General features: G+C 55.6%; 55 protein-coding genes and 2 pseudogenes (2 of these 57 running past the window's edge). 28 read left to right on the top strand and 29 right to left on the bottom strand.

The window, feature by feature from the left end; genetic code table 11:
- A protein-coding gene (locus ACM6IO_RS26990; RefSeq protein ID WP_008033013.1) for an ABC transporter substrate-binding protein crosses the window boundary here: on the top strand, positions 1-670 show its 3' portion. 344 nt of this gene lie to the left of the window's left edge; 670 of the gene's 1014 nt are visible here — the last part of the coding sequence; its start codon lies beyond the left edge, outside the window; its stop codon occupies positions 668-670.
- A 103-nt stretch (positions 671-773) separates the two neighbouring features.
- On the opposite strand, the gene gstA is transcribed toward ACM6IO_RS26990, so the two are convergent.
- Positions 774-1376, bottom strand: coding sequence for a glutathione transferase GstA (gene gstA, locus ACM6IO_RS26995; RefSeq protein ID WP_414912557.1), 603 nt, complete (start codon positions 1374-1376; stop codon positions 774-776).
- A gap of 99 nt (positions 1377-1475) precedes the next feature.
- Here gstA and ACM6IO_RS27000 point away from each other — a divergent pair, with 99 nt between their 5' ends.
- From ACM6IO_RS27000 to ACM6IO_RS27010, 3 genes and pseudogenes are all read left to right on the top strand, one after another.
- Positions 1476-2348 (top strand): LysR family transcriptional regulator, encoded by an 873-nt coding sequence (locus tag ACM6IO_RS27000; protein ID WP_192229130.1) that lies wholly within the window; start codon positions 1476-1478, stop codon positions 2346-2348.
- A gap of 518 nt (positions 2349-2866) precedes the next feature.
- Positions 2867-3538, top strand: a pseudogene (locus tag ACM6IO_RS27005) (PAS domain-containing protein); the annotation flags it as partial.
- 111 nt (positions 3539-3649) lie between these two features.
- A pseudogene (locus tag ACM6IO_RS27010) lies at positions 3650-4081 on the top strand (methyl-accepting chemotaxis protein); the annotation flags it as partial.
- 161 nt (positions 4082-4242) lie between these two features.
- On the opposite strand, the gene ACM6IO_RS27015 reads toward ACM6IO_RS27010, so the two are convergent.
- The 4 genes from ACM6IO_RS27015 to ACM6IO_RS27030 all read right to left on the bottom strand — a co-directional run bounded on the left by ACM6IO_RS27015 (position 4243) and on the right by ACM6IO_RS27030 (position 7420).
- Positions 4243-4806: a hypothetical protein gene (locus ACM6IO_RS27015; RefSeq protein ID WP_008038562.1), complete on the bottom strand. Its 564-nt coding sequence runs from the start codon at positions 4804-4806 to the stop codon at positions 4243-4245.
- Between the two features lie 158 nt (positions 4807-4964).
- Complete coding sequence (locus ACM6IO_RS27020; protein WP_414912558.1) at positions 4965-5597, bottom strand: glutathione S-transferase family protein; 633 nt, start codon at positions 5595-5597, stop codon at positions 4965-4967.
- Positions 5598-5777: 180 nt separating this feature from the next.
- Positions 5778-6266, bottom strand: a complete 489-nt coding sequence (locus ACM6IO_RS27025) for a hypothetical protein (RefSeq protein ID WP_414912559.1) — start codon at positions 6264-6266, stop codon at positions 5778-5780.
- A gap of 122 nt (positions 6267-6388) precedes the next feature.
- The gene (locus ACM6IO_RS27030) at positions 6389-7420 is read right to left on the bottom strand and encodes a LacI family DNA-binding transcriptional regulator (protein ID WP_192229134.1); all 1032 of its coding nucleotides are present in this window, start codon (positions 7418-7420) and stop codon (positions 6389-6391) included.
- A 215-nt stretch (positions 7421-7635) separates the two neighbouring features.
- Between ACM6IO_RS27030 and ACM6IO_RS27035 the strand changes: the two genes are divergently transcribed.
- The 3 genes from ACM6IO_RS27035 to ACM6IO_RS27045 all read left to right on the top strand — a co-directional run bounded on the left by ACM6IO_RS27035 (position 7636) and on the right by ACM6IO_RS27045 (position 10252).
- Positions 7636-8169, top strand: coding sequence for a gluconokinase (locus ACM6IO_RS27035; RefSeq protein WP_192229135.1), 534 nt, complete (start codon positions 7636-7638; stop codon positions 8167-8169).
- Between the two features lie 82 nt (positions 8170-8251).
- Positions 8252-9604, top strand: a complete 1353-nt coding sequence (locus ACM6IO_RS27040; protein ID WP_008038555.1) for a GntP family permease — start codon at positions 8252-8254, stop codon at positions 9602-9604.
- 360 nt (positions 9605-9964) lie between these two features.
- A complete protein-coding gene (locus ACM6IO_RS27045) occupies positions 9965-10252 on the top strand; it encodes an Ig-like domain-containing protein (protein ID WP_192229136.1) in 288 nt (95 codons plus the stop codon).
- A gap of 99 nt (positions 10253-10351) precedes the next feature.
- Here ACM6IO_RS27045 and alaC read toward each other — a convergent pair whose 3' ends face one another.
- On the bottom strand, positions 10352-11569 hold the full coding sequence (gene alaC / locus ACM6IO_RS27050) for an alanine transaminase (RefSeq protein WP_414912560.1): 1218 nt from the start codon (positions 11567-11569) through the stop codon (positions 10352-10354).
- A gap of 140 nt (positions 11570-11709) precedes the next feature.
- Between alaC and ACM6IO_RS27055 the strand changes: the two genes are divergently transcribed.
- From ACM6IO_RS27055 to ACM6IO_RS27065, 3 genes are all read left to right on the top strand, one after another.
- Entirely contained in the window at positions 11710-12372 is a 663-nt protein-coding gene (locus tag ACM6IO_RS27055) for a LysE family translocator (RefSeq protein WP_223481899.1), read from the top strand.
- A gap of 66 nt (positions 12373-12438) precedes the next feature.
- Positions 12439-12924 carry a GyrI-like domain-containing protein gene (locus ACM6IO_RS27060; RefSeq protein ID WP_008038547.1) on the top strand — a complete coding sequence of 162 codons (486 nt, stop codon included), beginning with the start codon at positions 12439-12441 and terminating at the stop codon, positions 12922-12924.
- Between the two features lie 96 nt (positions 12925-13020).
- The gene (locus ACM6IO_RS27065; RefSeq protein WP_414912561.1) at positions 13021-13509 is read left to right on the top strand and encodes a GNAT family N-acetyltransferase; all 489 of its coding nucleotides are present in this window, start codon (positions 13021-13023) and stop codon (positions 13507-13509) included.
- A 133-nt stretch (positions 13510-13642) separates the two neighbouring features.
- Here ACM6IO_RS27065 and ACM6IO_RS27070 read toward each other — a convergent pair whose 3' ends face one another.
- Both ACM6IO_RS27070 and ACM6IO_RS27075 read right to left on the bottom strand, forming a co-directional pair.
- Positions 13643-14248: a pyridoxamine 5'-phosphate oxidase family protein gene (locus ACM6IO_RS27070; protein WP_226300140.1), complete on the bottom strand. Its 606-nt coding sequence runs from the start codon at positions 14246-14248 to the stop codon at positions 13643-13645.
- 7 nt (positions 14249-14255) lie between these two features.
- Complete coding sequence (locus tag ACM6IO_RS27075) at positions 14256-14741, bottom strand: GNAT family N-acetyltransferase (RefSeq protein WP_008038541.1); 486 nt, start codon at positions 14739-14741, stop codon at positions 14256-14258.
- 141 nt (positions 14742-14882) lie between these two features.
- Here ACM6IO_RS27075 and ACM6IO_RS27080 point away from each other — a divergent pair, with 141 nt between their 5' ends.
- From ACM6IO_RS27080 to ACM6IO_RS27090, 3 genes are all read left to right on the top strand, one after another.
- Complete coding sequence (locus tag ACM6IO_RS27080; protein ID WP_414912562.1) at positions 14883-15308, top strand: YybH family protein; 426 nt, start codon at positions 14883-14885, stop codon at positions 15306-15308.
- A gap of 67 nt (positions 15309-15375) precedes the next feature.
- The gene (locus tag ACM6IO_RS27085; protein WP_008032567.1) at positions 15376-15720 is read left to right on the top strand and encodes a YciI family protein; all 345 of its coding nucleotides are present in this window, start codon (positions 15376-15378) and stop codon (positions 15718-15720) included.
- Positions 15721-15768: 48 nt separating this feature from the next.
- The gene (locus ACM6IO_RS27090) at positions 15769-17004 is read left to right on the top strand and encodes an RNA polymerase sigma factor (RefSeq protein WP_414912563.1); all 1236 of its coding nucleotides are present in this window, start codon (positions 15769-15771) and stop codon (positions 17002-17004) included.
- 118 nt (positions 17005-17122) lie between these two features.
- Here the strand turns inward: ACM6IO_RS27090 and ACM6IO_RS27095 are convergent, their stop codons facing one another.
- Positions 17123-17977 (bottom strand): LysR family transcriptional regulator, encoded by an 855-nt coding sequence (locus tag ACM6IO_RS27095; protein WP_414912564.1) that lies wholly within the window; start codon positions 17975-17977, stop codon positions 17123-17125.
- A 90-nt stretch (positions 17978-18067) separates the two neighbouring features.
- On the opposite strand from ACM6IO_RS27095, the gene ACM6IO_RS27100 reads away from it, so the two are divergent.
- Complete coding sequence (locus ACM6IO_RS27100; protein WP_414912565.1) at positions 18068-18505, top strand: multidrug/biocide efflux PACE transporter; 438 nt, start codon at positions 18068-18070, stop codon at positions 18503-18505.
- A 177-nt stretch (positions 18506-18682) separates the two neighbouring features.
- On the opposite strand, the gene ACM6IO_RS27105 is transcribed toward ACM6IO_RS27100, so the two are convergent.
- The 6 genes from ACM6IO_RS27105 to ACM6IO_RS27130 form a co-directional block, all read right to left on the bottom strand.
- Positions 18683-19405, bottom strand: a complete 723-nt coding sequence (locus tag ACM6IO_RS27105) for a TylF/MycF/NovP-related O-methyltransferase (protein ID WP_056725897.1) — start codon at positions 19403-19405, stop codon at positions 18683-18685.
- Positions 19402-20268, bottom strand: a complete 867-nt coding sequence (locus tag ACM6IO_RS27110; protein ID WP_008038531.1) for a hypothetical protein — start codon at positions 20266-20268, stop codon at positions 19402-19404. The genes ACM6IO_RS27105 and ACM6IO_RS27110 overlap by 4 nt, the downstream gene beginning before the upstream one ends.
- Before the next feature lie 252 nt (positions 20269-20520).
- Positions 20521-22134 (bottom strand): inorganic phosphate transporter, encoded by a 1614-nt coding sequence (locus ACM6IO_RS27115; protein ID WP_223415562.1) that lies wholly within the window; start codon positions 22132-22134, stop codon positions 20521-20523.
- 229 nt (positions 22135-22363) lie between these two features.
- Entirely contained in the window at positions 22364-23386 is a 1023-nt protein-coding gene (locus ACM6IO_RS27120) for a transporter (RefSeq protein ID WP_192229145.1), read from the bottom strand.
- Between the two features lie 185 nt (positions 23387-23571).
- Positions 23572-23877 carry a PepSY domain-containing protein gene (locus tag ACM6IO_RS27125; protein WP_046045471.1) on the bottom strand — a complete coding sequence of 102 codons (306 nt, stop codon included), beginning with the start codon at positions 23875-23877 and terminating at the stop codon, positions 23572-23574.
- 191 nt (positions 23878-24068) lie between these two features.
- Positions 24069-25196, bottom strand: a complete 1128-nt coding sequence (locus ACM6IO_RS27130) for a glycerophosphodiester phosphodiesterase (RefSeq protein ID WP_008038520.1) — start codon at positions 25194-25196, stop codon at positions 24069-24071.
- Between the two features lie 221 nt (positions 25197-25417).
- Here ACM6IO_RS27130 and ACM6IO_RS27135 point away from each other — a divergent pair, with 221 nt between their 5' ends.
- Positions 25418-25744 carry a DUF2025 family protein gene (locus tag ACM6IO_RS27135; RefSeq protein WP_414912566.1) on the top strand — a complete coding sequence of 109 codons (327 nt, stop codon included), beginning with the start codon at positions 25418-25420 and terminating at the stop codon, positions 25742-25744.
- 126 nt (positions 25745-25870) lie between these two features.
- Here the strand turns inward: ACM6IO_RS27135 and ACM6IO_RS27140 are convergent, their stop codons facing one another.
- Positions 25871-26194, bottom strand: coding sequence for an antibiotic biosynthesis monooxygenase family protein (locus tag ACM6IO_RS27140; RefSeq protein WP_414912567.1), 324 nt, complete (start codon positions 26192-26194; stop codon positions 25871-25873).
- On the bottom strand, positions 26191-26898 hold the full coding sequence (locus tag ACM6IO_RS27145) for a CTP synthase (RefSeq protein WP_414912568.1): 708 nt from the start codon (positions 26896-26898) through the stop codon (positions 26191-26193). Before ACM6IO_RS27145 ends, ACM6IO_RS27140 begins: the two co-directional genes overlap by 4 nt.
- Before the next feature lie 15 nt (positions 26899-26913).
- On the opposite strand from ACM6IO_RS27145, the gene ACM6IO_RS27150 reads away from it, so the two are divergent.
- Positions 26914-27855, top strand: coding sequence for a LysR family transcriptional regulator (locus ACM6IO_RS27150; protein ID WP_414912569.1), 942 nt, complete (start codon positions 26914-26916; stop codon positions 27853-27855).
- 18 nt (positions 27856-27873) lie between these two features.
- On the opposite strand, the gene ACM6IO_RS27155 is transcribed toward ACM6IO_RS27150, so the two are convergent.
- Complete coding sequence (locus tag ACM6IO_RS27155) at positions 27874-28482, bottom strand: TetR/AcrR family transcriptional regulator (protein WP_223434898.1); 609 nt, start codon at positions 28480-28482, stop codon at positions 27874-27876.
- A gap of 213 nt (positions 28483-28695) precedes the next feature.
- Between ACM6IO_RS27155 and ACM6IO_RS27160 the strand changes: the two genes are divergently transcribed.
- Entirely contained in the window at positions 28696-29742 is a 1047-nt protein-coding gene (locus ACM6IO_RS27160; RefSeq protein WP_192417039.1) for an MBL fold metallo-hydrolase, read from the top strand.
- Positions 29743-29790: 48 nt separating this feature from the next.
- Here the strand turns inward: ACM6IO_RS27160 and ACM6IO_RS27165 are convergent, their stop codons facing one another.
- Together ACM6IO_RS27165 and ACM6IO_RS27170 are read right to left on the bottom strand one after the other, a co-directional pair.
- Entirely contained in the window at positions 29791-30108 is a 318-nt protein-coding gene (locus ACM6IO_RS27165) for a hypothetical protein (RefSeq protein WP_008038506.1), read from the bottom strand.
- Positions 30109-30201: 93 nt separating this feature from the next.
- Positions 30202-30969 carry an AraC family transcriptional regulator gene (locus ACM6IO_RS27170; protein ID WP_414912570.1) on the bottom strand — a complete coding sequence of 256 codons (768 nt, stop codon included), beginning with the start codon at positions 30967-30969 and terminating at the stop codon, positions 30202-30204.
- Between the two features lie 112 nt (positions 30970-31081).
- Between ACM6IO_RS27170 and ACM6IO_RS27175 the strand changes: the two genes are divergently transcribed.
- Positions 31082-31897 carry a sulfite exporter TauE/SafE family protein gene (locus tag ACM6IO_RS27175; RefSeq protein ID WP_414912571.1) on the top strand — a complete coding sequence of 272 codons (816 nt, stop codon included), beginning with the start codon at positions 31082-31084 and terminating at the stop codon, positions 31895-31897.
- Between the two features lie 6 nt (positions 31898-31903).
- Here ACM6IO_RS27175 and ACM6IO_RS27180 read toward each other — a convergent pair whose 3' ends face one another.
- Complete coding sequence (locus ACM6IO_RS27180; protein WP_414912572.1) at positions 31904-32893, bottom strand: hypothetical protein; 990 nt, start codon at positions 32891-32893, stop codon at positions 31904-31906.
- Positions 32894-33178: 285 nt separating this feature from the next.
- Here ACM6IO_RS27180 and ACM6IO_RS27185 point away from each other — a divergent pair, with 285 nt between their 5' ends.
- Both ACM6IO_RS27185 and ACM6IO_RS27190 read left to right on the top strand, forming a co-directional pair.
- Positions 33179-33424 carry a type II toxin-antitoxin system Phd/YefM family antitoxin gene (locus tag ACM6IO_RS27185; RefSeq protein WP_414912573.1) on the top strand — a complete coding sequence of 82 codons (246 nt, stop codon included), beginning with the start codon at positions 33179-33181 and terminating at the stop codon, positions 33422-33424.
- Positions 33425-33435: 11 nt separating this feature from the next.
- Positions 33436-33807, top strand: coding sequence for a type II toxin-antitoxin system VapC family toxin (locus tag ACM6IO_RS27190; RefSeq protein WP_259331681.1), 372 nt, complete (start codon positions 33436-33438; stop codon positions 33805-33807).
- A gap of 151 nt (positions 33808-33958) precedes the next feature.
- Here the strand turns inward: ACM6IO_RS27190 and ACM6IO_RS27195 are convergent, their stop codons facing one another.
- The 4 genes from ACM6IO_RS27195 to ACM6IO_RS27210 all read right to left on the bottom strand — a co-directional run bounded on the left by ACM6IO_RS27195 (position 33959) and on the right by ACM6IO_RS27210 (position 38358).
- Positions 33959-34186: a hypothetical protein gene (locus ACM6IO_RS27195; protein ID WP_414912574.1), complete on the bottom strand. Its 228-nt coding sequence runs from the start codon at positions 34184-34186 to the stop codon at positions 33959-33961.
- Entirely contained in the window at positions 34183-35361 is a 1179-nt protein-coding gene (locus tag ACM6IO_RS27200) for a colicin E3/pyocin S6 family cytotoxin (RefSeq protein WP_414912575.1), read from the bottom strand. The genes ACM6IO_RS27195 and ACM6IO_RS27200 overlap by 4 nt, the downstream gene beginning before the upstream one ends.
- A 430-nt stretch (positions 35362-35791) precedes the next feature.
- On the bottom strand, positions 35792-36301 hold the full coding sequence (locus ACM6IO_RS27205) for a Bro-N domain-containing protein (protein WP_414912576.1): 510 nt from the start codon (positions 36299-36301) through the stop codon (positions 35792-35794).
- A 488-nt stretch (positions 36302-36789) separates the two neighbouring features.
- Positions 36790-38358 carry an HNH endonuclease family protein gene (locus tag ACM6IO_RS27210; RefSeq protein ID WP_414912577.1) on the bottom strand — a complete coding sequence of 523 codons (1569 nt, stop codon included), beginning with the start codon at positions 38356-38358 and terminating at the stop codon, positions 36790-36792.
- A 611-nt stretch (positions 38359-38969) separates the two neighbouring features.
- On the opposite strand from ACM6IO_RS27210, the gene ACM6IO_RS27215 reads away from it, so the two are divergent.
- From ACM6IO_RS27215 to ACM6IO_RS27230, 4 genes are read left to right on the top strand one after another with little or no spacing between them, the layout of a single operon-like run.
- Positions 38970-40454, top strand: a complete 1485-nt coding sequence (locus ACM6IO_RS27215; RefSeq protein WP_414912578.1) for an ATP-binding protein — start codon at positions 38970-38972, stop codon at positions 40452-40454.
- Entirely contained in the window at positions 40444-43200 is a 2757-nt protein-coding gene (locus ACM6IO_RS27220; protein ID WP_414912579.1) for a Z1 domain-containing protein, read from the top strand. Before ACM6IO_RS27215 ends, ACM6IO_RS27220 begins: the two co-directional genes overlap by 11 nt.
- Complete coding sequence (locus tag ACM6IO_RS27225; protein ID WP_414912580.1) at positions 43190-44158, top strand: PD-(D/E)XK motif protein; 969 nt, start codon at positions 43190-43192, stop codon at positions 44156-44158. The genes ACM6IO_RS27220 and ACM6IO_RS27225 overlap by 11 nt, the downstream gene beginning before the upstream one ends.
- Positions 44151-46214 carry an AIPR family protein gene (locus tag ACM6IO_RS27230; protein WP_414912581.1) on the top strand — a complete coding sequence of 688 codons (2064 nt, stop codon included), beginning with the start codon at positions 44151-44153 and terminating at the stop codon, positions 46212-46214. Before ACM6IO_RS27225 ends, ACM6IO_RS27230 begins: the two co-directional genes overlap by 8 nt.
- A 51-nt stretch (positions 46215-46265) precedes the next feature.
- On the opposite strand, the gene ACM6IO_RS27235 is transcribed toward ACM6IO_RS27230, so the two are convergent.
- Positions 46266-46721: a very short patch repair endonuclease gene (locus ACM6IO_RS27235; RefSeq protein WP_414912582.1), complete on the bottom strand. Its 456-nt coding sequence runs from the start codon at positions 46719-46721 to the stop codon at positions 46266-46268.
- Positions 46722-46734: 13 nt separating this feature from the next.
- On the opposite strand from ACM6IO_RS27235, the gene ACM6IO_RS27240 reads away from it, so the two are divergent.
- The gene (locus ACM6IO_RS27240; protein ID WP_414912583.1) at positions 46735-48378 is read left to right on the top strand and encodes a DNA cytosine methyltransferase; all 1644 of its coding nucleotides are present in this window, start codon (positions 46735-46737) and stop codon (positions 48376-48378) included.
- Between the two features lie 146 nt (positions 48379-48524).
- On the opposite strand, the gene ACM6IO_RS27245 is transcribed toward ACM6IO_RS27240, so the two are convergent.
- The 3 genes from ACM6IO_RS27245 to ACM6IO_RS27255 all read right to left on the bottom strand — a co-directional run bounded on the left by ACM6IO_RS27245 (position 48525) and on the right by ACM6IO_RS27255 (position 51121).
- Positions 48525-49775, bottom strand: coding sequence for a ribonucleotide-diphosphate reductase subunit beta (locus tag ACM6IO_RS27245; protein WP_008034875.1), 1251 nt, complete (start codon positions 49773-49775; stop codon positions 48525-48527).
- A 516-nt stretch (positions 49776-50291) separates the two neighbouring features.
- Entirely contained in the window at positions 50292-50606 is a 315-nt protein-coding gene (locus ACM6IO_RS27250; protein ID WP_414912584.1) for a hypothetical protein, read from the bottom strand.
- A gap of 251 nt (positions 50607-50857) precedes the next feature.
- Positions 50858-51121, bottom strand: a complete 264-nt coding sequence (locus tag ACM6IO_RS27255; RefSeq protein ID WP_008034878.1) for a DUF2790 domain-containing protein — start codon at positions 51119-51121, stop codon at positions 50858-50860.
- Positions 51122-51588: 467 nt separating this feature from the next.
- On the opposite strand from ACM6IO_RS27255, the gene acs reads away from it, so the two are divergent.
- The 3 genes from acs to ACM6IO_RS27270 form a co-directional block, all read left to right on the top strand.
- On the top strand, positions 51589-53544 hold the full coding sequence (gene acs / locus ACM6IO_RS27260; protein WP_008034880.1) for an acetate--CoA ligase: 1956 nt from the start codon (positions 51589-51591) through the stop codon (positions 53542-53544).
- A gap of 680 nt (positions 53545-54224) precedes the next feature.
- Positions 54225-54998, top strand: coding sequence for an ABC transporter substrate-binding protein (locus ACM6IO_RS27265; RefSeq protein WP_008034882.1), 774 nt, complete (start codon positions 54225-54227; stop codon positions 54996-54998).
- Positions 54999-55088: 90 nt separating this feature from the next.
- Positions 55089-55589: the 5' portion of an ABC transporter permease gene (locus ACM6IO_RS27270; protein ID WP_007951063.1), read on the top strand. 189 nt of this gene lie beyond the right edge of the window; the window shows 501 of its 690 coding nt (coding positions 1-501); it begins with the start codon at positions 55089-55091; the stop codon falls past the right edge of the window.

A 55589-nucleotide genomic window follows, 5' to 3' on the forward strand; every position in this document is an offset into this window, starting at 1 on the left:
CTGGTGGGTGCCGGAATACGTGATCAAGGGCGACCCGGAGCGCGGGATCAAACCGTTGGCGCCGGAGCTGAAATCCGTCGCCGATCTGGCGCGCTACAAAGACGTGTTCCGCGACCCCGAAGACCCGAGTCGCGGACGCTTCCTCAACAGCCCGACCGGCTGGACTTCGGAGATCGTCAACAGTCAGAAACTCAAGGCCTACGACCTGACCACCAGCTTCGTCAACTTCCGCACCGGCTCCGGCGCGGCGCTGGATGCCGAAGTGGCCTCGTCGATCCGTCGCGGCAAACCGGTGTTGTTCTACTACTGGTCGCCGACGCCGCTATTGGGTCGCTTCAAACTGGTGAAACTCGAAGAGCCGCCGTTCGACGCCGAAGCCTGGAAGACCCTGGCCGATGCCAACAACCCAAACCCCAAAGGCACGCGCTCGATGCCGGCGAGCCTGGCGATAGGCGTGTCTGCACCGTTCAAGACGCAGTATCCGGATCTGGTGTCGTTCTTCGAGAAAGTCGATTTCCCGATCGATCTGCTGAACCAGACGCTGGCGCAGATGAGCGAAAAACGCCAGCAACCGCGTCAGGTGGCGGAAGCGTTTTTGCGCGATCAGCCGCAGATCTGGAAGGGTTGGGTGCCGGGTGAGGTGGCGACCAAGGTGAGTGCAAGTTTGTAATTTTTCGGCGTCTGTTACATCGATTTCGCGGGCAAGCCTCGCTCCTACAAAGGTATCGTTAATACTGTAGGAGCGAGGCTTGCCCGCGAATCAATCTAAAACCTTACACCAACTCCACGGCCAACGCCGCTTTCACCACCGGGCGCAAATCAACCCGCGCCTGAAACCGTGCCAACACCGGCCACTGATCCAAATCTATCGCAAACAACGGCGCCCACCGCAACACCGTAAACAAGTAAGCATCCGCAACGCTGAACCCACCCGCCAGCAGATAATCCTGGCGCTCCAGCGTCTGACACAACACCGCAAAGCGCTTGAACAATTTCTCCTTGATCAGCGCTTTCACCTCCTCGGGGAACTGCGCGTTGAACAGCCAACCCAGCCCGCCATGAATCTCCGTCGAAACGAAATTCAGCCACTCCTGCAACCGCACTCGCTCGAACGTCCCGTTCACGGGCGCCAGGTTCGCCTCGGGTCGCAGGTCCGCCAGGTATTGCAGGATCGCCGGGCCTTCAGTCAGCACGTCACCGTTGTCGAGTTGCAGCGCCGCGACGTAACCCTTCGGGTTGATGGCGAGGAAATCGGCACCGTTCGCGGTCCGTTTGGTGCGGTTGTCGACGCGGATCAACTCGAACGGCAGGTCCAGTTCACGCAGCACAATGTGCGGTGCCAGCGAGCAGGCTTGGGGGGCGTAATACAACTTCATCGGCAGGGCTCTGGTTGAGGATTTGTGCCAGTGTCATAGTGCGCGGCGCCCTCGGTAAAATTAATCTTTCAGAAAACTGCCATAAGGAAAGCTACTGCCATGATGAATCTGATGCACTGGCGAATGGTGGTGGCAGTGGCTGATACGGGCAACATTACCCGCGCGGCCGAGCGGGTCGGCATGACCCAGTCAGGCGCGAGCCAGGCGTTGGCGCTGATCGAAGAAACCCTCGGCGTGCAGCTGTTCACTCGGGAGAATCGCCAAACGCTGCCGACCGCTATCGGCCTGCCGGTCATCGAGCAGGCCCGGACCATGCTCGGCGCCCTGGAAAACATCCGCAGCACCGTCGATGCCGCGAAAGACATCCAGCGCGGGACGATTCGCCTGGCGAGTTTTCCCATGGTGCTGGCAACCTTTCTGCCACCGCTGCTGCGCACATTCAGCCGGCTTTACCCCGGCATTCAGGTGGTCGCGCTGGAAGTCAGCGACGATGAAGTGGAAGCACTGCTCGGCGCCGGTCTGGTGGATGTGGGTGTGGTGCTGAACCCGGCGCCGGAGCGCAATGCCGGGCGTTTGGGGCGCGATGCCTGGGTCGCTGTGTTGCCCGGCGGCCATCCCTTGGCACGCCGCTCGATTGAACAAGGCGTCACCCTCGCGGAGTTGGCAGACCAGCCGTTTGTGCTGGCCACGGGCGGCTGTTCGACCAACGCCCGTAGCCTGGCCGCCGATGCCGGTCTGCAACTGCGTGACGTTCGGGTCGAAGTCCGCGAGTGGAGCAGTGCGTTCACGCTGGTGCGCGAAAACATCGGTATCACCCTGGTGCCGGAAATGACCTTGCCCAGCCATCTTCAGGGGCTGCGTGTGGTGCCGGTCAAACCGCGTATTGATCGTGAGTTTGCCTTGGTGGTCGCTGCAAACAAACAACCCTCTGCGGCGGTGCAGGCATTGTTGAGCATGCTCGCTGAACACTGAATCAAGCGTTTGCTGAACCGTTTTTGTCCCCAATACTGGCCGACTAGTGGCCTTGCAAGCCTATTGCGGCTGGCTATGCTCAGTCCTGACGAACCATGTCGGTCGCCATGTGAAGGCCGGCATGCACGCTTCAGAGTGCGCACCCCAAGGCACCGATGCGAGCGGCAAGGAGTTTTACGATAAAGGGAGTTACTTATGAAAACGTTAGGGCTGGCCCGGTCCCGGGCTATCAAGAGACGGATGTCTTGATAAGAGCGTTGCCACATGGACTCTCCGATTCAACATCATTGATCACCTGACAGTTCCTCCCGTGGAGGAATGCGTGTGCCTGTTCCATGGAACGTTGTGGTGGATACGTTGAAAGACCGAAGAACTTTCATCAATCAAACGACCGCGCTTAGGGTGATACGACCATGTTTAACCTACATCACAAGGCTGACCTGCAGGAAATCGAGCGCTACAGCTGTGCGCTGACCGAGGCCAACGCCAAGTTGGCGGCCGTCAGTCGTTCGATGGCGATGATTGAATTCACCCCTGACGGCATCGTGCTCGATGCCAACGACAACTTTTGCAAAGCCATGGGTTACAGCGCCGAAGAAGTGCGCGGCAAACATCACCGGATCTTTTGTGAGGAAACGTTTTATCGCAGCGAAGCCTACGCCAAATTGTGGCGTGACCTGGCCCGTGGCGAGTCGCTCAGCGGGACTTTCCTGCGCTTGAACAAGGGCGGCAAGGAGATCTGGCTCGAAGCCAGTTACATGCCGGTTATCGGTCCCGACCGGCAAGTCAGCAGTGTGATCAAAGTCGCCACCGACATTACGGACAGGGTGAACAAGGAACACGAAAACGAAAGCATGCTCGCGGCAATCGGTCGTTCGATGGCGGTGATCGAATTCACCCCCGCTGGCAATGTAATCACCGCCAATGAAAACTTCCTGAAGACCACGCATTACGCGCTCAACGAAATCGTCGGCCAGCATCACAGCCTGTTTTGCCACCGTGCCGAAGCCGAATCGCCGTCTTACAAAGGGTTTTGGGCTTCACTGAATCGCGGCGAATATCACTCGCACCGTTTCGAACGCAGAGACAAGCATGGTCATACGATTTTTCTCGAAGCGTCCTACAACCCGTTGTTCGACGCCAAGGGCCGTTTGTACAAAGTGGTGAAGTTCGCCAGCGATATCACGCAGCAAGTGACCACGCTGCAAACGGCTGCGGAGTCGGCCCACAGCACTTCGGTGCAGAACGACGCCTGCGCGCAGAAGGGATCTCAGGTGGTGCAGCAGACGGTGCAGATCATCCAGGACATTTCCAGGGACTTGAACGAAGCGGCGCTGAGTATCGATGCGGTGAGCAAACAGTCCGACATCATCGGCACCATCGTTCAGACCATTCGCGGCATTGCCGACCAGACCAACCTGCTGGCGCTCAACGCGGCCATCGAGGCGGCGCGGGCGGGGGAGCACGGCCGAGGGTTTGCCGTGGTGGCGGATGAGGTTCGCAGCCTCGCGGCACGCACGAGCCAGGCGACGCTGGAGATTGTCGACGTGGTGCGCAAAAACCACGATTTGTCGTTGAGCGCGGTGTCGAGCATGCAGTCGAGCTTGAGCCGCACCGGCCTTGGGGTGGAACTGGCGAACGAGGCGGGGGAGGTGATCCTGGAAATCCAGCAAGGCTCGCGGCACGTGGTGGACGCGATCAGCCAGTTCAATTCAACGCTGCAATTGAATTGAAACGCCCCTACAGGGAATCGTAACGGATTCTGGATTGTGGGTTCACCCATGAACTGTAGGAGCGAGGCTTGCCCGCGAAAGCGGTGCGTCAGTCGGCATTAATGTTGAATGTGACGGCCTCTTCGCGGGCAAGCCTCGCTCCTACAGAAGCATCCGCGTGGTCAGAGCGATGCGAGGAACTTGTCGACCACCTGGGCGCCGCTTTTTTCACTGCTGCTGCCGTTTTCTTTCTCGGCCTGAGCCAGTTTTATCTTGTCTTGCAGACGCTCGGCAATCTCTTTACCGACCGCCAGTTGTTTCTCCGGCGGCATGGCTTTCAGGTCTTCTTCGGTGATCCCCATCTCTTTCAGAATACTGTCGCGCAACCGCTGTTCCGGGGTTTTGCTCATGTAGTCCTTGAAGTCGGCCATGGCGGTGCTTTCACCGGCCTTTGGCACTGTCGAGGCATCGGTGGCTTGCAGTGCGACACGAGTCTTGGCGAACGCTTCATCGACGTTGTCGCTGATTTTATTGGCGGCGCTGACCTGTTCCGTGGCGAGCTTGGAGGCAGACGCCAGGACCTTCCCATCGTTCTTTACGTTTTGCAGCTGGATATTGTTTTGCACGCTCTGCATCAACACGGCTTGCAGGCCACCTTGAAGACCCGCGGCGGCGTCCGCAGTCGGTTCGTCGCCCGGCTTTTTGGGAAGCGGCGTCACTAGGTTTTGCTTTGCACTGACCAACATGATGAGTAGACCTTGTAGGTGTTTGCGGTGCAGCGACTTGAGCAATTAGCGTGCCCATGAAATAAAACCTATTATTTTCAATTGGTTATGTTTTTGCTTGAGCAGAAAACGAAAGCGTTGCGGTCAACCTTTGCCGCCCGACGGCAGAGGTCGACCGATCAAGGCAGGCCGTTGCAGCCGTGTTTGAGGAAACCGGGGCGTTGCGCCAGGCGTTGGAAATATTCGTCGATGGCCGGGAAGTCCGGTCGATCCATCGGCGTCATCAGCCAACGGTTGACTGACAGCCCGATGACGATATCGGCCAGTGTGAACCGTGGTCCGGCAACATAGGCTTTGGTGGTCGCGAGCTGATGCTCGAGGATACCCATCTTTTGATTCCAGCCGCGCAAGCCCGTGGCAATCCGGTGCGCGTCCTGGAACTCCGGGTCTTTGCGTACCAGTGCCGTGAACGCGTAGCTCCAGGACGAATTGAGATCGGTGGCTTGCCAATCCATCCACTGCTCCACCCGGGCGCGCGCCGCCGGTTCGTGCGGCAGCAATTCAGCGTGTGGGTGTTTGCCGGCCAGGTAACGGCAGATGGTATTGGACTCCCACAGCACGCCGGCCTCATCGATGATCACCGGCACCTGTGCGTTGGGGTTGAGCCGGACAAATTCGGGACTGTGGGTCGACGCATACCCGCTGCCCCAATCCTCGCGTTCGTAGGAAAGGCCCAGCTCGTCGCAGGTCCACAGGACTTTTCTGACGTTGATGGATGAGGCCTTACCCATAATCTTCAGTGCATGTTCCATTGAGCTACTCCGTTAGCGATTCGACGCTTCGGGACTCTAACAGTATACCGGCCCCGCCAGGCGCCAATCGGGATAGGGGCACGATCAAGATTAGTTGAAAACCTGCGGCATGGACGATGCGCCGCTTGACGGTGCGGGCCACACAACGTGGGAATGCTCGAACAAAGGAGGCGTCAGGACCTAATCGAGCGGTATCAGATCTGTCCAGATTGGAGTCGAGCAGGCACTGGGCGTGTGCTGATTGAGGATGGGTTGCCTGAGGATCCAGCCTTGAAGCTGTTGATCGATGAATACCGGGGTGGGCTCAATGCACTCGCCCTTGGGGGCGACCTTGACTTGATCCACTGATACAAACAGCGGACCTGGCAGGTCGAAAACGGTCTGGGATCGCACTTCCACGCCAGTATCCTTACTGGAAACACACGCATTTCTGCGCCCGCTGAGGTCGGTGGTCATGACGTAAGCCTCTTCAAGACTGGCATGCCCAACGCTCATTACGACGGCAGGCCCCTGACCTTTCGGGTGGGCGGCGAGACAGTTTTTGATCGCGGGCATGAAGCGAGGGTCGTTCAGGAAATGAGTCCAGTCGTCTGGCTCAGAGGCCTGCGCCTGAAGCGTCTGTCCAAGCGAGGCGGCTAGCAGGAGGGCCATGATGATTATCTTGCGCATGTACACGTCCGCTGGGAATGGAGAGGGCGGATTTTGCACTCTGCCCGCCTGGAGGCAGGGGTAAAAGGTGTAACTGATCGTTCCCGTTCAGCCCACAGAGCGTGGCAACGATCAGTCCTGGACTACGTACTCTCGCGTACCTTCAACTCAAACCCCATGTCCTGCACCGGTTTCGCCACGGTGTTGCCCGCCATCAACGTCAGCATCTGCTCTGCCGCGCGCCGGCCAATCGCTTCGCGCGGGGTGTTGATGCTGCTCAGGCGCGGGACCATGTGCGCCGAGGCCGGCAGGTCGTTGAAACCGAGGACCGCCACTTGTTCGGGGATTTTGATTCCGCAGCGCATCGCTTCCAGCAGCGCGCCCTGGGCCAGGTCGTCGTTGCCGAAGAAGATCGCATCGACGTCAGGATGACTGGCGATCAGTTGCAGGAACAGCTCGCCACCCAGGCCGACGGAGGAGGCGCGGGGCGTCAGCACTTCCAGGTCCGGGTCATAGCGACCTGCCTTTTGCAGGGCTTTGCGAAATCCTTCGCCACGCAGCAATGTGCGTTGATCCAGTTGCGCACCGATGTACGCCAGACGCTTGCGACCGCGGGACAGCAAATGCTCCGCCGCCGTTTCGCCGGCCGCCAGTTGCGAGAAACCCACGCAATTGAGGCCCGCAGCGCTGTCGAGTTCCATCATGTACACGCAGGGAATATTGCTCGCCTCGATCATCCGCCGCGAACTTTCGGTGCGATCAAACCCGGTCAGCAGCAAACCGCGCGGCTGATAGGCCATGTAATTGCGCAGCAGGTTTTCTTCTTCATCGCGCGAGTAATGGAAGTTGCCGATCAGCACTTCGAAGCCCTTCGGTCGCAAAACCTGATGAATGGCTTCCAGGGTGTCGATGAACAGCAAGTTGGACAGCGACGGCACCAAAACCACCACGGAATGGCTCTGGGCCGAGGCTAACGCTCGGGCGGCGGGGTTGACCACGTAGTTGAGTTCAAGCGCGGCTTTCTGGACTTTTTCCACCAGTTCGGTGGCCACCGTGCTCACGCCGCGCAAGGCGCGGGACGCGGTAATCGGGCTGACGCCGGCCAGTCGGGCTACTTCATTGAGGGTAGGACGGCCAGTGGTTCGCGTATTTTTATCGTTTTTAGAAGAGGTCATCGGGCGGCTTGCCAAACAAAATTCAAGGCACTAAGGTAGCGCTGTCCCGATGCAGCTGCAAATGCGTAAGCGAGTTTTGCCTGAACCTCGCTTTTCGGCGTCCGGAACGAACATGCTGCAACCCACAAAAATGACAAGAAGGCGTCGGCAACTTCTACTTTTCGTCTAGTGTCATAACTGGCAAAGGTAGCGCTGTCTGCGCGCTGAGGTGTTACATGAATCATCCCATCACCGCCCTGGTCATCATGGGCGTTGCCGGTTGCGGCAAGACCTGCGTCAGCGAAGCCTTGTGCCAGCTCAGCGGCGCGACTGCCATTGAAGGCGATACTTTTCACCCTGCCGCCAATATCGAAAAGATGAGCGCGGGTATCCCCCTGAACGACGACGACCGTGCCGGCTGGCTCGACAGCCTGTGCGATGAATTGCGCCGCGTCGACGCCACGGGCCAGCGCCCGGTGTTGACCTGCTCGGCCCTCAAACACAGTTACCGCGAAGTTTTGCGCAGCGCCTTGCCGGGCCTGGGCTTTGTGTTCCTTGAGCTCACGCCTGAAGTGGCGGCCGATCGTGTCTCCCATCGACCGGGCCATTTCATGCCGTCGACCCTGATCGACAGCCAGTTCGCCACCCTTGAATCCCCGGTTGGCGAGCCGCTGACCCTGGCCCTCGACGCCTCGAACCACAGCGTCGACCAATTGGCGAAGCAAGCCCACGCCTGGTGGCTGGAGCATGGCCTGAAACGCGCCGGTTAAATTTTGCTTGAAGAGATAGCGCTGTCCTTATGGCTTTCGAATTACCCGTTTTAATAACAACAACAACCAGGAGACACCCCTAATGTTTGGCATGTCCCACGAGACGTTCCTGCTGCTCGATGCAGTGGTCACGGTGATCGGGCTTATCGTCCTGATCACCAAGTTCAAATTTCACCCGTTCATTGCCCTGATCATTGCCGCAGCCTTTCTCGGGCTGACTTCCGGCATGCCGATCGGCACCATCATCAAGGCGTTCCAGGACGGCTTCGGTGGCGTGCTCGGTTTTGTCGGCATCATCCTCGCGCTGGGCACGATGCTCGGCAAAATGATGGCCGAGTCGGGCGGGGCGGATCAGATTGCCCAGACGCTGATTCGCGCGTTCGGCAAGGACAAAGTGCAGTGGGCAATGATGTTCGCCGCGTTCCTGGTCGGCATTCCGCTGTTCTTCGAAATCGGTTTTGTGCTGCTGATCCCGCTGGTGTTCATCGTCGCCCGGCGTACCGGCGTGTCGATCATCAAGATCGGTATCCCGCTGCTGGCCGGTCTGTCTGCCGTGCACGGGCTCGTTCCGCCGCACCCGGGTCCGTTGCTGGCCATCGGCGTGTTCGGTGCCGACATCGGCAAGACCATTCTTTACGGCCTGATCGTTGCGCTGCCGACGGCCATCATCGCCGGCCCGATCTACGGCACCTTCATCGCCAAATACATTCCCGGCCATCCCAACCAGGAGCTGGTGGATCAACTGGCGCGTGAGAACGATTCTGCCGATCTCCCGAGCTTCTCCATCACCTTGATCACCGTGCTGTCGCCGGTGTTCCTGATGCTGCTCAAGACCTTTGCCGACGTAGTGCTGCCGGACGGCAACTTCTTCCGCACCTTCATGGACCTGATCGGTCACCCGATCTCGGCCCTGCTGCTGGCGTTGCTGCTGTCGCTGTACACCTTCGGTTACAAGCAGGGCATTGGCTCCAACCAGATGCTCAAATGGCTGGATGCGAGCCTCGCGCCAACCGCCGCGATCATCCTGATCATCGGTGCCGGTGGTGGCTTCAAGCAGATGCTGGTGACCAGCGGCGTGGGTAATGTCATCGGCAACATGGCGGTGGCTGCGCAAATCTCGCCGATCCTGCTGGCGTGGCTGGTGGCGGCGGTGATCCGTATCGCGACCGGTTCGGCGACCGTGGCGACCATTACTGGCGCAGGCATCGTGGTGCCGGTGGTGGGGATGATTCCGGGTGTGAACCGTGAGCTGCTGGTGCTGGCGACCGGCGCCGGTTCGTTGATCCTGTCTCACGTCAACGACGCGGGTTTCTGGCTGGTGAAGCAGTACTTCAACATGACCGTAGCGGAAACCTTCAAGACCTGGACGGCGATGGAAACCATCCTGTCCGTGGTTGGCCTGGGCTTTATCCTGCTGCTGTCGTTGTTCGTCTAAGCAACACCGCAACGCTTGTGTAGGAGCCGGCTTGCTGGCGATAGCATCGACTCGGTCAAGAAGTTAAACCGAGTCGCCTGCTTCGCCAGCAAGCCGGCTCCTACATGGATTGTCGAACCTCCGTAGACGCTGGTTTCGATCATTACCGATAACAAAAAACCGCATTTATGCGGTTTTTTTATGGGCAGGAATCTGCGACAAGCCACATTTTTTGGGTACCGATGACGCAACCGCTTGTCGGAACTGTCATTTCTCACAGGTAGACGCCCCGCATAGACACGTCGAACATCCCTTCTTGAAAGGAGCGCCAGTCACGGGTTCCTGTTTGATCGTTGAATCATGGATGAGGAGCAGACTGCTATGAGCACGCCTATTTTTGAGAAACTCGAGATTATCCTTCCTGTTGAAGGTGCTGAGGAAAGTCTAAGACCAACGTTTATTGGGACGGCGACCGTCGGGGGGAAGGTAACTGTTGTGCTACATGACGGAAAGTTGCTGGGTACGGCTGTCGTGCTGTCTTCAGGTCAATGGCAAGTGACTTCACCTTCTCCGTGGGAAAAAGAGGAATACCAAGTCAAGGCTAGACAAAACGTGGAAGGCGTCGATTCGGAGTGGACAGAATTGCGGACCTTTACGGTTGTCGGCTAACCGTTTGCTTTCAGGGACAGGTTTTTTCCAGTAACGCCTGAAGACAATTGAATCAAATCGGGAGCGGACGCGGACGTGGCCGCTCCCGAGGTGGTTTCTCTAGCCGGTGGTTTTGCTGACCAAACCATCCGCCCTGAACATCCCGCGAATCCCGCGTACGGCCTGGCGAATCCGGTCCTGGTTTTCGATCAGCGCGAAGCGCACATGATCATCCCCATATTCCCCGAACCCGACACCCGGCGAGACGCAAACCTTGGCCTCGGCGAGCAGTTTCTTGGCGAACTCCAGCGAACCCAGGTGTGCATACGCCTCGGGGATTTTCGCCCAGACATACATCGACGCTTTCGGATTCTCGACCATCCAGCCCAGTTCATGCAGGCCTTTGACCAGCACGTTGCGCCGCTGCCGATACTGCTCGGCGATGTCTTTCACGCACTGCTGATCGCCTTCCAGCGCCGCAATCGCCGCGACTTGCAGCGGAGTGAAGGTGCCGTAGTCGTGGTAGCTCTTGATCCGCGCCAGGGCGTTGACCAGTTCCGGGTTGCCGACCATGAAGCCGATGCGCCAGCCCGCCATGTTGTAGCTCTTGGACAGGGTGAAAAACTCCACCGCGATGTCCTTGGCGCCGGGCACTTGCATGATCGATGGGGCTTTCCAGCCGTCGTAGATGATGTCGGCGTAGGCCAGGTCATGCACCACCAGCACGTCGTACTGCTTGGCGAGGGCGATGACGCGCTCGAAGAAATCCAGCTCAACGCACTGCGCGGTGGGGTTGGACGGGAAGCCGAGGATCATCATCTTCGGTTTCGGAATCGAGCCGCGAATCGCCCGTTCCAGTTCGGCGAAGAAGTCCACGCCCGGAATCAGCGGCACCGAACGCACCTGGGCGCCGGCAATCACGGCACCGTAGATGTGAATCGGGTAGCTCGGGTTCGGCACCAGCACGGTGTCGCCCTGGTCTAGGGTGGCGAGCATCAAGTGCGCCAGGCCTTCCTTGGAACCGATGGTCACGATGGCTTCGCTTTCCGGGTCGATGTCGACCTCGTAGCGTTCCTTGTACCAGTTGGAAATTGCCCGGCGCAGACGCGGAATGCCCTTGGACGTGGAATAACCGTGGGTGTCTTCGCGCTGGGCGACGGTGACGAGTTTTTCGACAATGTGCGGCGGCGTCGGGCCGTCGGGATTGCCCATGCTCAAGTCGATGATGTCTTCGCCACGACGACGGGCGGCCATCTTCAGCTCGGCGGTGATGTTGAATACGTAAGGGGGGAGTCGATCTATGCGCGCAAAGCGGCGCGGCGAACCTTGTTCGGCCATTGTTGCCTCGGATAACGTAAGCGCCCGGAACCGTCCGAGCGACGCTGGTCACTGCGGTGACCTGTGGCGGAATGTAAGGGCAGCTGTGGCAGACTGTCCAGCCTCCACGTAAATAATTTTTTTCCGAAGGAAATCGGTCGATGGAATTTAGCAGCGGCTTTCTGCTGAGCCTTTCTCTGTGCCTGGACATCGGCGTAGCCAACATCGCGATGATCACGCTGGCCATGCAGCGCGGCTATTTTCAAGGCTTTGCGCTGGGGTTGGGCACCTGTGTCGGCGACCTGATTTACGCCGTGCTGGCCTTGGCCGGCATGACCGTTTTGCTGCAATACGAAACCGTGCGCTGGGTGTTGTGGATTGGTGGTTCGGCGTTGCTGATCTATTTCGCAGCGAAGATGATCTATTCGGCGATCCACCATGAGGCGTTGCTGGCCGAGACCGCCGAAGTGGGCCACAACTCGCACCGCAAGGAGTTCTTTCGCGGAATCTTCCTGGCCATGTCGTCACCCAGCGCCATTCTCTGGTTCGCGGCGGTGGGCGGCACACTGATCGCGCGGTCTGGCGGTGGCGGGGCGCTCAGCTCGGCATTGTTCCTCGGCGGATTTCTCTGTGCCGGACTGTTGTGGTCGGCAGGCCTGTGCTTTGCCGCAAGCCATGGCGGCAAGTTGCTGGGCGACAAGCTGCTGCGTTATTCGTACATGGCATCGGCGGCGATCTTCTGCTATTTCGCGGTGTACGTGATCCTATCTGGGTACAACGAGTTTATTGGCGCTGGCGCGGTCGAGGCGTTGCATACGTTGTAATTGGGCGAATCGGGTTTGGCTTCTATACTCCTAGCCGAACCCACTTTTTGTACCAGGAGCCGAGTCATGGATGATAAGAAAAGCGTCGAAATACCGGAACCACGCTTCGAACATGGGCACTTCCTGCTCATTGCAGGGCTTGGTGGACGGTTTACTCAGCAAACCACCCAGGGCATTCCAGCGCTCTGGGAAAAATTCATTCCGCACATCGGAAACGTTCCGGGCCAGAAGGGCGAAGTGACCTACGGCGTGTGTTGCAATTTCGATGGCAAGGGCGGCTTCGACTACATCGCCGGCGTCGAGATCAGCAAGCTCGACGACTTGCCGGATCAGTACCGTTGGGTAGAGGTCCAGCCTCAGTATTACGCGGTGTTCGAGCATAAAGGGCCGCTGGATGCATTGCCGCAGCTGTTTCAGCACATCTTCGGCACCTGGCAACCGCAGTCCGGGCATGAAGTGTTGGATGCTCCGGAATATGAGCGCTACAGCGAAGACTTCAACCCGAAGCTCAACACCGGAAAACTGGAAATCTGGGTGCCGATCAAAGCGTGAAGTGTACGTCGGGAGGCGGATCAACGATGCGCCTCTCGATGTCATGCCCAGGCTGATTTATGATCCCCAGCCTTTCCCCGCTGATTCCGAGCCGCCATGAACACCGTCATCCGCCACGTCACCCCCGCTGACCTGGACCGCTGCTACGCCATCGAAACCGTTGCCTACGAAGGTGACGAAGCTGCCACCCGAGAAAAAATCGCCACGCGCATCGCCACCTGGCCTGAAGGTTTTATCGTCGCCGAAGTGGACGGCGTTGTAGCCGGTTTCATCAACTCCGGTGCTGCGTTTCAGGTGGAAATGTCGGACGAAGCGTTCAAGGAACTGATCGGCCACGACCCGGCCGGCCCGCACGTGGTGATCATGTCGGTGGTGGTGCATCCGGATTATCAGGGGCAGGGTTTGGCGAAACGTCTGATGGGCGAGTTTATCGAGCGCATGCGTGCGCTGGGCAAGGCCAGCATCAACCTGATGTGCAAGGAGCGGCACATTCCGCTGTACGCCGGGTTTGGATTTGCCTACGTCAAACCTTCCGCATCGGACCATGGCGGAATGGCGTGGCATGAGATGGTGTTGGTGCTCTGATTGATGCGGTGTGGTGTGAAATGCTTTCGCGGGCAAGCCTCGCTCCTACAGGTTTGGTGTGCTCCTGAATTCACCATGAACCTGTAGGAGCGAGGCTTGCCCGCGAAGGCAATCCAAAAGTCGCCACATCGATCTAATAAAGACTGTCCCGCACCCTCACCGGCGCCTCCCGGTCATACGTCTCTGCATCAAACTGCCCATCATTCAAACGCTTGTGAAACGCCCCCGCCGTCGGCAGCGCCGAGCGATCCAGGTGCTTCTGCGGGTTCCACAAATCCGAACGCACAATCGCTTTCGAGCAGTGAAAAAACGCCGCCTCCACCGTCACCAGCATCACCGTACGCGCCGATTTGCCGTTGACCGCGAAGCTTTCCAGCAAGGCCGGCTCATTGCTGATCTGCGCTGCGCCGTTGACCCGCAAGGTTTCGCCGATCCCCGGGATGATGAACAACAGCGACACCCGCGGATCGAACACCACATTGCGTAGCGTGTCGATGCGGTTGTTGCCCGGGCGATCCGGGATCGCCAGGGTGCGCTCATCGATGATTCGCACGAAACCCGGTGTGTCTCCGCGCGGCGAGCCGTCCAGGCCGTCGGGGCCGACCGAGCTGATGATCACCAGCGGCGAGGCGCGGACCATCGCTTGATAATCCTCGTTCAGAAAGGCGATTTGCTTGCGTACCGCGCGTTCGTGGGGTTGGCCGTAAATTGCTTCCAGTGCTTCGATGCTGTCGAGCATAACCACCTCAGAAAATCAGTCCCATCCGCCGTTCGTAACCGATCCGGCCCTTGTAGGCCTCGCCGCTGTCGACCCAGCCGAATTTTGCATACAGCGCGATGGCTGCTTCGTTGTCCGCATCCACCGACAACTCCAGCCCCCGTATTTCCGGAAACGCCTGACGCGCGACCTCCGGTAAGGCTTGCAGGCAGGCCTTGCCATAACCTTTGCCTTGATGACGCTGATCGACTTGCAACGCATGCAGGGTGGCGCTGTGTTCGTCGGCCCAGGCCGGCAGCACTGGCGGGCGTTTGAGCAGCAGGAAAGCTACCGGGACATCCTCGACCAGCAGGGCGAATCCTTTGACGCCGGGGCCAGGTTTGGACAGCAGGGTGTGCAACGCACCGTGGATGTCACCGGAGAACTTGATCTGTTCCTGGTGAACTTCGATGGCCTCCACCTCCTGGCGCTGCTTCGCGTTCAGGCTTTCGTAAGGCACGAGTCGGGTTGTCACTGGAGTGTCCTTTTTCCAACAGAAATGAGCCTCGGATTCTAGCGAGTTTGCGCCCATGGATTATTTTTAATTTGACTGTCGATTTGGCGTTTTGCCAGGCGACTAAGGGTGTCTTCACAACAAAAAACACGGAGAACCACCATGAACGCTACCCACGAAATCCAGACCCTGATCGACACCTATCGTCAGGCGGTCATCACCAAGGATCTCGAGAAAATCATGGCGTTGTATGCCGAGGACATCGTCTCCTACGACGCGGTCAAGGCCCTGCAGTTTCGCGGCAAGGCGGCCTACCGCGCGCATTGGCTGGAATGCATGGAAATGTGCCAGGGCCCGCACACCTTTGATTTTGACCAGATGAACATCGTGGCCGACGAGCACATCGCCTTCGCCCATTGGCTGGCCCATTGCGGCGGTACCAACGAGAAGGGCGAAACCCAGGCCTGCTGGATGCGCGTGACCGGCTGCTATCGGCGCGAGGCCGGGCAATGGCGCATCGTCCACGAACACTGGTCGGCGCCGTTCGACATGACGAGCGGCACCGCGCTGTTCGGTCTGCAGCCCTGATCGTCGGGAAGTGCCCCCCACGCGCCAAACTGCAGCCATAGTTGATCAGTTCGATCCGGAGAGCCCCATGAAGTATTTATGCCTGGTCTACAGCAACGAACAGGAGTTGCACTCGCTGCCCGAAAGTCCCAACGACGCCGAGTGCATGGCCTACGCCGAATCGATCCAGGGCAGCGGCCGCATGCTCGCCGCCGAAGCGCTGGAGTCGGTGCAGACCGCGACCACCGTGCGCATGCGCAACGGCAAAGTGTCGATCACCGACGGCCCGTTCGCCGAAACCAAGGAGCAGTTGGCCGGCTTCTACCTGATCGACGCCAAGGACCTCAATGAAGCTCTCCAGGTTGCCGGCAACATTCCGGCGGCCCGGGTCGGCTGTGTCGAGGTGCGACCGGTTCGTCAATTGAATCCCTGATAAGGAGGTTTGCGTGGTGATGTGGGTGATTGAAGGCCATCGGCACTGATGGCTGACGTGTCGGTCAAGGCTCGGGTCGAGCAGGTTTACCGCGAAGACTCGCGGCGAATCCTCGCGACCCTGATCCGTTTGCTCGGTGATTTCGATCTGGCCGAGGAGGCCCTGCACGAGGCTTTTTTCATCGCGGTCGAACGTTGGCAGCGTGACGGTGTGCCGGACAATCCGCGTGCCTGGCTGGTGTCCACCGGGCGCTTCAAGGCCATCGACGGCTTGCGTCGGCGCGCGCGGTTTGCCGCGTCCCGGCCGATGCTGATCGCGCAACTGGAAGCGCTGGAGCAGGCCGACTGGAGTGACGAAGACGTGGAAGACGATCGCCTGCGCCTGATCTTCACCTGCTGTCACCCGGCACTCGCGGCGGATGCTCAAGTGCCGCTGACGTTGCGCGAAGTCTGCGACCTGACTACCGAAGAAATCGCCCGGGCGTTTCTCTCGGCACCGGCCACCATTGCCCAGCGCATCGTGCGTGCCAAGGCGAAAATCCGCGACGCGAAAATCCCTTATCAGGTGCCGACCCTGGCGGAATTGCCCGAGCGTCTCGACAGCGTGCTGCGGGTGATTTACCTGGTGTTCAACGAAGGTTACTCGGCGTCCATCGGTGCTGAACTGACTCGCGAGGATCTGACCCGAGAGGCCATCCGGCTCGGTCGATTGGTCATGGAATTGCTGCCCGAACCCGAAGTCATGGGCCTGCTGGCGCTGATGCTGTTGCATGAGTCACGACGCCCGGCGCGAACGTCGGCGAGTGGCGAGCTGATTGTGCTGGATGAGCAGGACCGTACGCTGTGGGATGCCGGGTTGATTGCCGAAGGGTGCGCGCTGATTGCGCGGGCGTTGACCTCGCGGCGATTCGGGCCTTATTGCCTGCAAGCGGCGATTGCGGCGGTGCATGCCGAAGCGCCGACGGCGGGGGAGACGGACTGGGCGCAGATTGCGGGTTTGTATGATGTGCTGTTGGCGGCGGTGCCTTCACCGGTGATTGAGCTGAATCGGGCGGCGGCGATCTCCAAGCGCGATGGACCGTTGGCGGGGTTGACGTTGGTTGAAGGGATTCTGGCGCGGGGAGATTTGCTGGATTACCACCTGGCGCATTCGGCGCGGGCGGAGTTTTGTCGGCAGTTGGGCAGAGTGGACGAGGCGCGGGCGGCGTATGAGCGGGCGTTGGAATTGACGCAGCAGATGCCGGAGCGGCGGTTTATCGAGGCGCGGATCAAGGCGTTAAAGTGAGGTGAATTTGCCGGCCCCATCGCGAGCAGGCTCGCTCCCACAGGGATCGGTGGTGTCCACAAATTTGTGACCGGCGCGATCAACTGTGGGAGTGAGCCTGCTCGCGATGGCCGCACCGCTATTCCAGCATCTTGCCCAACAACCAGCTCCCCGCCGGTCCCGGCGGATGCAGCCGCGACCACAACGCATCGACGAACAGCGGCTTCGGCCACCCTCGCACGTTCAACTCCTGCAGCGTCCCGGCATCAAACCGCCCCACCAGCCATCGCGGCAACGGCGCCCAGCCGAATCCACCCTGAGCCATTTCCAGCAGCATCAAGTAACTCGGTGCCGACCACACGCGCCCCTTCGCCCGGCTTTCATACGGATTGACGATGGTCGCCAGACGCAGCTCCCGATGCTGCTGCAACAGCTCCTGATCGATTCCGGTCAGGGTCGCCAGCGGATGCTCATGGGACACGAACAAGGCGATTTCCGTGCGTTCCTGCACCGTCGAACTGACCAGGTCCGGCGGGTAACTGTCCTGTTGCTCGGCGAACGCCACGTGCGCCCGACCGCTTTGCACCAGCGCCACCAGGTCATCGCATTCGGCGATCAGGCATTCGAGTTCCAGGTCTGGGTAACGCTGCTCGAATGCACTGAGCGCCGCTTCGAAACGGTCGGACTGATAGGTGTCGGAAATCGCCACGGTCAGCTTCGGCTCGACACCCTGAGAGAGTTGGCTGGCGGTCATTTCCAGGCGGCTGGTGGCCGCGAGGATTTCCTCGGCCCGCTGCAACATCACGTGCCCGGCCGGCGTCAGCGTGGGCTTGCGGCTGCTGCGGTCGAACAACACCAGATTCAGATCGATCTCCAGGCTCGCCACCGCAGCACTGATGGTCGACTGACTGCGCCCCAGCTTGCGCGCCGCCGCGGAAAACGAGCCTTGGGTCGCCGCTTGCACAAACGCCTGCAACACTTCCTGAGAGGCCATGAACTATCGCCTTGATCGATGGTTATTGGTTATGAAGTATCGGTGCGAGGATGGATCATGGCAACCACAGTCACTCAGGGAGTTCTGCTCATGAACGCCAACAAATCCATCACTGAACGTATTTTCCAGGCCATCGGCTTTGAGCTGCTGGCCATCGTGATCTGCACCCCGTTGCTGGCGTGGATCATGGACAAGCCGATGCTCGACATGGGCGTCGTCACCGTTGTCATTGCGGCGCTGGCCCTGGCCTGGAACGTGATCTTCAACGGGATTTTTGACCGCGTGCTGACGCGATTCGAGATTGCGCACAACGCCTGGACGCGAGTCGTTCATGCGCTGCTGTTTGAAGGCGGGTTGGTGGCGGTCGGCGTGCCGCTGATTGCCTGGTGGCTCAACGTCAGCCTGTGGCAGGCGTTCTTGCTGGATATCGGGGTGCTGCTGTTTTTCCTGCCGTACACCTACGTTTACCACTGGGTGTATGACGTAGTGCGCGAGCGAATGGTGATGCGCACTTCCTGCGAAGGATGACCGATGAGCGCTGCTGGCAAACGTCATCCAGTCCACGACTTGAAGAAGCACGCAGTCAAATGTGGGAGCGGGCTTGCTCGCGAAGAGGCCGTCAAATTCAACATCACTGTTGACTGAACCACCGCTTTCGCGAGCAAGCCCGCTCCCACAGGTTTTGTGTCAGCTTCCAAGTTGAGTTTAAACGTGGAAGTAGCCTACGCAGCTGTCAAACGGCAGACGCTTGAGCTCGATCTTGTTCAGGTCGAGCACTTCACGCAGGGCTTTGGTTTCGCCCGGGAAGTTGCGGTAAGCGACTTCGTCCAGCACCACGATCGCGCCTTTTGGCATGTACGGCAGGAAGGTTTCCAGCGCGACTTTGGTCGATTCGTACAGGTCGGTGTCGAGGATCAGCATGGCCACGACCAGGTCCGGACGGGTCTTGACCCACTCCGGTACGGTCTTGACGATGTCGCCCTTGACCAGTTCGCAACGCGGGATGCGGTTGACCGGGCGCAGCAGGTCGTTGGCGTCGATCATGTCCTGGATCAGCGACTGGTCGGTGTCGGCGAACATGGTCTCGTTGACGTCGGCCGGGTCTTCTTTCTTGTCGATGCTCTGGAAGCCTTCGAAGGTGTCGAAGCCCACGATCGAACGGTTGATCGCGTACGGTTCCAGGATCATCGACAAGTGCATGTACAGCATCAGCGAGTTGCCCTTGTACACGCCGCACTCGATGATCGCGCCCGGTACTTCAGCGACTTTCTTGAACAGTTCCATACGCGACAGTGCAGCGGTCACGCCGATGCGGTTGGCGAAGACGAACGGTGCGTCGGCCACGTACTCGGCATCGACCCGTTTCAGAACGTTGGTACGGGTTTCGTTGTACTGGGCCTCGGCAGGCGTGATGCGACGCTTGGTCATGCTTCGATTCCTTGGAAATTAGAAAAGTCGTGGGCGTGGAAATAGTCTTTGAAACCTGCGCCGACGTCAGGGCAGGCGCTGTCGACGTTGATCGCGCCGCGCTTGTGCTTGAGGTCGTCGAGGTGCATCAGGCGGAAATCCACGCTGAAACGGGTTTGTTGCGTGTAGTTGGGCACCGTGCCGTGCAGGTGTGAGCCCGAGAAAACCAGCATCTCGGCGGTGTTGCCGGCGATGCGGATTTCGGACGCGGTGTTGATCGCTTCGGTGGGCACCGGGTGTTGGCGTGCCTCTTCCTTGACGTTGTCCTTGGCGCGTTGACGTTGTACGCCAATCCAGTCCGACAGGCTCCATTGTGCCGAGGTGTTTTTCACCGGGGCATCGAAGTAGGCCGGGTTGATCATCATGGTCTGGTCAGGCTGGATCGTGTAGACCGGCATCCAGGTATTGATCTGGCAGTCGACGCCGCCGTACCAGGTATCGCGATGCGGCTTGTAGGCATAGCTGACGCCCGCATGCAGGTAGTCGTAGTTGGGCACGACGCGGATACGCGGTACGTCGAAGATGAATTCTTCGGGGGCGGCACCGATCTCTTCGGTGAAGCTGCGAATCAGTTCTTTGGCACGCAGGCTGTTGGTGAACTGGCCCTTGAGGCGCGTCACCAGTACGACGAATTCTTCCACCGGCATCAGCGTGTGCAGCGCCTGGTGGTTGGTCTCGCCGTCGAAGGCAGCGGTGATGCTTTCCTGGGCGAACGCGCACAGCTCTTTGGCGGCGCGCAGTTGTGTGTTCAGGAAGATGTCGCCGCCATAGATGGCTTCTTTGAAGTCAGCTTTGTGTTGAAGCTGATTGATGTACAGATTCACGGTTCCTCTCCTGAATACATCGAGTCTCTTAAGAGTCGGCCACACGTTAGCAAACTGAAGTGCAATCCGGTGGGCGGAGGATCAATAAAAGCGCAATCCCCTGAATTTGCGACGAAAAGCATTCTCCAGACAAAAAAATCCCCTGTAGGAGCGAGGCTCGCCCGCGAAGGCGGTGTGTCATTCAACAAATGTTGTCGACTGACACACCGCCTTCGCGGGCAAGCCTCGCTCCTACAGAGGGGAGTGTTGAAACTAGAAGATTTGGGTGAACAACCAATACAAACTGCCCGACAGCACAATCGCCGCCGGCAAGGTCAACACCCACGCCATCAGCAGATTGCGGATGGTCTTCATCTGCAAGCCGCCGCCGTTGGCGACCATGGTCCCGGCCACCCCTGAAGACAACACGTGGGTGGTCGACACCGGCAATCCGAACATGTCCGCCGCGCCGATGGTCAGCATGGCCACGGTTTCCGCCGAGGCGCCTTGCGCGTAGGTCAGGTGGGACTTGCCGATCTTTTCACCGACCGTCACCACAATGCGTTTCCAGCCGACCATGGTGCCCAGGCCCAGGGCAATCGCCACCGCGATCTTTACCCACAACGGAATAAACCGCGTCGAATTGTCGATCTGCTGCTTGAACAGTTGCAGCTTGCCGCTGGTGTCGGCGTCGAAGTTGCCGACCTTGTTCTTGTCCATCAGGCGAATGGTTTCGCTGGCCAGGTACATGTCGTTACGCACGTTACCCACGGCTTCGGCGGGCACTTTGGACAGCGAGCCGTAACCCTTGACCTCGGCACCGATACGGCCGGTGAGCGCGGCGAGGGCCGGGATCAGTTGCGGCGCGGCCTCCTTGCTGCGCACGTAGTCGGACAACACCGCACGCGGGTCGGCCGGTGCCGGCAGCGGCGAATTTTTCACCAGCGCTTGCTGGGTGACTTCGGCGACGGCGGCGAACTGCAAGGCCTGATCGGCCGGCATGGTGCGGTTCAGCGCATAAGCCATGGGCAGCGTGCCGACCAGAATCAGCATGATCAGGCCCATGCCTTTCTGGCCATCGTTGGAACCGTGGGCAAACGACACACCGGTGCAGGTCACGATCAGCATGCCGCGAATCCACCACGGTGGCGGCGTGTTGCCTTTCGGCGCCTTGTACAACGCACGATTCTTGACGAAGGCGCGCAAGGCCAGCAGCAACAGCGCGGCAAAACCAAAGCCGACCAGCGGCGAGAGCAACAGCGCATAACCGATCTTGGTGGCCTGCGCCCAGTCCACGCCGCTGGTGCCATCGCGGCCATGCATCAGGGCATTGGCCACGCCGACACCAATGATCGAACCGATCAGCGTGTGCGACGACGACGCCGGCAAGCCCAGCCACCAGGTGCCGAGGTTCCACAGAATCGCGGCGATCAGCAGGGCGAAAATCATCGCGAACCCGGCGGACGAACCTACCTGCAGAATCAGCTCCACCGGCAGCAGGGCGATGATACCGAACGCCACCGCGCCGCTGGACAGCAACACCCCCAGGAAGTTGAAGAACCCGGACCAGGCCACCGCGAAATTCGGCGGCATCGAGTTGGTGTAAATCACCGTGGCCACCGCGTTGGCGGTGTCGTGGAAACCGTTGACGAACTCAAAGCCCAGCGCGATCAGCAGCGCCACGCCCAGCAACAGAAACGGCGTCCAGGTGGTGACCACCGTGCCGAGTTCGCTCATGTCGTGCATCAGGCTGTACGCGGTGAACAACAGTCCACTGGCCAGCACACCGAAGAAAATCACCAGGGTGAACAGGTTGGGTTTCTTGTCGAGCTGGGGTCTGGCGCTGCTGGCGGGCGCCTGGGCGGCGGTGTAGGAAGGAGTAGCCATGCCGGACAATCCTGAGGAGGGAAGTGTGTCGGTCATGATCGTTGCTAAATATTACAGGGAGGCTGCGTTGGGTCAGTGTTTGGGTTTTTTGCCGATACCACCGATCCGAACTTGACACCGTCCCTGTAGGAGCGAGGCTTGCCCGCGAAGAACGATAACGCGGTGTATCAGGCATACCGCGGCGCCTCATTCGCGGGCAAGCCTCGCTCCTACAGAGGAATGTGTTCGCTTAATAATCCTGGCGTTTGCGAAATGCCCAACGCCCTGCAATCACCGTAAACGTCGCGACCAAGGCCACCAGGATCCAGAACCCCTCCGGGTCCTGCGATAGCGGCACGCCCCCCACGTTCATGCCAAAAAAACCGGCAATGATGTTGATCGGCAACGCCAACACCGTGACCACGGTCAAGGTGAACAGCGTGCGGTTGCTTTGCTCGTTGAGGTTGGCGGCAATCTCTTCCTGCAACAGCTTGATCCGCTCACCCAGCGCCGTGAGGTCGTTGATGATCAGCGCAAACTCCTCGGTGGATTTGCGCAGCTCCTTCACGTCTTCCTTCTGCAACCATTGCGGCGGGCGATTGAGCAGGCGCAGCAACGAGCCCGGCTCCAGCGCCAGCAGCCGTTGCAAGCGCACCAGCACCCGGCGATTGGCGCCCAGCTCTGCGCGGTTGGTCGACAGCCGCGAGGACAGCAGTTCGTCTTCGATCTGATCGACACTGAGGCTGGTCTTGCGCACGATCTGCGTCAGCACTTCGCCCTGGTCGCGCAGCAAATGCACGAGCAATTCCAGCGGCGAGCGAAAGCGCTCACCGGCCTTCACCGAGGAACGCAACTTGTCCACCGAGTGCAGCGGTTGCAGGCGCGCGCTGATGATCAGCCGACTGCGCGCGCACACCCACAGCGTCGACACATCCGAGGAGACCATGCTGCTGAGGTTGAATACCACGTCGTTGACCACCGCCAGCAACGCCGAATCGACATGCTCGATGCGCGTCGAACGCGAGCCTTCATGCAAGGCTTCGAAAAACTCGTCGGGCAATTCCAGATGACTTTTCATCCAGCGCTCGCACGCGGCATGAGCGAGGTTCAGGTGCAGCCAGAGAAATTCGTCGCTGTCGTCCGGTTGTTGCAGGGACCGCAACGCCATGGCCGAATCGATTTCCCGACCGCGTTCGCCGGGACGAAAACTGAAACCGTACAGCAGACCGAACAGGTCCGGGTCGCGATGGCTTTGGTCGATGCTGTGGTTCATGAGGTCTCGCTGTGAGGAGGCGGCCTGTCGCGGGTTTCACAGGTTCACTTGAGCCGCATCATCGCAAGGCGTCTTGACAGTTTTGTGACGGTTTTTCGTGGCAAGAGAGCGCTTGTATCGGTTGGATACAGACGCAAAAAAGCCGCACGATCCGAAAATCGTGCGGCTTTCTTATGTGACATGAATCAGGTGTCTTGTTTGTTGCTCAGGACTTTACCGGTGGTGGCGTCGAAGTCCACGTCAAACTCCTTGCCATCAGCAGTGCGCAGTTCAACTTCGTACTCGTAGCCGTTGAAGTGGTTGTCCAAGTCGGTGTCGGTAATCGTCGCACCTGGATGCAGTTTCAGGGCAGCCTGGTTCATTTCTTCCAGCGGCTTGATCTTGCCGCTCTTGACCAGCTCAGGGATCTGGTCGACGCGAACATCAGCTTGTGCCAGGCCAGCGGTGAGGGTCAGGGCGGCAGCGGTGAACAGGGCAGTCAAAGTCTTCATGAGGTTCTTTCCTTGGTGAGCTGTTTAAGTGGCGCCAGATTAACCGGGGCAACTTAATTCACCCTTAATTCCCATAACGTGTCGTTTGTAAAAGCTTCGCGGGCAAGCCTCGCTCCTACAGGAGTCTGAGAAACCTGTAGGAGCGAGGCTTGCCCGCGAAGAATTCAACACGGTGCATTTGTTGCCGCGGATCAATACCCGTTGTTCTGCAACAACTGCGCAACCGTACCCGCCGCCGGACGTTTGTAGAACTTCAACAACTCGCTGGCGCGGTTGGTGAAGATGCCATCAACCCCGGCGTCCATGACCTTCTGGTAATCCACCGCATCATCGATGGTGTAGACGTGCACCAGCAAACCCTGATCGTGGGTGTACTGGTTCATCCATGGTTTTACCAGGTCCGAGTAGCTCTGATCGCCACCCTTGGTCAGTGCGGCAGAAGGGCCGGTGCCGATCGCGCCTTGAGCCTTGGCGTACTCGACCCATTGCTGGAATTCGGCTTTGTCCTTCGGTTCCTGTTTGGCGTAGTACGTGGCTTTGTCCTTGTCGCCGGACTCGGCGAACGTCACCTTGGACTTGGGCTCGATGCTGCCTTCGCCGACCCACAACAGCAGGATCTTCGGCACCTGCGGCATTTCCTTTTCCAGCAGTTCGAGGCTGCTCTTCTCGAAGGTTTGCAGCACCACCTTACCTTTGCCCTGGCCGACGGCGAGTTCGCTTTTCGCCAGTTTCGAACCCGCTGGGCTCAACCATCCGCGATCCTGCAATTTATCCTTGAGGTCACGCTCGAGGCCGGGGAATTGCTTCGGCTCCTTGGTTTCGATGTACAGGCCGGGCTTGTGCAGCGGATTGCCTTGGGCGATGTCGATGATTTCGTCGAGGGTCAGGATTTTCAGACCGGCAAAAGACGGGCGCGCACGATCCGGATAAGCCGTGTTGAACCAGCTGCCGGCGTCGAGGGTTTTCAGCTCGGCGATGGTGAACGCGTTGGCCGGGCTGTCCTTGCGCTCAGGGAATTTGCTGGCGACGTCGGTGGTGCGTTGCAGGTTGTTGTCGTGCAGGGCAAACAGCACGCCGTCCTTGCTGCGTTGCAGGTCGAGTTCGAGGTAATCGGCACCCAGGTCGCGCGCCAGTTTGTAGGCGGCGGCGGTGGATTCCGGTGCATCGAAGGACGCGCCACGGTGGGCAATCACCGCCGGGTGCGGAATGCCTGCATGGGTGGCCAGTGAAGTTGGGCTTGGCTCGCTGGCGGCCTGCGCCTGGCCGAGACCGAGCAGCATGCTCAGCAGCAGGGCGCTCTTGGTGAAAGTTACAGGCATGGTCGAGATCCTTTCGCAGAGTGTTTTCAAAGACGTCCCTTTTAACAACTGAGCGCCGCTTGCGCTATCGCGAGACCGACATAAACGTGTTTAAAGCGGATTTTTTCAGCGCATTTGTGCGGTTCTTTGCAGTACTCTTGGCCCCGGCAGCTTCCCCGGCAGAGGGAACGCCCTTTATCTTGCCCTGCGTGTAAACCATCGATCACTTGTGTGAGGTTTATATGCGCATCACTTCCGAACTCATCTGCCAGGCCGCCGACCAACTCAAAGGCTTCGTCGGTCTCAATCGCAAGACCGGCCAATACATCGTGCGTTTCAGCGAAGACTCCTTCGGCATGGACGTGGCGGATGACGGCATCATTCCTGTGAGTGAATTCGTCTGGGCGTCGGGACCGGAGCAGGTCCTGACGCTGAAGCGCGAGTTGATTCAGTTGTTGCTGGACCAGAACATCGATGACCGGATCAACATTACCGAGCCGTTGCGGGTGTACATGAATCGGCGGGAAGTGCCGGAGATTTCGGCGGTGCGGAGTTTGGTGCGGGGCTGAATTTTTGTGGTGTTTGTGATGGCCTCATCGCTGGCAGGCCAGCTCCCACAGTGGTTTTGCGTCGCACACAAAACCACTGTGGGAGCGGGCTTGCTCGCGAAGGCGGCTTAAAGGACGCCGCAACTGTTACTGCTTGAACTCATAGGCCCGCTCAACCCTGCACACCCGCGTACTGCACGCCGCATACCAGGTCGAGCGCCCACGCTCACGAATCGCGCTGTGCTCGGGATGATGTTTCCACGCCACAATCGCCGCCTCACTGGCCCAATAGGAAACCGTAATCCCGAGCCCATCCTCACCCCGCGCCGACTCCACACCGAGAAACCCCGGCTGCTCACGCGCCAGCTCAACCATGCGCTCGGCAGCCTCGGCGTACCCCTGATCGCCGTCTGTGCGCAACGAAGTAAAAATCACCGCGTAGTAGGGCGGTTCCGGTGTCCGGGCAATCATGATTTCTGCCTCACACACGCGTCGATCAATGCACTCACCAGCGGCGGCACAATTCCTTTGAGCGCGGCACGTTCAGGTTGAAACAGCGTGGCGACAAAAAACGGATGCCCGCGTAACTCCACCGCTCGCAAATCCCCCGTCGAATCGTGTCCCACGGCGGATAATTCCTGGCTTAGCAAATCCCGCTCAAACTGCGGATTCACACCATAACGGCAGCGATAGCCTTCACGAATCACCGTGTTTTCGTACGCCTTGGCGATCAACGAACCTTCAACCAGATGAATGCTGTCGATGGCTTCCACTAGCGAGCAAGTCAGCGGTGTGAGCAACGCTCGCGTGGCATCGGGTGATGTCTCGCCGTGCTCGGCATCTCCCCATCCCAGAACGTTGCGGGCGTATTCGAGTACCGCGTACTGAAAACCGCCACACGTCCCGAGGAAAGGTCGCTGTTGTTCGCGGGCAAAGCGAATCGCTCGCAGCGCACCGTCTTCATTGCGGTAAGGGCTGGCGGGCACGCACCAAAAGCCGTCGAAGTCTTGCAGCGACGAGTCGTCGTTGATGTCGTCGGTGGCCTGCCACTGGAATTTCACGTCCAGTCCGGCGTGTTCGGCAGCCATGCCGAGGGCGACGGGAATCGCCTGGTGGGCGGTGACTTGCGGGTCGTAATCGCCGATCAGGGCGATGTGGATGGCGCTGTTTTCCATGAGGGCTCTCGACGCTTGTTGATTCCTGGGGCTCACTATAGATTGGCGTTCACGCACTCAATATTGGCGTTATCCCAAGTGATCAATGCAGCAGCGCACTATCGACTGGACTACCCCGACCTGTCCCTGATCCTCGCCCTCGTGCGCGGCGGCTCGCTGGCCCGGGCCTCGGCGCTGTTGAAGGTCGACGTTTCGACCGTGTTCCGCGCCGTGCGCCGACTGGAAGCCGCGCTGGGCCAGCAACTGTTCGAAAAAAGCCGCGCCGGCTACTTGCCCACCAGTCTTGCGCAGACCTTGGCTGAACAGGCCGAGCGCGCCGAGCAAGCGCTGGAGGCGGCGCGCATCGGCGTGGAGCAGGGCGGTGAAGTCATCAGCGGCACCGTACGCCTGACCTGCACCGATTCGGTTTTACAAGGTTTGTTGCTGCCGGCGCTGGCGCAGTTCATGCCCGGCTATCCGGCGCTAACGATCGAGTTGAGCACGTCCAACGACTTCGCCAATCTCAGCCGGCGAGACGCGGACATCGCCTTGCGCCTGACCCGGAATCCGCCGGAACATTTGGTGGGCCGATGTCTGGCGCAGGTGTCGTATCGCGTCTGTGCGAGCCCGGCGTATCTGAAATCGGTCGATGCCGAAGACTTGGCCGCGCTGACATGGATCGCCCCGGACGACTTCCTTCCCGATCACCCCACCGTCGCGTGGCGTCGTCAGCAATTGCCCGGCGTCACACCGGGTTATCGTTGCAACAGCATGTTGTCGGTAACCGAACTGGTGAGGGCCGGGTTGGGTGTTGCGGCATTGCCGGACTTTCTGATCGATGACGGGCTGCAACCGTTGAGCGAACCGTTGCATGGTTACGACACCGCGCTGTGGTTGCTGACCCGCCCGGACTGTCGTGCGTTGCGCTCGGTGGTGACGTTGTTCGATGAATTGGGGCGGGCGTTGAAATTGCTGTAATGCTTGTAGGCGCTTGATTCAGAGCTGGTAGCAGGCGAGGAACATGTCCAGCGCAGAGTCCACGACGGTGGTCTGCATTTCAGGCGACAGGCCGGGTAGCCCCATGGAAATCTGCGGCCAGAATGCAAAGGATTTGAGCATTCCCTGAACCTGTTGAGCGGCAAACTCCGGGTCGACCGGCTTCAATCGCCCATCGGCCTGAGCGGCACGAATCCACACGGTCAGGCCTTCTTCGCGTTTGCCCATTCTCTCGACCATGTTCTGCGCGCGCTCGGGGGAGTGGATGGTGGCCGCGATGGCGACCCGCGCCAGGTCGAGAAAATTGTCATCGCCCAGCATCTGCAATTTTGCCATCAACATGCGGCGCATCTGCTCGCGCAGCGGCAAGTCAGGGCGGTAGGCTGTTTCCTGTTCCGCCGTCACCCGAGCCCATAATTGATTGAGAATTTCGGCGAACAACTCTTCCTTGCTGGGGAAGTGGTTGTACACCGTGCGCTTCGACACGCCAGCGGTGGCGGCGATCTTGTCCATGCTGGTGATGTCGAAACCGTTGGCCCGGAATTCGGCAATCGCCGCTTGAATGATCGCTTCGCGTTTTCGGTCGGTCAGGCGCTGTGGAGCTGTCATAAGTACGCTTCGGCAGAAGAAATTAAGAATTACACTTGGCAGTTTACTTGTGATCAGCTTTGATGCAACCTAGAAACTACACTGTGCAGTGTAATGTTTCGTTAATCCTGCGCAGCCAAAAATAGAGTGTTCGGCTGATGCGTGCGTGCCTTGGCCATTTATCGTCCCACCGTAGAAACTGCACATCGTGCGGTTTCCTGGAGTCATTCAGTCATGGCCAATTCCACTAACGTTTCTGCACCTGAAGCGTCCCGTCAGGCCGAAGGGCACTTCCGCAACCATGCGCCCGTGCAACGAGAAGGCTTGCGCAAAATGGTGCGCATCATGTGGAACATGATCTTCCACAAACCCCGTAACACCCGCCCGACGGCGGCCGTTCCGGTGCAGCGCCTGACCCACGACGCGTTGATCGCCGCGCCCAACCACAGCGTCTATCGCCTCGGTCATTCCACGGTATTGCTGAAACTGCGGGACAAATTCTGGATCACCGACCCGGTCTTCGCCGAACGCGCTTCACCGGTGCAATGGGCCGGCCCGAAACGCTTCCACCAGCCACCAATCAGCCTCGAAGAACTACCGCCGATTGAAGCGGTAATCCTGTCCCACGATCATTACGACCACCTCGACTATCAGGCCGTGCTCAAACTGGCGGACAAAACCAAATACTTCCTGACCCCGCTGGGCGTCGGCGACACCCTGATCAAGTGGGGCATCGACGCCAGCAAAGTGCGCCAGCTCGACTGGTGGCAAGGCACCGAAGTCGACGGCATCCAATTCGTCGCCACCCCGTCACAACACTTTTCCGGCCGAGGCCTGTTCGATGGCAACAGCACGCTGTGGGCCTCGTGGGTGATGATCGACGCCGACACACGAATCTTCTTCAGCGGCGACAGCGGCTACTTCGATGGCTTCAAACGCATCGGCGAACAGTACGGCCCGTTCGACCTGACATTGATGGAAACCGGCGCCTACAACGTCGAGTGGCCGCATGTGCACATGCAACCCGAGCAAACCCTGCAAGCGCACATCGACCTGAAAGGCCGCTGGTTACTGCCGATTCACAACGGCACCTTCGATCTGTCGATGCACGCCTGGTTTGAACCGTTTGACCGGATACTGGCATTGGCCTGGGAGCGCAGTGTTTCGATTACCACGCCGCAGATGGGGGAGGCGTTTAACGTGATGTATCCGCAGCGGGGGAGTGCTTGGTGGTTGGGGATGGAAAACGTCGGCGATCAGGTGGAAATCCAGAACGCATGACGTATTGAAGCCTGGCCGCTTGTGATGCAAGCGGCTCGTGCCGACACCTCACTCAACCATCGCAAAATCCGCTCGCCCCACCGAATTCGACTCAGTCCCTCTAACACTCATCCCCCGCCCCGGCGCAAACCCCGGGAAGAACACCAACCCCTGCGACTCAAACCGATACGCCAACGCCAGCCGATCAGCATCCGGCACCTCACGCTTGGCCTCAAATCGCTCAATCACATCAACCAAAACGCCAGACTCCCGAGACAGCTCATCAACGCTCCAACCCAACATCGCCCGGGCCTGGGCGCAATGGGCGGGGGTGAATTGGAAGAGGGCGATACGTTCCAGGGTGATTTTCATCGCATAAGAGGCCATGGTGTTCTCCGGGCTCGAGAGTGCTGATTCAAAATGTACTGTGTTTTTGTACAGTTGTTTTGCGCCCGGATCAAACTCATTTTTTGAATTCTGCTATTTCGCCCCTGCCAACCAGACGGACGGCGCCTGACCCAACACACGACGAAACATCGTCGAAAACGCCGCCGGGCTGTCATAACCGAAATCCAGCGCAATCCGCGTCACCGGCTCACCCACCGCCAATCGCGCCAACGCCAGCACCACGCAGGCGCGCTGGCGCCACTGGCTGAAACTCAGGTCGGTCTGCTGGCGGAACAGCCGATTGAACGTGCGCAGACTGATGTGCAACTGATCCGCCCATTGCTGCGGCGATTGATGAACATCGGGTCGCTGCAAGAAGCCCTGGCACAACCCAAGCAGCCGCGCATCCACCGGCAGCGGAATGTGCAACGGCAAGTGAGCACTGCGCGCCAGCTCATGCAGCAGCAACTCGATCAACGCGCCATCGCGCCCGGCCTCGTCGTACGCCAGCGGAACCTCCACCGCCTCCATCAGCAAATGCCGCATCAACGGCGAAACACTGATCACCTGACAACGCTCGCCCAAGTCCACAGCACCCGGCTCGATGTACAAGCTGCGAGTGCTCACCCCCAGCATCAACACCTCATGCGCCACCCCCGCCGGAATCCACACCGCCCGCTGCGGCGGCACCACCCAGTTGCCGTCATGCGTGCCGACCTGCATCACCCCGGTGGCGCCGTACAACAACTGCGCCCGTCTATGCGTATGACTAGGCAGCACATGCCCGTAGGAATAATCCGTACCGATCGCCACCACCGACCGTGGCGTGTCATCCAGCAAATTAATCGAAACATTGCGCATCAAGCGGCTTCCAGCAGTTGGCGTAAACACAAACATTATTGGCTGACTTGCTGAAGCAGGCCAAGCCACATCGCTCTATCGTCGACCGCTCTCAACCAACGGACGACGCGCAATGTTCTACCTCCTGCTGACACTCTTCGGCTGCATGACCGGCATCACCGCCGTGCTGTTCGGCTTCGGCGGCGGCTTCGTCGTCGTGCCATTGCTGTACCGCATGCTCATGGCCAGCCACGGTGCCGACGACCCCATCGGCCAATCGGCGATGCACATCGCCGTCGCCACCTCGACCTGCGTGATGATCGTCAACGCCTTGGTCGCCACCGGAAAACATCACCGCGCCGGTAATCTGATTCGCCATTACCTGTGGCCGTTGGGCGGGTTTATCGGGCTGGGCGCGGTGGTCGGTGCCGTGGCGGCGATGTGGGTGAGTGGTGAGGTGATTCGGTATGCGTTCATTGCTTACCTGGGCGTGACCATTGTGGATTGCCTGTTCAGACGCGGTTTTCTTACTCACGCAGGTAATGGAATCCCACGGCGATTGGGGAGGGTGGAAGTGTCTGGTGGCGGCGTAGGAATCGGCGGCATCGCCACGTTTCTCGGCGTAGGCGGCAGTGTCATGACCGTGCCGTTGTTGCGGCGATGCGGGTTGAGCATGTCGCAGGCAACATCCATGGCTAATCCACTAAGCCTGCCCGTGGCATTGGCCGGGACCGTGACTTACATGGCGATGGCGGGGTTTAGCGATTTTGATTTGGGGGCGTGGTTTGTCGGTTATGTAGATCTGCTGGCGTTTGCAGTTTTGACGATGGGATCGTTGGTGGGGATTCGATTGGCCACACCTTGGATTGGGCGAATTCCGGATCGGATACATGCGCGCGTGTACATCGGTTTGCTGGTCGTGATGATGCTCAGCATGTGCCTGAATTGAACACCGTCACTTCGCCTCCAACCCCGGCGCCTCACGAATAATGAAGTGATCCAGGTTCTCGATATTCGCGCTGAACACCCCGAACGTCTGCTCGGGGTTTTTCTTGCTAGGTACCTGCTTCAACTCCGGCGTCACGCCATAAAAGAAGCAATACAACTCCGCCTCACTGTCGATGGCGTGCTTGATCTCCTCCAGAAACGCTTTGCGCTTGCGGTAGTTCTCGATCAACTTCTTGCTCAGGTAAACGTTGACCGAATAAGGCTTCTTCTTCGCCTCATCCGCTTGCTTGAACCAGACCTTCTGCTCGAAATCGATCCGGAAACTCTGAGTGTAATCCTTGATTTCCTTGATCTTGCCCCAGTAAATCAGCCCCTTGTTGTCCGTCAGGTATTCGATCTTCTTGAAGAACGACCCATAAGGCGCCGTGTGCTCGCCAATCTTCAGCGGCACGCGCTTGAGCAGCTCCTTGTCCTCGAAGTTCGACACAAAACACTCCACCGGATGGGCGAAGACGCTGGTCTTGTCCGGCGTTGATTCGTGGCTTGGGTGCTCGGTATCGCTGGTCGGTGTAAGAGGTTTCGGATCGTCCCGCGTTACATCCGCCGCCACCGCCGGGTTCGACGACTTACGCACATATTGACGCCGAGTCAGCAACAACTCCGACGGAAAATGCTCCTCGCGACTGTCATCCGTTTCCGCACCGTCCGCGTCCACACCCGACGCCGGTGCCTTGAGACTGACATAAGGACAATCCGCCACATGCCGGGTGCTGGGCGTGTTTTTGAAGTGCGGGGTGCGGACGTAATTCACGTTTTTGGCGTTGAACGTCGTCAGTACGTTTGCCGCATCAAAGGCCGCCCTGCAGGCGTCATTGGGGCATTGGAAGTGTTCTTTCGCGGAATCGAACTCCATCGTCTCGTCGAAATTCAGATCGCGCACGTCATAGATCGACAACTTGTCGTCGAGGCTGAGGCAGTAGGCGAGGTCGAATTTCATGGCGGGCTCGGGTCCTTGAGTGGGGAGGGTATTAATAGCGGGAGGCGAGGCGGGTTGCACACACTCTTTTAAACACACCACAAAATCAACGGCAACCCACCGTCCCCTGTAGGAGCGAAGCTTGCTCGCGAAAAACCCAAAAACACCACTGGGCATCTGGTCGTACGCGTTGTCGGTCACGAACTTCACGGGCAAGCTCGCTTTTTGACAAACGGTCAGCTCGACACCTTGCTTATAGAAAATCCCCGGCTTAGTCTAGCTTAGCTAACTCTATGGAGGTGCCATATGAATGAATTGGTGCAAGTAAACATGCACGAAGCAAAATCCCAACTCTCCCAACTTGCTGAGCGTGTATGGCATGGCGACAAAGTGGTAATCGCCAAGGCTGGCAAGCCATATCTCGACCTGCTTCCTCATGTCGAGACGCCCCGCGCGCGCAAGCCTGGACGGTTGAAGGGGAAGATTCGGATGTCTGCGGATTTTGACAAAACGCCTGAAGACATCATTGATGGATTTGAGGGCAGCCTATGAGGCGCTTGCTGTTGGATACCCATGCGTTTCTGTGGTGGCTGTCCGATGATCCCTCACTGGGCGCAGATGCTCGACAGATGATTGGGGAGCCGCGTAATCAGGTCCTGGTGAGTGCCGCTTCGATCTGGGAGATATCGATCAAACAAGCCAAAGGAATGCTCGAGGCCCCAGAGGATCTTGAGGCGCTGGTTGAGGACGAGGGTTTCACCAAACTGCCGATTTCGCTGTTCCATGGACAGCAGGCGGGCAAGTTACCGGAGATTCATCGCGACCCGTTTGATCGGATGTTGATTGCACAGGCTCAGGCGGAAGGGCTGGAGTTGGTCACAGCGGACGGGATAATTCCCCAGTATGGTGTGCGGGTGGTTTCGGCACGGTTGTGAGGGGGAGGCAGAATACTGATGTTTTCAAACCCATCGCAGATCCCCCGTAAGAGCGAGCCTGAGTTTCATGACGGGTTCGGGCCCTTAGTGCGAGCAGAACGTGGGGCGAATTGCACTGCCTGTTTTCAAAACACCGTAAACCCATCACACGTCAATTTTGACTGGTGGTTAAAAAAAGAATGAGATCGGATGGAAACGAAACCGAACAGGCCTTTTCAATGGCTGTAATTTGATCCTTCGTCAATTGGTAGTCATACACGTAGTCCTCTTGATCCTTCCAGCCCATCAATACAGCGAGCTCCTCGCTTTTGATCGCAAGCACTTTCTCATAAGAAGCAAAGTCGTCTCCCTCATTGATACCCATCACCGTGTGTTTCATGGCTCTACCGTCCTCGTTGGGTCTGCAGGTTTTGTCTGATTGCCTGATGCGTGATCAAACTCGCCCAAGTGTTTTCCGCGTTTGTTGTATTTCTCCACTGCGCCGTGCTGGAAGTCCCATTCGTAAATCGTGCCTTTTTTATCCTTCCAACGAGGACGTAGGCCCCCGCCCTTCATGCGGGTTTTGCCTAGGGCCCATTTTGCATCCGGGAAGGCCGGCAAGGTATGTGGCTTCGGGTAGTAATGATGAGAAATACTGACAACGACATAGACCGGCCTTACCCCCGAATCAGCCGGGAACACCAGAATGAAATCCTTGTACTCCGGCGGATAAACCGGGTTCACGATGATGCTGTCAGCCGCTTTCGTTGGCGGGTAAACCCAGATATGCGGTGCTTGCGGGGCAGCTTCCAGCGCCGGAATGCCCAGGATGTCCGAACCATCCACGGCCGGTGTCCAGATCAGTTCAATGCCTTCACCCAGGTCAGCAACCTGCTGGCTGCCACGCAACGTGAACTGCACGACATCAACCATTTCCCAATCGCGATTTTTGCCGGTGTAGAAACCATATCCCTTGAGGCTGCCGTCAGTCTGTTGCTCGACCCGCAGGCGAACGCGAGTACGGGCCTGTTTGAGCGCACGGAGTTGGTCGTCGGTGTAAAGCGAGCTGTCGCCCAGACTTGAGGGTGTGAACAGCGCAACAAGGCCAACCAACGTTGCTGTTACGGCGCTCGCTGCGGCCACGGGAGCAGCGGCGAATGCCGAGCCGGCCAAGGTGAGGGAGCCCAGACCAGCGGGAATCGCAGTGCCACTGATCTTCTTCAGTGGCACTGCGCCTGATTCATCCGCTTCGCGAGCTCCCAGCAGAATCAGGTCACCGTAGTCTTTCAGGCTATCGGTCGGCACCATCCCTGAGGGATTTGAGTAATCAATGATGGCGTCCGGCAGCTTGCAGGACTTGGCGAAGACACATCCAGCTTGAGTGGGCCTATGCTTTTCCGCGATGATCTGACGGCTGCGTTCGAAGGCGTCTTGCCTGGCCAGCATGGCCTCATAGGCTTTTTGTCTGGCGTCCCGTTCGGCCAATTCGGTGGCAGTCATGTAGTGGTAGGTGACGTGATGCCCATCACCGGAGGGTGGATTCTTAACCCGCGGAATGTCCTTGTTGCCAGCCACTGATCATCCTTTCGTTCATCCATCGGCAGCCCCGGAAAAGGGGCTGCGCGACGTTAACGAACGTGGCTAATCGTGGCTGTAGGACGGATCCTGAATGACTCTAAGCATTTTCTCTTTTTATCGGGATTGCAGCGCAATCCTTAGGACTCGGCGCCTTCGTGCGCGTAGGTTTTCCTGGCCCAATTACTCAAACTTCAACTGCTCCACCTTCTTAAACAGTGACGCAGTGAACTCATCCCGATCACTTGAATGGTGACAACGTCGATGATAATTCGGACACAGCGCCACGGCATTGCTTGAATCGGGAGCAGACCCCGCAGCAAGTTCTCTTGTGGGAGCGAGCTTGCTCGCGAAGGCGTCATTAAATACACCACCCAAAAAATCCGCTGCCTGAAACTCAAGCAGCGGATTTTTATACGGCAATGAACAATCAGAACCCTCGCAGCACTCGTGACGCCTTACGCCACCACGATCCGCGCTGATTGAACGGATCATCTGCCAACACGCAAGGCATGTCCCGCAACCGAATCCACGGCTCATCCTGCCAGTGCAACATGCAGAGCGACATCTTAGGCCAGTCCAGAACACTCAACGTTGGCCGTTCAACTGAACGCGATGGACGCGCATCGCGTAACGCCGGAACAACTTGGTGAGTCAGCCATTCCCTCAGGAGCCGGTACTCCGGGCAATAGTGATAAACCAGCAACGCATAAACGCCGGACTCGCTGATCATCAGTCGTTCTTCGGCAATACCTTGAGCCTCCACGAGCATCATTCGCCGCTGATCTGCATCCAGCTTGCGTGACATGCGTTCGTCGAGATGTTTGCCCATCAATCGACCCAGGTCGTGAGCACAGAACCACGCCTGGTTCTCCACGAGTAGGGCACGAAGACAGGTGCCGTGACGAAGGAAGAGGGTTGAAACGAGCGGTTCAGGCATGGCGAACCTCCTGAAACGGAAGCGCGCGATTGGACATACGGATACGGCGAGTCACCTTCATCGTGAAGGTCGGAATGTCAGGCATTTCCTTTACCTCTGGCTGCTTTCTTAGGGCATTCGTTATGGGTGTCGGGAGCTAAGAAACCCACCAGAGACGGGCCGGACATATTCCCCTTTCGGGTCTTGTATTCGCCCACTCCCGACATAACGGGGATTTTTCGCAGACGTAGAGAAACCGCAGACGAAAAAAAGCCGCATGACTGTCGGGTGCGGAGGACCGCTCTGGTTGAGGCGTTTCTTAGGCGCCGAGTTAAAAGCCTAAGAGGAAATCACTATATGGTCAACTGATAAAAACCTTTTATTATTGGTCGTTATAATCGTATGCTTGTCAAGCATTTGCAGTGGCTTAGATGTTTGTTTTTTATTGATTTTTGTAAGGCGCAGGCTTGATGTGAATATTACTCATACCAATAATTATAATTTTATAATTAGCATTTTACTGATTGGTTGCAGTAAGGGTGAGTCAGTTGCACATTTGAAGATGATCCGGTTCCTCCCTCGCGGACGCGCAAGATATGATCATACGACATCGATTTTTCAGTATCCAAATATCCTTGGCAAATAGGGCATTTTATTGCTGTTGCTAAAGCTGTTTTAATGAAGGCTAAGCTTTTTACATCATCTGAAAAAGATCTGGTAGTTTCATTCGTAATTCCGACTAATATCTTTCCATCAAAATCGGCGAAACTAACTAGATCTTCATCCGTTACATTTTTTTGTGATGCTAATTGGTCTATAACTTTGCTTAATAGTTTGGTGTATCTTGATGTACGTCCATTGCTAGATGTGCGTTGTAGAATGGTCGCTATAAGGTCTTTTTGGGTTATAAGAATTGACTCTAATTGGCTTCGTATTTTTGTAAATTTTTTAAAAAAAGTTCTGTCGTTGTTAGCAATCTTCGCTGCTATTAAGGCAACCGTGCCCATGAAAAGTGATCCAGAGTGCCGACCTGTTGGGCCATAAAAATATACGGCAGGGTGGAGACCCAAGCTTCCATTTTCATTCCCAGTAATGCGTCTTACTAGGGAGAGTGTCATACTTAGGGTTTGTACTGTCATACTGCCGTCGTCATCATCCGCCATAGAAGAAATGTTCTTCGGATTACCATGCTGGTCCTTATTGGATATCAATATCAATTCAATTAAGGTCTCAAGCGCAGTCCTGATTCCAGTTGGTCCACCAAGTGGTAAATCTAAAGTTTTAATCGGGCGCTGAAACTCAGGGTCGAAGAGGATTGTATGCAAACTTTTTGCTTTGGCTTCGATCTCCTCAGCCACGCCGTCCTTGAAACGTGACCAGTATCGATGCCCTTTTCCTGATCGAATGATTGCCCGTGCTGCCATTGATATTGGCTTGTTTCGATTCCTAAGTAACAGTTCCTCGATGTCGTCCAGAGGTGTGCCTTTAGTGTTGATTTTAAAAAAGGAGCTTTCTGCTTTGTCGGCATCGCCTTTTACCCATTGAATAGGAAGTCCCCGCGACACTACCGCATTGAGGCGTCTGCGTTCAGATGTATCTAGCTTTTCATCGACAATTCGCATTTGGTAGTGATCCCAAGTACCGATCGTCTTCGCCACTAATGAGCGTGTCTGCTCCGCTGTTCGACGTTGTTCTTCGGATATTTGGTATCCGAAAAATGCTTGTGACGTTGCACCATCACCATAATCATTCTCAACCCAAGACCTCAAAACACTTAGCCGATGTCCTCCATCAATGACAAAAAGATATGTTGGAGATTGCCAAAGAATTACTGAAGGAATTAGATCCCCGTTTACAAAGCACTCCAATAAGGACACAACCTGCGTCGGTGACCAGTGATTCGTTTCACGTTGGAAGTCTGGTTTTCTTAGGCTAGGACCGATTAACCCGCCCAATGTGAAATCTCTGAGCGAGATGGTTGCTACATTCTCGTAGCTTGTGGATTCGATGTCTTGAGTTGCGAAATCTTCTCGTTTGATCATCGCGTCTAGATTGACGAGGTTGGAGCGAATTGCCAAGAGGACCTCCGGATTAACAATTTATGTAAATTCGAATATCTAACCTTGTACAGTTTTTTTTAGATTTATGCACGCTAGCCTGTAAGTCTCGTGTTGTCGAATCGTGAGACCTACGAGCTCCATTTTTAGCGCGGCCCATAATCACGTCTTCCTCATTTTTTTCGACGAATCGGCAAAGGGCTAGGAGTAGATTCTTTTTAAGAATGATTACTAATATGTTGAGGTTTAAGTCACGCGATCTATGCTTGTCGTAGGTATCCTAGCCAGTTACATCACTAGAGCGCACCGAAACGCAGCTCTGACTCTTACTAGGAGCTGAAAGCTCGGTTTTCATGATGACGCCACTGAAAGCTGAGCTGCTTGATTTGTTTTATTCTTAACTGCGATTAGAAAATCGCGAAAAAGGCTATCGCTCAGCTTGAACTGTAAAGGCATTGTGCCTTTATCTCTGCTCGGAGTGTTGCTAAGGTTATGGTTCTCGCTTGACCGCAGGATTAAACAATGTCTGTTAGACCCCGGTAGGGAATTCTGCTAAAGGTCGGTTGGAAAATGTTGGCTGGAGGGAGATTTCTCTCATTGGCTCAGCAAGGTATGGATTCCAGGAGCGTAGTGTGAGAGTACAAAATCCCCCCTTAGCTAGTGATCTGATGTCTACCGCAAGGAGCTTTGGAAATTATGACCTGGCCGCAGCCCTCGCCGATCTCATTGATAATAGTATCAAGGCAAAGTCGACTCGAATTGACATAAGCCTTTTTCCAGTGGCAGAAGATGTGACAGTCAGAATTCGAGACAACGGCACAGGCATGACCAAGGAGACTCTGATCGCTGCAATGCGTCCAGCCAGCGCAAATCCTCAAGACGTCCGAGAGCCTGATGATTTAGGAAGATTTGGCTGGGGATTGAAGTCTGCATCTTTTTCGCAAGCCCGGGTACTGACTGTTATTTCTTGGCAAGGAGAACTAATTAATGCCGCAAGATGGAATATAGATGATATTGACGATTGGGGCATGGACCTTCTAGAAGGAGCAGATGTTCTTGATTTACTTGATATTGATATTACAACACCATGCGGTACTGAGGTCGTTTGGACAAACTCTGATAGATTAATAGATCTTGGGGGCGGTTCTTCCATTGTCGATGCTTTAACTCATGTTATAGCCTATGCCAATAGACGGCTAAGTTTAGTGTTTCATCGATATTTGGCTGGCGAGGTGGGCACTCGTCTTGTTATTTCAATAAATGGGACCATATTGCAACCAATTGATCCATTTATGGTTTCACATAACGCAACACAAACACTAAATTCCGAAATAATTGATATGGCTAATGGTTCGAAAGTTAGTGTGCAACCTTATGTGCTTCCGCATTTTTCGAAGTTGTCAGTGGAGGAGCAAGACCGGCTAGGCGGTTCGGAGGGTATGGTTAGAAACCAAGGGTTTTATGTTTATCGAAATCGAAGACTTATCATTTCTGGTACATGGTTCCGTCTCGTTCCTCATGGCAAGCTTTCCCAGTTAACAAGGATCAGGGTTGATCTACCTAACACGGTTGATTCCGAATGGCGGATTACGGTAGATAAATCAGATGCGCAGCTACCTGTAGCGCTTAAGCGTAGGCTTCAAGAAATAGTAAAACGTTTCAATCACCGCTCAGTTGCGGTCCATCGCAAGAAAGGTGTGTCTCTCAATCAACCAAATGTTCAATCTGTCTGGCTGCGATATTCAAAGGACGGACAAATTTGCTACCGGGTAAATAGGGAGCATCCTTTGGTTGCGAGACTTTTGGAGCTTGACGAGCTTGCGGGTAATGCGGAATCTGTTTTACGACTCATGGAAGTGTATTTTCCAACCGATCGATTTCTCCATGATGCTGCCGGGGTAAGCATAAATCAATGCTCTACCACCGCAGAAGAGTATGAAGCGCTAATTGATCAGTGTTTGATTAATTATATGCAAGACTGCGAGGGGGATGCTGAAATTGATGGGTTTCTTGTCTTTTTGAGATCAATTGAACCATTCGCTAGTCAGTGGCCGTACGCCGAAAGTTACGTTCGCAACAATACTGTAAATAAGTGGGGTATGAAAAATGGATTTTGACGCTGCTTTGAGTTTTCTTCGTGTAGAGATCGATAAGAAGATACAAGGACATTTTCCGGTACCAAAGGGGTATTTGGATAGTCACGTAAAAGAAAGTTCGGCGATTTCTAAGATCCTTGATGATGACTTAGCAAACCGTCTTGTTAGACACTTGGAAACTATCTATGGAACTGAGCAGGGGACTGGCCATGCTTTGAAAACAGATTTCGATGAATGGTATCCCGACAGAATGGGTGAAACTAATTTTTATTTCTGGAGGAGGCTTCAAAAGTATTGGCTTGATCACTCAATTTTACCTGTTCAAGTTGTCGGTTCTGTGAACAAAGTAACTGATGAGATAATGGGGTACTTGGGGGATCCTCAAGATGATGCCTCTTGGAGAAGACGCGGATTAGTCATGGGACATGTGCAGTCGGGTAAGACGACTAATTACTCTGCATTAATTGCAAAGGCTGCTGATGCGGGGTATCGAATTATAATAGTACTTGCGGGGCTTACTAATTCACTTCGATATCAAACTCAAATCAGGCTAGATCAATCTTTCGTTGGGAAATCTTCCCTCGGGGACTCATTTGTCTCAGAAATTTATCCCGTTTCCCACGTGTTTAAAGGAGTTGAGGGAGAAACATCCGAGGTTCGGCATCCTTTTTGTGGAACTACTCAAGGTGCTGATTTCAGTGTGAAAATCGCACGAGGGGTAGGTGCAACAGAGGGGAATTTTGCAGATCCAATTCTCTTTGTTACAAAGAAAAATGAAAGTGTACTGGGTCGCCTCGCAGATTGGTTACGAGGATTGCGCCAAGAGGGGCAGCTAGAAGGTCCAATGCTGTTGATTGACGATGAAGCAGATAATGCTTCAATTAATACTGCAAAGGATCCCACCGCCACGACAAGGATCAATGCAAGAATACGAGAGCTGCTCTCATGTTCTAGACGTTATTCCTATGTCGGATATACCGCGACACCTTTCGCGAATATATTCATTGACCCTGATACGGTCGATGAGATGCAAAATAATGATTTGTTTCCGGAACATTTCATAAAGTCTCTCGAGCCTCCAGGAAATTACATTGGTGCTGAGAAATTATTTTCTGAGGGGGGGGAGTTTTCAAAAGTTTGCGTTCGCGAAATACCAAGCGACTACAATGATTTACTTCCAATATCGCATAAGCCAGGATTTAACTTAGAGAGACTGCCGGGAAGTTTGGAGGATGCTGTACTTGAATACGCCATATTTCGTGCCCTAAGGACACTGTCCGGAGAGGGGCATAAGCATTCGTCAATGTTAGTGAATGTAAGTAGATTCAACGCTATCCAGAGGCGCGTGCACGATGAAGTTTATCTCCTGCTTCAGGACTTAAAGGATTCAGTCGATGCATGGGCGACTACTGCTTCTTGGGATAAATCAAAGCTGTTAATAAGGGTACACGAGGTCTGGCAGAAAGAATATTCAGCGCACGGGGGCTTTCAATGGGATGACGTGCTAAGGGTACTAAAACGTGCGATCGCCCCGGTTGAAGTACGACTTGTCAATATGCGCGGTGGTGGATTGGATTACACCAAAGCACCTGAGACAGGAATGCATATAATTGCCGTGGGCGGTTTGGCTCTGGCTCGCGGGCTGACTTTAGAAGGGCTGGGTATTTCTTATGTTTTAAGAAATGTAGGTGCCGCCGATACCCTCCTCCAAATGGGTCGTTGGTTTGGTTATCGTCCAGGTTATGAGCATCTATGTAGAATTCACGCTACTTCTGCAATGTTAGGAGACTTTCGGGAGGTCAGTGAGGCAGTTGAAGAGCTGCGTGATGATTTGATTCGGATGGAGCGGATGGGCATCACACCTAATGCATTTGGTCTTAAGGTTCGCGAAAGTCGTACGGGTATAGCAATTACCGCTGCTAACAAAATGCGCGCAGCCAAGCCTCTTCTGATGGCCGTCGACTTATCTGCAAAACATTTGCAGGCATACGAAATTTTTAATGACGAATCAATTAATAACAAGAATTTTTCCGCAGTGAAATCAATAGTTGAATTGCTTGAGTCGAACGGAGCGGAGAAGAGGGTTAAAGACGAGAGTGCTTATGTTTGGAGTGGGGTTAGTGTATTGCTGGTTCAGGACTTACTTCGACAATTTGAACTCCCACAACTAGAGTTCGCGTTGGGCAGTATAGAGAGCAGCTTGGCTCTTGACTATATTGTGGATCGCGCAACTGGAGAACTCGCCTTTTGGGATATTGCAATTCCATTCAGACGGTTCGGTTCTAGTGAACAAAGTCTACAATTTCCGCTGGCTCTCGAAGAGTCCTCGACGCGATTTTGTCGACAACGTTACTCTGGGGCTTTAAAGTCTGAAGACGCAGATGTCGTCAAGATAACGGCTAAGAACGTCGTTGCTGATGCAGGTCCCAATGATCTCCAGTACGGTGAGCGAGAGGGGCTTAAGGAGCAAGCAGAAGCGTTATTAGAGCAGTTTCCTGACCTCAGTGCAGAAAAGCGTTATCTATTGTCTAGAGCCCGGCCGCTGCTTCTGATCCATGTTTTTGACTTTAATTTATCTGACAAAGCAGAAAGATCAAAGCTGAAGTTTGAAGGTGGAAAGCCAGTAGTTACTATCAGCTTGGCATTTCCTGACACCTCTGTCGTGCCCGTTCCCCGTGAATATGCCATATCAAAACGCTTGGCTGAAATTATACAAAAACAGTTAGATGAAACCCAAAGCGATGAGGAACTAACTGATGAAGAATGACTTCGCCAATAAGTGGGAAGAAATATCTGATATAGGTCACGGTGCTGGCCGGTTTCGAGTCTTTCCCGACCATCTACTCGACTTGTTTCTCGGCTTTTCTACAACTTGCGAGCGAGAATTTACCCTTGAATTTTCTGCTTTGAACATTTCAAAAATTGAAATGCCAGTATTTGAGAATATTCTGGTTTATCTAAAGTCAGAAGGCGACACTCACGGGCTTACATTAAGGCTTACCGATCATGCCTTGAAAGACTTGTTCTCTATAATGTGTACTGATCTCGCTGAATCATCATCTAGGGCCAAAAGCTCATTACTGGCAGTTGACGTGTTTATCGTGAGGCTCAGTCGGTGGGCGGAACTTTTACGCCGCCGTAAATCACATGGAATGTCATTCGAAGAGCGGTTAGGTTTGCTTGGTGAACTTTGCATGTTGACTTGGCTAATGGATCGCTCAGGAATAGATTTTTCGGTCATACTGAGTGGTTGGCGAGGTCCGGATGGAGATAGCAGCGATATAGGATTAAATGGTGTGCGAATCGAGGTCAAGGCACAACTCTCAACTCAAAGTGCCGCACTTAGAGTTTCATCTCTTAGTCAGTTGGATGGAGACGATGGTAATATTTTTGTCGCTCTACACCGGTTTTCTGTGGCGGAGGAAGGGTTAAGTCTGAAGTCCTTGATTGATAGGATAGATGCTAAGCTTGTTCGTCCGCATTCCGCGCTTTTGGACTTTCGCCGAAAGTTAATGTTTGTGGGGTATGATCATGACGCTACATATGTGGAAGAAAATTTTGTTTTAGATGAGTTAATGGTCTATCGCGTAGGAGAGACGTTTCCTCGTTTAACACCTAATAACGTTTCTGATGGGATTAGTTGCGTTAGTTATAAGATTGACTGTGGTGCTGTAAAGGATTTTAGGATCAGTCAGGAAGATTTGGAGGACCTTATTAATGATTGATCTTGACTCAGAATATTTGGAGTTGCGAGAAGAGATCCGGGTGGGCAGTCTAGTTGATCACGAACTGCAAGTAACTGAGTTTTTTAGAATTTATTCGTCTATTTCTGCTGAAAATGGCGACACTCCGGACATGGAGTATTGCCCAGTTCTCAAAGAGGGTTTGGGAGGTTATCGCGTAGACGGATATGCATTTGATCTACTTGGTGATGAGTATATTGAGGCAGGTGACTTATATCTTGCGGTTTGCGATTATCGGCAAGGGGCAGAACTGACGTCGGTAAATAGCAAGGATGTTGATCGAGCTGTTGAAGGTGTTGAACGTTTTTTTAACGCCGCGATGCACCAAAAGTTTTTAGAAAGCTTAGAGGAGACAAGTCCTGCCTACCAGTTGGCGATACTAATTCAACAATACAAAAGTCGAATAAGACGGCTGCGAGTGGTTTTGTTCACTAACGGTCACCTCCGTGTCAGAAAGAGCATTTTTGAATCAAAAAATATAGGCTTGGTTACTCTCCATACCAATGTTTTAGATCTTGAGCGCTATTCCAAAATATCCTCCACTGGAGGCGAGTCTGTTGAAATAGATTTTGATGAGGATTTTGATGGTGCTATTGAGTGTTTGTCAGCATCAATCGATAATGTTAGTTATCAAAGTTATCTTTTTGCTATTTCAGGAGCAGCTTTGGCTAAAGTTTTTGCCACGTTTGGAAATCGTCTGCTAGAGCAAAATGTTAGAACTTATCTTCAGGCTAAAACTGGCGTAAATCGAGGCATTTTGAGAACTATATCTGAAGAGCCTGGCATGTTTTTTGCCTATAATAATGGATTGACTGCTACTGCGTCGAGCGTACGGACAAGACGTTTGGAAGGAGGAGCTTTAGCTATTTCTCATGTTAAAGACTTTCAAATAGTAAACGGCGGGCAAACTACGGCTTCATTGCTGTATGCGAGAGACGGATTGGGTAGGAGTCTTGATCATGTGTATGTGCAAGTTAAACTATCCGTTGTTGATGAAGACAGACTTTCACAGGTAGTTCCTCGTATTTCCGAGTTCGCTAATACGCAGAACAAGGTTTCATTAGCCGACCTAGCGTCTAATAGCCCAGTACAAATTAAGATTGAGCGTTTCTCTAAAGAAGTGTCAGTTCCACAGCGCGCTGGTGAGCTCCACAGTAGTAAATGGTTTTATGAGCGAGCTAGGGGGCAATATAAAAATCTATTTTCTTACAGGAGTCAATCCGAGCGTCGTAAGTTGGAGGTGATGTATCCAAAAAGTCAACTTGTTACTAAAACTGATCTGGCGAAATATGAATTAACCTTCGATGGGCGGCCGCACTTCGTAAGTGAGGGCGCCCAGAAGTGTTTTAATAGATACACAACAATGGTGCTTGCTTCATTGGGAGATGGGTCAGCATTGACTGATACTTGGTTCCGTCGTGCTATGGCCAAGGCGTTTCTATTTATTCAGCTTGATAGCGAAGTGCAAAAATCTGAATGGTATAAGTCTGATCGAGGATACAAAGCACAAATTGTCACCTATACAATTGCGGCCTGCGCAGAAGGTTTTCGAGAGCAGGATCTCCAAATTGATCTTGACCGTATTTGGCGTGATCAAAGTGTATCAGAGCCACTTATGAGTTGGATGTTGGGCGAGGCTCGCCGAGTAGCCAAGATTCTTAAATCACCTCCTGAAAATGTAAGAAATATTTCGGAGTTCGCAAAAAAAGAATTCTGCTGGGTGCGATGTGTGAAAGGTTGTGTGGGGCAACCAGATGAAGTCATCACTCAGTATGGAATTTCGTTTCAAGACTACAAAAGTGAAGCCCGCGTTGGTGCTCGTGATTCTGTTCGTAATTCTGAGATCGATTTTGAAGTTGCAATTTTGGGGCTAGCGCCTCGGGTGAACGATATCATTCGTGAGGCAAAGCTCTGCGATGCGGCATCTCCCATGAGTATGAGTGCGTTGAGCAAGATTGCCGCTGGGCGATTGATGCTGTCAAAAGGTGAAAAAAATGCATTGAAACAGTTGCTGGAGCGCTTGGAGATTCATTATTGACACGAATCGAATTTTAGGTGGTATTTGGCGCACCAGTGATCGGAGGTCAGATCAAGCTGGTGGGTAAGGGAAGACGGGCCAGGAGACGTATTTTTGATTACAATCAACGATCGCCTCCAGCAACCAGTTCATTTTGGTTTCCGGACCGCGTATACCACATTCCCAAAGCTCGAAAACCCGCCAACCTTGTTTGAGTAACTCATCCCTATTTTTTAGGTCGCGCTGTACATTTTTGTCGAATTTTGTCCTCCAAAAATCCTCGTGTGTCTTTGGATCGGTGGTAAATCTACAGCCAGGATGCCTGTGCCAAAAGCAGCCTTGTACCAAAATGCAAACTCGATATCGAGGTAGCACGATATCGGGTTTTCCTGGGAGGTTCCGTAGGTGCAGGCGATATCTGAAACCATGCCGATGCAGCAGCTTCCGAAGCTTCATTTCTGGGGACGTATTACTGCCACGGATGCCAGCCATCATGCGAGACCTGACTTCTTTGCTAACTATGTCCATGACTGAACCCCAAATGACCTTGCCACTTAAGCAAGATACAGCTTTCGAAACTGATATGGCTCTCCCTGAGCCAATCCAAATTGTCGATCTTTTTGCTGGTCCGGGAGGGCTGGGAGAAGGTTTCGCCTCGTCAGGGGGGGGGAATCGGTTCGAGACCGTAGTTTCCGCCGAGATGGATCCCGTCGCACGCGAGACATTGAAACTGAGGGCTTTCTACAGGCTACTCAAGCTGAAGAATCCAGCTCGGCTGGATGACTATTACAACTACTGTAACGGCGTTACGGACAAGCCTTTTTCAAACGAAAGCGAAGTCCAGTGGATCGAGGCGGATCGCGAGGCTCGACGCATAACGTTGGGCAGCGAAGAGGGCGATAAAGAACTCGATGAGATCTTAGATCTTCGTCTCGATAGAGGCAGGCCCTGGGTATTAATTGGCGGGCCTCCTTGTCAGGCCTACTCTATCGTGGGGCGCGCTCGTAACCAAGGTAAGGCAAATTACAATGCTGAGAATGATCACCGTCATTTCCTCTACAAAGAGTATCTACGAATTATCAAGGAGCGGCAGCCGACAGTTTTTGTGATGGAAAATGTTAAGGGTATTCTTTCCTCCAAGATTGGTGGTGAGAAAATCTTCTCTCAGATCCTCAAGGATTTGTCAGATCCCCATAAGGCACTCGGCGAGTCGAAGTCTGGCACTCGATACCGCATCTGCTCGTTGGTGACGGGACAGTCTTATGGACCTGATGGAGATATTGAACAGCTTGATCCCCGTGGATTTATCATCAGGGCTGAGGAGCATGGGATTCCGCAGGCGAGGCATCGCGTCATTCTTTTGGGCATAGCGCTAGATGAAGAGGGGAACATTCCTTCGCATGCCTGGTTGCCTGAGGTAGACGGATATATAACTGTCAAGCAGGTATTGGGAAATCTACCTATGCTGCGCAGTCGGTTGACCAAGCAGCTTGATGGGAATGAAGCCTGGTACCAAGAGGTAGCGACTCAACTAGACGAGATGCGAGCGGAACTCGACAACAGGGTTGATCCGAAATTGGCTTCCGAAATGGATATCGTCAGGAGTGGCTTAATGAGTGCTCCGGTCGATGTCGGTGCACTTCGGATCACTCGTACCAAAGGCGACGGAAAAACGGATATTCCCGCTTTAGATGATTGGTACCTAGATGGCCGATTAGATTATTGGTTGAACCATGATGCGCGTGGTCACATGCCTTCCGACTTACGCAGATATATGTTTGCGAGCGTATTTGCCCGCGCCCATGGAACATCACCTAAGGGCCACCAAGAGTTTCATCTTTCCGGACTTGCACCAGCACACAAAAACTGGGAAAGCGGGAAGTTCAGTGACAGGTTTAGAGTTCAGGTGGAAAACCATCCCTCCAGAACAATCACTAGCCATATCTCCAAGGATGGGCATTATTTTATCCACTATGACCCCAAACAGTGCCGTAGTCTGACCGTGCGTGAAGCTGCCCGGCTTCAAACATTCCCTGACAACTACTTCTTTCAGGGGAACAGAACTCAGCAATTTCACCAGGTAGGAAATGCTGTTCCTCCTTTGTTGGCTAGTAAAATCGCTTCGGTGGTCTTTGACGTGATATGTAAGAAGACAATTAGTAAAAAGATCGCAGTGTCTGCTTAACAAATATTAAAGGTTGTACGTGCCATTTTGTTGGGGGGAGCTAGCGAGGAACGCGGTCAAATAGTCTCCCGACAATAAAAAGCCCTGAGCGCATTACGCGCTCAGGGCTTTTCAGTATTTACCTCAGAATAATAGGGGGCTAGAAATCAATCCCAGCTCAACGCCCCACCAGTCTGATACTCAATAACCCGAGTCTCAAAGAAATTCTTCTCTTTCTTCAAGTCCATAATCTCGCTCATCCAAGGGAACGGGTTAGTCGTCCCCGGATACTCTTCCTTCAAACCAATCTGCGACAAGCGACGGTTAGCGATGAACTTCAGATAGTCCTCCATCATCGCCGCATTCATGCCCAACACGCCGCGAGGCATGGTGTCACGCGCATATTCGATCTCAAGCTGAGTGCCTTGCAGAATCATCTGCGAAGCCTCTTCCTTCATTTCAGCATCCCACAAGTGCGGGTTTTCGATTTTGATCTGGTTGATCACGTCGATGCCGAAGTTCAGGTGCATGGATTCGTCGCGCAGGATGTACTGGAACTGCTCGGCGACGCCGGTCATTTTGTTGCGGCGGCCCATGGAGAGGATCTGGGTGAAGCCGCAGTAGAAGAAGATGCCTTCCAGGACGCAGTAGTAGGCGATCAGGTTGCGCAGCAGTTCTTTGTCGGTTTCGACGGTGCCGGTTTCGAACTTCGGATCGGAGATCGAACGGGTGTATTTCAGGCCCCAGGTGGCTTTTTTCGCGACCGATGGGATCTCGTGGTACATGTTGAAGATTTCGCCTTCATCCATGGCCAGCGATTCGATGCAGTACTGGTAGGCGTGGGTGTGGATCGCTTCTTCGAAAGCCTGGCGCAGGATGTACTGGCGGCATTCCGGGTTGGTGATCAGGCGGTACACGGCCAGGACCAGGTTGTTGGCAACCAGGGAGTCGGCGGTGGAGAAAAAGCCGAGGTTGCGCATGACGATGCGGCGCTCGTCGTCGGTCAGGCCTTCCGGGTCTTTCCAGAGGGCGATGTCGGCGGTCATGTTGACTTCTTGCGGCATCCAGTGGTTTGCGCAACCGTCCAGATACTTTTGCCAGGCCCAGTCGTACTTGAACGGTACGAGTTGGTTGAGGTCGGCGCGGCAGTTGATCATGCGCTTTTCGTCAACGGCGACACGGGCGGAGGCGCCTTCGAGTTCGGCGAGGCCTTCGGCGATGTCGAGGTTGTCGAGGGCTGCCTTGGCGCGAGCGATGGCGGCGGAGTCGGACGCGGTTACAGCGCGAGCTTCTTGAGCGGCAACACCACCGGCGGTGTCGAGGCGGTCCATGTTTGCTTCAGTCGCGTGGCCGGCGTTGGCGCCTTTTACCACGGTCTCGCCGCTGTCTTCTTTGTCGAATTCGTCCCAGCTCAGCATGACGTGTCGTCTCCTGCGTGAGGGCCAGATGCCCGTGTGAAAACTGATTGGTTGGTTTTTCACACGACCGGTCTGGCCGCGTTTGATAGCGTTTTTTGCAGCGGTACACGCAGGCAAATAAACATAATTTTGTACGGGGTTCCGAGAGCCGCTGATGGCGCTGCAGTCGTTGACGACGTCGGCCTGGGCTTCGGACTGGCTGTCTTCCCTGTAAGGGAATATTGCAGGCCCGTTTAAGGCGGCATTATAGGGAAATTTTTGCAGCCGTGGTGGGGCGAATCCGCGCATGGAGCGGTCGAGAAGGAGGGTTTTTCGGTCGGAGCGAGGGTTTACAGGGCTTTGGCTGGAGATCGCGGGTGCAGATTTTTTTTCTTAAATTTTGACGTGCTACTTTTTTGTTCAAAAAATAGACAAAAAATCGGGTTTTTCACTACATCTTGTGTTTTGAGTCGGTTTTCGCTGGCCTCAGACACAACTAAGCCCGACCGAAGTCGGGCTGTCAGTCACGCTCGATGATCAGCTCAGGCGAGCGGCACCGACGTGGTCTGCGCCATCAGCGGCGAGTTTGCCTGCACCGACATGGTCGGCACCATCGGCAGCGACTTTGGCGGCGCCGGTGTGATCGAAGCCATCGGAAGCGAGTTTGCCTGTACCGACGTGATCGGCACCATCGGCGGCGACTTTGGCCGAGCCGGTGTGGTCGTAACCGTCAGAAGCGACAGCGGCTTCGGTGGTGAAAGTGGCAGAACCTGTGCGGTCGTAACCGTCGGCGGCGAAGGTGTTGGCGGCCAGTACAGACAGGGTCAGGGCGAGGATCAGTTTGGTTTTCATGGTCGTTGCTCCAGATTCGTTGGCGTTGTGTGCCTTGGTGTGGAATTCATACTACGCCGATGGATTCGATTAAAAAGCGCAAATAAATGCTTAAAACTATCGTATAAATCGATCTATACGGTTCGGCGCTTTGACTGCCTGGAACATTGCGTCGACTGCTATCGTCGGAACGCCGCCCGCAGCAAGCTGGCTCCTACAGGTCGGTGTGATGATCGGGCATTGGGTCAAACCGTTTAGGGGAGTGCGGGTGATCAGCCGTTGGAGCAGCCGTTACCCATGATGCTGTAGCGCAGGATGTGGCGTTGGCCTTTGGAGTCGTCGTATTCCATTTTCATGGGGACAACTTCGCACACATTGGGGATTTCACTCATGGAGACAACTTTGGCGATATCGAGGTGAGTGGAGTAAGTGTATTCCTCGATGACCGGTTGTTGCTGGGCGACATCAGTCGGGACCTCGTCTGCCATGGCGGTTGCGCACAGGCTGGAGAGGGCCAGAACTAATAAAGCTTTCATTTCGGTTTTACCTTTTAGAGGTCGAGTGGGGTCACGCAACCTTTTTGGGGTTGCGTGTGGAACTTGGTTACCGGGTTTTTGATTAACTGCCTTCGTGGGGGCTGCAACTTGGTTAATCAGGGTTTGCCTTGTTGGCGAGGTGGATTTTAGGCGTGGGGGTGGCATTCATATAGGTGGGGTTTTGATAAACACCTTTGACAGATTTCGTAACAATCACCGGATAACCTGTTGGCGGAACGATCATCACCTTGTAGGAGCCGGCTTGCTGGCGATAGCGGCGTATCTGATAAACCGAGTCGTCATGATCGCCAGCAAGCCGGCTCCTACAGGGGGGGCGCGTGTATCTGTGGGGGCTTATCACGATAATTTGTAGGGGCTTGTTACTACCATCGTCGAATGGTTCTATAGGCCCGGCCCGGGCTACAACAGGGCCATACAAAAACAACTATTCCACCGAGGTAAGAAAGATGAGTGCGGCTTCTCTGTATCCCGTTCGTCCCGAGGTAGCGGCCAACACGCTGACCGACGAGGCAACCTACAAAGCCATGTACCAGCAGTCGGTCGTCAACCCTGACGGTTTCTGGCGCGAGCAAGCCAAGCGCCTCGACTGGATCAAGCCTTTCACCACGGTGAAGCAGACGTCCTTCGACGATCACCATGTCGACATCAAATGGTTCGCCGACGGCACCCTGAACGTTTCCTACAACTGCCTCGACCGTCATCTGGCCGAGCGCGGCGATCAAGTCGCGATCATTTGGGAAGGGGATGACCCTTCCGAAAGCCGCAACATCACCTACCGCGAGCTGCACGAACAAGTCTGCAAGTTCGCCAACGCCTTGCGCGGCCAGGATGTGCACCGCGGCGACGTGGTGACTATCTATATGCCGATGATCCCCGAAGCCGTGGTCGCCATGCTGGCCTGCACCCGGATCGGCGCGATTCACTCGGTGGTGTTCGGTGGTTTCTCGCCGGAAGCCCTGGCCGGTCGCATCATCGACTGCCGCTCGAAAGTGGTGATCACCGCTGACGAAGGCATTCGTGCCGGCAAGAAAATCCCGCTCAAGTCCAACGTCGACGACGCGCTGACCAACCCGGAAACCAGCAGCATCCAGAAAGTCATCGTGTGCAAGCGCACCGGTGGCGACATCAAGTGGAACCAGCATCGCGACATCTGGTTTGAAGACCTGATGAAAGTGGCGGGCAGTGTTTGCGCGCCGAAAGAGATGGGCGCCGAAGAAGCGCTGTTCATCCTTTACACCTCCGGTTCCACCGGCAAGCCGAAGGGCGTGCAGCACACCACCGGCGGCTATTTGCTGTACGCGGCCATGACCCATGAGCGCGTGTTCGACTACCGCCCGGGCGAAATCTACTGGTGCACCGCCGACGTCGGCTGGGTCACCGGCCACAGCTACATCGTCTACGGCCCGCTGGCCAACGGCGCGACCACGTTGCTGTTTGAAGGCGTGCCGAACTACCCGGACATCACCCGGGTGGCGAAGATCGTCGACAAGCACAAGGTCAACATCCTCTACACCGCGCCGACCGCTATCCGCGCGATGATGGCGTCGGGCAAGGCGGCTGTTGAAGGTGCTGACGGCAGCAGCTTGCGTCTGCTGGGTTCGGTCGGTGAGCCGATCAACCCGGAAGCGTGGGACTGGTACTACAAGAACGTCGGTCAATCCCGTTGCCCGATCGTCGATACCTGGTGGCAGACCGAAACCGGCGGCAACATGATGAGCCCGTTGCCAGGCGCTCACGCACTGAAGCCTGGTTCGGCTGCACGTCCGTTCTTCGGCGTGGTGCCGGCGCTGGTGGACAACCTGGGCAACATCATCGAAGGCGTCGCCGAGGGCAACCTGGTGATTCTCGATTCGTGGCCAGGCCAGGCGCGCACGCTGTATGGCGACCATGACCGTTTCGTCGACACCTACTTCAAGACCTTCCGCGGCATGTACTTCACCGGTGACGGTGCGCGTCGTGACGAGGACGGTTACTACTGGATCACCGGCCGTGTGGACGACGTGCTCAACGTGTCCGGCCACCGCATGGGTACCGCCGAGATCGAGAGCGCGATGGTTGCGCACCCGAAAGTCGCTGAAGCAGCCGTGGTCGGTGTGCCGCACGACATCAAGGGGCAGGGCATTTATGTCTACGTCACGTTGATCGCTGGTGAAGAGACCAGCGAGCAATTGCGTCTGGAACTGAAGAACTGGGTGCGTAAAGAGATCGGCCCGATTGCTTCGCCGGATGTGATCCAGTGGGCGCCGGGGCTGCCGAAGACGCGTTCGGGCAAGATCATGCGCCGGATTCTGCGCAAGATTGCGACCGCTGAATATGATGGGTTGGGGGATATTTCGACCCTGGCCGATCCGGGTGTGGTGCAGCATTTGATTGATACGCACAAGACGATGAATGTTGCGTAAGTAGCGTTTGGCGTTATCGAAGCCCTGCCAGGTGTTGAGTCTGGTGGGGCTTTTTATTGCCTGAAGGTTTTGTGTTGGCTGTTCGGGCCTCTTCGCGGGCAAGCCTCGCTCCTACAGGGGTTGAGGTGTACCTGAATCCTGTAGGAGCGAGGCTTGCCCGCGAAGGCGGACTGTCAGACACCGCATAAACAACGCCCAATAATTATCGGCTTCCCCTGTAGTCCATTTCCCACTGTTACCCGCCACCCTTCAAGTAACTGAATGTGTAACCGCCCGCGCCGATACGGGGCATTGCGAAACGCCATATCCCCGCATCCGTGCATTTCAGCCCCGCAAAAAAATAAGAACCCACGCTGCGCTTGCCGGATTAGAAGGCTTTGCGAATAATAGGCCCGCAATTTGCAATATAGATCGGTTCACTGTCTTTTGCTCTTGCATGAAATTGCAAGGCTGTCAACGTGCCTAAACGGCTTTCTCGGTGCTTCTGTAATTTGTTGTCGCATTGAAGAAATATCGGCTTCGGGCCTGTCGTTAGAATGCCGATCACTCGCTCGTCGTTGCTCGCGTTGAAAACAACGCCGGTTTCCCAGGACGCAGCAACCGCTTTCCGGTTTTACTCATTCGCATAATGGGCTGTTGCTCACTCTGCCGTTTTAGCCCTTTACCGATGGAGTCCCAAGATGAAGAAACTCGTGCTGCTTGGCGCCCTGGCACTGTCCGTGCTGTCCCTGCCAACCTTCGCCGATGAAAAGCCTCTGAAAATTGGCATCGAAGCGGCTTACCCTCCGTTTGCTTCCAAAGCACCGGACGGCAGCATCGTTGGTTTCGACTACGACATCGGCAACGCACTGTGCGAAGAAATGAAGGTCAAGTGCGTCTGGGTCGAGCAAGAGTTCGACGGTCTGATCCCGGCACTCAAAGTGCGCAAGATCGACGCCATCCTGTCGTCGATGTCGATCACTGAGGACCGCAAGAAGTCCGTGGACTTCACCAACAAGTATTACAACACCCCGGCTCGCCTGGTCATGAAGGCCGGCACTCAAGTCAGCGAAGGCCTGACCGAGCTGAAGGGCAAGAACATTGGCGTGCAACGTGGTTCGATCCACGAGCGTTTCGCCCGCGAAGTCCTGGCCCCGCTGGGTGCCGAGGTCAAGCCGTACGGTTCGCAGAACGAAATTTACCTCGACGTCGCTGCCGGTCGCCTCGACGGCACCGTGGCAGACGCTACGCTGCTGAATGACGGTTTCCTGAAAACCGACGCCGGCAAAGGTTTTGCTTTCGTGGGCCCGGCCTTCACCGACGTCAAATACTTCGGCGACGGCGTAGGTATTGCTGTTCGCAAGGGTGATGCGCTGAAAGACAAGGTCAACACCGCGATCACTGCCATTCGCGAGAACGGCAAGTACAAGCAGATCCAGGACAAGTACTTCGACTTCGATATCTACGGCAAGTAACACGTCCCGGCGACAAGTCCGAATGGCGCAAGCAGCAGGATCTCTGAGGTTTGCGCCATTTTTTCATCCCAACTTTCGAGGATCTGAATCATGTTGAAAGGCTACGGGGCTGTCATCCTCGATGGCGCATGGCTGACGCTTCAGCTCGCCTTGTCGTCCATGGCCCTGGCCATCGTCCTGGGGCTGATCGGCGTTGCGCTGCGTCTGTCGCCGGTGCGTTGGCTGGCCTGGCTGGGCGATCTGTATTCCACGGTGATCCGCGGGATTCCCGATCTGGTGCTGATCCTGCTGATTTTCTACGGCGGTCAGGACCTGCTCAACCGTGTCGCACCGATGCTCGGCTATGACGATTACATCGACCTGAACCCGCTGGCCGCCGGTATCGGCACCCTGGGTTTCATCTTCGGTGCGTACCTGTCGGAAACCTTCCGTGGCGCGTTCATGGCGATCCCGAAGGGTCAGGCCGAAGCCGGTATGGCGTACGGCATGAGCAGCTTTCAGGTGTTCTTCCGGGTGTTGGTGCCGCAGATGATTCGCCTGGCGATTCCGGGCTTCACCAACAACTGGCTGGTACTGACCAAGGCCACCGCG

The organism is Pseudomonas sp. IT-P44, from assembly GCF_949768225.1.
GTDB classification, from domain to species: Bacteria; Pseudomonadota; Gammaproteobacteria; order Pseudomonadales; family Pseudomonadaceae; genus Aquipseudomonas; species Aquipseudomonas migulae.

Bases quoted from the DNA above. Each gene is read 5' to 3' on its own strand.
- gstA (WP_414912557.1), bottom strand. From the start codon at position 1,376: ATGAAGTTGTATTACGCCCCCCAAGCCTGCTCGCTGGCACCGCACATT.
- ACM6IO_RS27000 (WP_192229130.1), top strand. From the start codon at position 1,476: ATGATGAATCTGATGCACTGGCGAATGGTGGTGGCAGTGGCTGATACG.
- ACM6IO_RS27015 (WP_008038562.1), bottom strand. From the start codon at position 4,806: ATGTTGGTCAGTGCAAAGCAAAACCTAGTGACGCCGCTTCCCAAAAAG.
- ACM6IO_RS27020 (WP_414912558.1), bottom strand. From the start codon at position 5,597: ATGGAACATGCACTGAAGATTATGGGTAAGGCCTCATCCATCAACGTC.
- ACM6IO_RS27025 (WP_414912559.1), bottom strand. From the start codon at position 6,266: ATGCGCAAGATAATCATCATGGCCCTCCTGCTAGCCGCCTCGCTTGGA.
- ACM6IO_RS27030 (WP_192229134.1), bottom strand. From the start codon at position 7,420: ATGACCTCTTCTAAAAACGATAAAAATACGCGAACCACTGGCCGTCCT.
- ACM6IO_RS27035 (WP_192229135.1), top strand. From the start codon at position 7,636: ATGAATCATCCCATCACCGCCCTGGTCATCATGGGCGTTGCCGGTTGC.
- ACM6IO_RS27040 (WP_008038555.1), top strand. From the start codon at position 8,252: ATGTTTGGCATGTCCCACGAGACGTTCCTGCTGCTCGATGCAGTGGTC.
- ACM6IO_RS27045 (WP_192229136.1), top strand. From the start codon at position 9,965: ATGAGCACGCCTATTTTTGAGAAACTCGAGATTATCCTTCCTGTTGAA.
- alaC (WP_414912560.1), bottom strand. From the start codon at position 11,569: ATGGCCGAACAAGGTTCGCCGCGCCGCTTTGCGCGCATAGATCGACTC.
- ACM6IO_RS27055 (WP_223481899.1), top strand. From the start codon at position 11,710: ATGGAATTTAGCAGCGGCTTTCTGCTGAGCCTTTCTCTGTGCCTGGAC.
- ACM6IO_RS27060 (WP_008038547.1), top strand. From the start codon at position 12,439: ATGGATGATAAGAAAAGCGTCGAAATACCGGAACCACGCTTCGAACAT.
- ACM6IO_RS27065 (WP_414912561.1), top strand. From the start codon at position 13,021: ATGAACACCGTCATCCGCCACGTCACCCCCGCTGACCTGGACCGCTGC.
- ACM6IO_RS27070 (WP_226300140.1), bottom strand. From the start codon at position 14,248: ATGCTCGACAGCATCGAAGCACTGGAAGCAATTTACGGCCAACCCCAC.
- ACM6IO_RS27080 (WP_414912562.1), top strand. From the start codon at position 14,883: ATGAACGCTACCCACGAAATCCAGACCCTGATCGACACCTATCGTCAG.
- ACM6IO_RS27085 (WP_008032567.1), top strand. From the start codon at position 15,376: ATGAAGTATTTATGCCTGGTCTACAGCAACGAACAGGAGTTGCACTCG.
- ACM6IO_RS27090 (WP_414912563.1), top strand. From the start codon at position 15,769: ATGGCTGACGTGTCGGTCAAGGCTCGGGTCGAGCAGGTTTACCGCGAA.
- ACM6IO_RS27095 (WP_414912564.1), bottom strand. From the start codon at position 17,977: ATGGCCTCTCAGGAAGTGTTGCAGGCGTTTGTGCAAGCGGCGACCCAA.
- ACM6IO_RS27100 (WP_414912565.1), top strand. From the start codon at position 18,068: ATGAACGCCAACAAATCCATCACTGAACGTATTTTCCAGGCCATCGGC.
- ACM6IO_RS27105 (WP_056725897.1), bottom strand. From the start codon at position 19,405: ATGACCAAGCGTCGCATCACGCCTGCCGAGGCCCAGTACAACGAAACC.
- ACM6IO_RS27115 (WP_223415562.1), bottom strand. From the start codon at position 22,134: ATGGCTACTCCTTCCTACACCGCCGCCCAGGCGCCCGCCAGCAGCGCC.
- ACM6IO_RS27120 (WP_192229145.1), bottom strand. From the start codon at position 23,386: ATGAACCACAGCATCGACCAAAGCCATCGCGACCCGGACCTGTTCGGT.
- ACM6IO_RS27125 (WP_046045471.1), bottom strand. From the start codon at position 23,877: ATGAAGACTTTGACTGCCCTGTTCACCGCTGCCGCCCTGACCCTCACC.
- ACM6IO_RS27130 (WP_008038520.1), bottom strand. From the start codon at position 25,196: ATGCCTGTAACTTTCACCAAGAGCGCCCTGCTGCTGAGCATGCTGCTC.
- ACM6IO_RS27135 (WP_414912566.1), top strand. From the start codon at position 25,418: ATGCGCATCACTTCCGAACTCATCTGCCAGGCCGCCGACCAACTCAAA.
- ACM6IO_RS27140 (WP_414912567.1), bottom strand. From the start codon at position 26,194: ATGATTGCCCGGACACCGGAACCGCCCTACTACGCGGTGATTTTTACT.
- ACM6IO_RS27145 (WP_414912568.1), bottom strand. From the start codon at position 26,898: ATGGAAAACAGCGCCATCCACATCGCCCTGATCGGCGATTACGACCCG.
- ACM6IO_RS27155 (WP_223434898.1), bottom strand. From the start codon at position 28,482: ATGACAGCTCCACAGCGCCTGACCGACCGAAAACGCGAAGCGATCATT.
- ACM6IO_RS27160 (WP_192417039.1), top strand. From the start codon at position 28,696: ATGGCCAATTCCACTAACGTTTCTGCACCTGAAGCGTCCCGTCAGGCC.
- ACM6IO_RS27165 (WP_008038506.1), bottom strand. From the start codon at position 30,108: ATGGCCTCTTATGCGATGAAAATCACCCTGGAACGTATCGCCCTCTTC.
- ACM6IO_RS27170 (WP_414912570.1), bottom strand. From the start codon at position 30,969: ATGCGCAATGTTTCGATTAATTTGCTGGATGACACGCCACGGTCGGTG.
- ACM6IO_RS27175 (WP_414912571.1), top strand. From the start codon at position 31,082: ATGTTCTACCTCCTGCTGACACTCTTCGGCTGCATGACCGGCATCACC.
- ACM6IO_RS27180 (WP_414912572.1), bottom strand. From the start codon at position 32,893: ATGAAATTCGACCTCGCCTACTGCCTCAGCCTCGACGACAAGTTGTCG.
- ACM6IO_RS27185 (WP_414912573.1), top strand. From the start codon at position 33,179: ATGAATGAATTGGTGCAAGTAAACATGCACGAAGCAAAATCCCAACTC.
- ACM6IO_RS27195 (WP_414912574.1), bottom strand. From the start codon at position 34,186: ATGAAACACACGGTGATGGGTATCAATGAGGGAGACGACTTTGCTTCT.
- ACM6IO_RS27205 (WP_414912576.1), bottom strand. From the start codon at position 36,301: ATGCCTGAACCGCTCGTTTCAACCCTCTTCCTTCGTCACGGCACCTGT.
- ACM6IO_RS27220 (WP_414912579.1), top strand. From the start codon at position 40,444: ATGGATTTTGACGCTGCTTTGAGTTTTCTTCGTGTAGAGATCGATAAG.
- ACM6IO_RS27225 (WP_414912580.1), top strand. From the start codon at position 43,190: ATGAAGAATGACTTCGCCAATAAGTGGGAAGAAATATCTGATATAGGT.
- ACM6IO_RS27230 (WP_414912581.1), top strand. From the start codon at position 44,151: ATGATTGATCTTGACTCAGAATATTTGGAGTTGCGAGAAGAGATCCGG.
- ACM6IO_RS27235 (WP_414912582.1), bottom strand. From the start codon at position 46,721: ATGGACATAGTTAGCAAAGAAGTCAGGTCTCGCATGATGGCTGGCATC.
- ACM6IO_RS27240 (WP_414912583.1), top strand. From the start codon at position 46,735: ATGACCTTGCCACTTAAGCAAGATACAGCTTTCGAAACTGATATGGCT.
- ACM6IO_RS27245 (WP_008034875.1), bottom strand. From the start codon at position 49,775: ATGCTGAGCTGGGACGAATTCGACAAAGAAGACAGCGGCGAGACCGTG.
- ACM6IO_RS27250 (WP_414912584.1), bottom strand. From the start codon at position 50,606: ATGAAAACCAAACTGATCCTCGCCCTGACCCTGTCTGTACTGGCCGCC.
- ACM6IO_RS27255 (WP_008034878.1), bottom strand. From the start codon at position 51,121: ATGAAAGCTTTATTAGTTCTGGCCCTCTCCAGCCTGTGCGCAACCGCC.
- acs (WP_008034880.1), top strand. From the start codon at position 51,589: ATGAGTGCGGCTTCTCTGTATCCCGTTCGTCCCGAGGTAGCGGCCAAC.
- ACM6IO_RS27265 (WP_008034882.1), top strand. From the start codon at position 54,225: ATGAAGAAACTCGTGCTGCTTGGCGCCCTGGCACTGTCCGTGCTGTCC.